51 protein-coding genes and 1 pseudogene (2 of these 52 cut by a window edge) are annotated in these 57323 nt (G+C 71.8%); 19 read left to right on the top strand and 33 right to left on the bottom strand.

Annotation, left to right across the window (positions count from 1 at the left end; translation table 11 throughout):
* Positions 1–754: the 3' portion of a helix-turn-helix domain-containing protein gene (locus tag IE242_RS21535; protein ID WP_189861706.1), read on the top strand. It extends 89 nt beyond the left edge of the window; only the last 754 of its 843 coding nucleotides appear in the window; its start codon lies beyond the left edge, outside the window; its stop codon occupies positions 752–754.
* Positions 736–1020, top strand: coding sequence for a DUF397 domain-containing protein (locus tag IE242_RS21530; RefSeq protein WP_189861704.1), 285 nt, complete (start codon positions 736–738; stop codon positions 1018–1020). The genes IE242_RS21535 and IE242_RS21530 overlap by 19 nt, the downstream gene beginning before the upstream one ends.
* On the opposite strand, the gene IE242_RS21525 is transcribed toward IE242_RS21530, so the two are convergent.
* The 4 genes from IE242_RS21525 to IE242_RS21510 all read right to left on the bottom strand — a co-directional run bounded on the left by IE242_RS21525 (position 1003) and on the right by IE242_RS21510 (position 3017).
* Positions 1003–1326 carry a helix-turn-helix domain-containing protein gene (locus IE242_RS21525; protein ID WP_030570171.1) on the bottom strand — a complete coding sequence of 108 codons (324 nt, stop codon included), beginning with the start codon at positions 1324–1326 and terminating at the stop codon, positions 1003–1005. The genes IE242_RS21530 and IE242_RS21525 overlap by 18 nt on opposite strands.
* The gene (locus IE242_RS21520; RefSeq protein WP_229859218.1) at positions 1323–1703 is read right to left on the bottom strand and encodes a type II toxin-antitoxin system RelE/ParE family toxin; all 381 of its coding nucleotides are present in this window, start codon (positions 1701–1703) and stop codon (positions 1323–1325) included. Before IE242_RS21520 ends, IE242_RS21525 begins: the two co-directional genes overlap by 4 nt.
* A gap of 100 nt (positions 1704–1803) precedes the next feature.
* Positions 1804–2235: a protein-tyrosine phosphatase family protein gene (locus IE242_RS21515; protein ID WP_189861700.1), complete on the bottom strand. Its 432-nt coding sequence runs from the start codon at positions 2233–2235 to the stop codon at positions 1804–1806.
* A gap of 41 nt (positions 2236–2276) precedes the next feature.
* The gene (locus tag IE242_RS21510) at positions 2277–3017 is read right to left on the bottom strand and encodes a FadR/GntR family transcriptional regulator (protein WP_189861698.1); all 741 of its coding nucleotides are present in this window, start codon (positions 3015–3017) and stop codon (positions 2277–2279) included.
* 138 nt (positions 3018–3155) lie between these two features.
* Between IE242_RS21510 and IE242_RS21505 the strand changes: the two genes are divergently transcribed.
* Genes IE242_RS21505 through IE242_RS21485 form a run of 5 tightly spaced genes read left to right on the top strand, consistent with a single transcriptional unit; the run spans position 3156 to position 9846 of the window.
* Positions 3156–4799: an ABC transporter substrate-binding protein gene (locus tag IE242_RS21505; protein WP_189861696.1), complete on the top strand. Its 1644-nt coding sequence runs from the start codon at positions 3156–3158 to the stop codon at positions 4797–4799.
* Positions 4800–4803: 4 nt separating this feature from the next.
* Positions 4804–5766, top strand: a complete 963-nt coding sequence (locus tag IE242_RS21500) for an ABC transporter permease (protein ID WP_189861694.1) — start codon at positions 4804–4806, stop codon at positions 5764–5766.
* Positions 5763–7826, top strand: a complete 2064-nt coding sequence (locus IE242_RS21495) for a dipeptide/oligopeptide/nickel ABC transporter permease/ATP-binding protein (protein WP_189861693.1) — start codon at positions 5763–5765, stop codon at positions 7824–7826. Before IE242_RS21500 ends, IE242_RS21495 begins: the two co-directional genes overlap by 4 nt.
* Positions 7823–8911 (top strand): oligopeptide/dipeptide ABC transporter ATP-binding protein, encoded by a 1089-nt coding sequence (locus IE242_RS21490; RefSeq protein WP_189861691.1) that lies wholly within the window; start codon positions 7823–7825, stop codon positions 8909–8911. The genes IE242_RS21495 and IE242_RS21490 overlap by 4 nt, the downstream gene beginning before the upstream one ends.
* On the top strand, positions 8908–9846 hold the full coding sequence (locus IE242_RS21485) for a dihydrodipicolinate synthase family protein (RefSeq protein ID WP_189861689.1): 939 nt from the start codon (positions 8908–8910) through the stop codon (positions 9844–9846). Before IE242_RS21490 ends, IE242_RS21485 begins: the two co-directional genes overlap by 4 nt.
* 9 nt (positions 9847–9855) lie before the next feature.
* Here the strand turns inward: IE242_RS21485 and IE242_RS21480 are convergent, their stop codons facing one another.
* From IE242_RS21480 to leuA, 3 genes are all read right to left on the bottom strand, one after another.
* Entirely contained in the window at positions 9856–11004 is a 1149-nt protein-coding gene (locus IE242_RS21480; protein ID WP_373299556.1) for a sialidase family protein, read from the bottom strand.
* A 135-nt stretch (positions 11005–11139) separates the two neighbouring features.
* Entirely contained in the window at positions 11140–11814 is a 675-nt protein-coding gene (locus IE242_RS21475; RefSeq protein WP_229859239.1) for a TerB family tellurite resistance protein, read from the bottom strand.
* A gap of 319 nt (positions 11815–12133) precedes the next feature.
* Entirely contained in the window at positions 12134–13864 is a 1731-nt protein-coding gene (gene leuA, locus IE242_RS21470) for a 2-isopropylmalate synthase (RefSeq protein WP_189861687.1), read from the bottom strand.
* Between the two features lie 413 nt (positions 13865–14277).
* On the opposite strand from leuA, the gene IE242_RS21465 reads away from it, so the two are divergent.
* The 3 genes from IE242_RS21465 to IE242_RS21455 are packed head-to-tail and all read left to right on the top strand — an operon-like array spanning position 14278 to position 17000.
* Positions 14278–15375 (top strand): M4 family metallopeptidase, encoded by a 1098-nt coding sequence (locus tag IE242_RS21465; protein WP_189861686.1) that lies wholly within the window; start codon positions 14278–14280, stop codon positions 15373–15375.
* A gap of 33 nt (positions 15376–15408) precedes the next feature.
* Positions 15409–15675: a protealysin inhibitor emfourin gene (locus tag IE242_RS21460; RefSeq protein WP_189861685.1), complete on the top strand. Its 267-nt coding sequence runs from the start codon at positions 15409–15411 to the stop codon at positions 15673–15675.
* Entirely contained in the window at positions 15672–17000 is a 1329-nt protein-coding gene (locus IE242_RS21455; RefSeq protein ID WP_189861684.1) for a GH1 family beta-glucosidase, read from the top strand. The genes IE242_RS21460 and IE242_RS21455 overlap by 4 nt, the downstream gene beginning before the upstream one ends.
* A gap of 24 nt (positions 17001–17024) precedes the next feature.
* Here the strand turns inward: IE242_RS21455 and era are convergent, their stop codons facing one another.
* The gene (gene era / locus IE242_RS21450; protein WP_189861683.1) at positions 17025–17984 is read right to left on the bottom strand and encodes a GTPase Era; all 960 of its coding nucleotides are present in this window, start codon (positions 17982–17984) and stop codon (positions 17025–17027) included.
* A 177-nt stretch (positions 17985–18161) separates the two neighbouring features.
* On the opposite strand from era, the gene IE242_RS21445 reads away from it, so the two are divergent.
* Both IE242_RS21445 and IE242_RS21440 read left to right on the top strand, forming a co-directional pair.
* The gene (locus tag IE242_RS21445) at positions 18162–19484 is read left to right on the top strand and encodes an ammonium transporter (RefSeq protein ID WP_189861682.1); all 1323 of its coding nucleotides are present in this window, start codon (positions 18162–18164) and stop codon (positions 19482–19484) included.
* Positions 19485–19487: 3 nt separating this feature from the next.
* On the top strand, positions 19488–19826 hold the full coding sequence (locus IE242_RS21440) for a P-II family nitrogen regulator (RefSeq protein WP_189861680.1): 339 nt from the start codon (positions 19488–19490) through the stop codon (positions 19824–19826).
* 15 nt (positions 19827–19841) lie between these two features.
* Here the strand turns inward: IE242_RS21440 and IE242_RS21435 are convergent, their stop codons facing one another.
* Positions 19842–20195 (bottom strand): cytidine deaminase-like protein, encoded by a 354-nt coding sequence (locus IE242_RS21435; protein ID WP_189861679.1) that lies wholly within the window; start codon positions 20193–20195, stop codon positions 19842–19844.
* 28 nt (positions 20196–20223) lie between these two features.
* On the bottom strand, positions 20224–21045 hold the full coding sequence (locus IE242_RS21430; RefSeq protein WP_189861821.1) for a helix-turn-helix transcriptional regulator: 822 nt from the start codon (positions 21043–21045) through the stop codon (positions 20224–20226).
* 205 nt (positions 21046–21250) lie between these two features.
* Between IE242_RS21430 and IE242_RS21425 the strand changes: the two genes are divergently transcribed.
* A complete protein-coding gene (locus IE242_RS21425; protein WP_189861677.1) occupies positions 21251–22696 on the top strand; it encodes an MFS transporter in 1446 nt (481 codons plus the stop codon).
* On the opposite strand, the gene IE242_RS21420 is transcribed toward IE242_RS21425, so the two are convergent.
* The 6 genes and pseudogenes from IE242_RS21420 to IE242_RS21395 all read right to left on the bottom strand — a co-directional run.
* Positions 22658–23017 carry an MmcQ/YjbR family DNA-binding protein gene (locus tag IE242_RS21420; RefSeq protein WP_189861675.1) on the bottom strand — a complete coding sequence of 120 codons (360 nt, stop codon included), beginning with the start codon at positions 23015–23017 and terminating at the stop codon, positions 22658–22660. The two genes, IE242_RS21425 and IE242_RS21420, sit on opposite strands and share 39 nt — an antisense overlap.
* A gap of 6 nt (positions 23018–23023) precedes the next feature.
* Positions 23024–24334 (bottom strand): hemolysin family protein, encoded by a 1311-nt coding sequence (locus tag IE242_RS21415; protein ID WP_189861673.1) that lies wholly within the window; start codon positions 24332–24334, stop codon positions 23024–23026.
* Positions 24331–24828 carry an rRNA maturation RNase YbeY gene (gene ybeY, locus IE242_RS21410; RefSeq protein ID WP_189861671.1) on the bottom strand — a complete coding sequence of 166 codons (498 nt, stop codon included), beginning with the start codon at positions 24826–24828 and terminating at the stop codon, positions 24331–24333. The genes IE242_RS21415 and ybeY overlap by 4 nt, the downstream gene beginning before the upstream one ends.
* Positions 24829–24841: 13 nt before the next feature.
* Complete coding sequence (locus tag IE242_RS21405; protein WP_189861669.1) at positions 24842–25912, bottom strand: PhoH family protein; 1071 nt, start codon at positions 25910–25912, stop codon at positions 24842–24844.
* Positions 25913–26089: 177 nt separating this feature from the next.
* The gene (locus IE242_RS21400) at positions 26090–27151 is read right to left on the bottom strand and encodes a carbohydrate kinase family protein (RefSeq protein WP_229859237.1); all 1062 of its coding nucleotides are present in this window, start codon (positions 27149–27151) and stop codon (positions 26090–26092) included.
* 221 nt (positions 27152–27372) lie between these two features.
* A pseudogene (locus tag IE242_RS21395) lies at positions 27373–27774 on the bottom strand (enolase C-terminal domain-like protein); the annotation flags it as partial.
* Positions 27775–27995: 221 nt separating this feature from the next.
* On the opposite strand from IE242_RS21395, the gene IE242_RS21390 reads away from it, so the two are divergent.
* A complete protein-coding gene (locus tag IE242_RS21390) occupies positions 27996–29195 on the top strand; it encodes an MFS transporter (RefSeq protein WP_189861665.1) in 1200 nt (399 codons plus the stop codon).
* A gap of 16 nt (positions 29196–29211) precedes the next feature.
* Here the strand turns inward: IE242_RS21390 and IE242_RS21385 are convergent, their stop codons facing one another.
* From IE242_RS21385 to hrcA, 9 genes are all read right to left on the bottom strand, one after another.
* Positions 29212–30204: an adenosine deaminase gene (locus IE242_RS21385; protein ID WP_189861664.1), complete on the bottom strand. Its 993-nt coding sequence runs from the start codon at positions 30202–30204 to the stop codon at positions 29212–29214.
* A gap of 61 nt (positions 30205–30265) precedes the next feature.
* Entirely contained in the window at positions 30266–31171 is a 906-nt protein-coding gene (locus IE242_RS21380) for a ribonuclease Z (RefSeq protein ID WP_189861662.1), read from the bottom strand.
* A gap of 6 nt (positions 31172–31177) precedes the next feature.
* The gene (locus tag IE242_RS21375) at positions 31178–31540 is read right to left on the bottom strand and encodes a histidine triad nucleotide-binding protein (protein ID WP_189861660.1); all 363 of its coding nucleotides are present in this window, start codon (positions 31538–31540) and stop codon (positions 31178–31180) included.
* A 63-nt stretch (positions 31541–31603) separates the two neighbouring features.
* A complete protein-coding gene (locus IE242_RS21370) occupies positions 31604–34945 on the bottom strand; it encodes a S41 family peptidase (protein WP_189861658.1) in 3342 nt (1113 codons plus the stop codon).
* 86 nt (positions 34946–35031) lie between these two features.
* Positions 35032–35655: a hypothetical protein gene (locus IE242_RS37835; RefSeq protein ID WP_229859216.1), complete on the bottom strand. Its 624-nt coding sequence runs from the start codon at positions 35653–35655 to the stop codon at positions 35032–35034.
* Positions 35656–35963: 308 nt separating this feature from the next.
* Positions 35964–36704, bottom strand: coding sequence for a 16S rRNA (uracil(1498)-N(3))-methyltransferase (locus IE242_RS21360; protein WP_189861654.1), 741 nt, complete (start codon positions 36702–36704; stop codon positions 35964–35966).
* Positions 36701–37798 carry a nitronate monooxygenase gene (locus tag IE242_RS21355; protein WP_189861653.1) on the bottom strand — a complete coding sequence of 366 codons (1098 nt, stop codon included), beginning with the start codon at positions 37796–37798 and terminating at the stop codon, positions 36701–36703. The genes IE242_RS21360 and IE242_RS21355 overlap by 4 nt, the downstream gene beginning before the upstream one ends.
* Before the next feature lie 112 nt (positions 37799–37910).
* Positions 37911–39050: a molecular chaperone DnaJ gene (dnaJ, locus tag IE242_RS21350; protein ID WP_189861651.1), complete on the bottom strand. Its 1140-nt coding sequence runs from the start codon at positions 39048–39050 to the stop codon at positions 37911–37913.
* Positions 39051–40067: a heat-inducible transcriptional repressor HrcA gene (hrcA, locus tag IE242_RS21345; RefSeq protein ID WP_189861649.1), complete on the bottom strand. Its 1017-nt coding sequence runs from the start codon at positions 40065–40067 to the stop codon at positions 39051–39053.
* Between the two features lie 199 nt (positions 40068–40266).
* Here hrcA and IE242_RS21340 point away from each other — a divergent pair, with 199 nt between their 5' ends.
* Together IE242_RS21340 and IE242_RS21335 are read left to right on the top strand one after the other, a co-directional pair.
* On the top strand, positions 40267–41028 hold the full coding sequence (locus IE242_RS21340) for an MBL fold metallo-hydrolase (RefSeq protein WP_189861647.1): 762 nt from the start codon (positions 40267–40269) through the stop codon (positions 41026–41028).
* Between the two features lie 46 nt (positions 41029–41074).
* Positions 41075–41881 (top strand): DUF3097 domain-containing protein, encoded by an 807-nt coding sequence (locus IE242_RS21335; protein WP_189861645.1) that lies wholly within the window; start codon positions 41075–41077, stop codon positions 41879–41881.
* 39 nt (positions 41882–41920) lie between these two features.
* Here the strand turns inward: IE242_RS21335 and hemW are convergent, their stop codons facing one another.
* Both hemW and IE242_RS21325 read right to left on the bottom strand, forming a co-directional pair.
* Entirely contained in the window at positions 41921–43153 is a 1233-nt protein-coding gene (hemW, locus tag IE242_RS21330) for a radical SAM family heme chaperone HemW (RefSeq protein ID WP_189861643.1), read from the bottom strand.
* 44 nt (positions 43154–43197) lie between these two features.
* Positions 43198–45144 (bottom strand): SpoIIE family protein phosphatase, encoded by a 1947-nt coding sequence (locus IE242_RS21325; protein ID WP_229859213.1) that lies wholly within the window; start codon positions 45142–45144, stop codon positions 43198–43200.
* Between the two features lie 193 nt (positions 45145–45337).
* On the opposite strand from IE242_RS21325, the gene IE242_RS21320 reads away from it, so the two are divergent.
* On the top strand, positions 45338–49414 hold the full coding sequence (locus IE242_RS21320) for a HAMP domain-containing protein (protein WP_373878044.1): 4077 nt from the start codon (positions 45338–45340) through the stop codon (positions 49412–49414).
* 14 nt (positions 49415–49428) lie between these two features.
* Complete coding sequence (locus tag IE242_RS21315) at positions 49429–50013, top strand: response regulator (protein WP_189861641.1); 585 nt, start codon at positions 49429–49431, stop codon at positions 50011–50013.
* A 63-nt stretch (positions 50014–50076) separates the two neighbouring features.
* Here IE242_RS21315 and IE242_RS21310 read toward each other — a convergent pair whose 3' ends face one another.
* Both IE242_RS21310 and lepA read right to left on the bottom strand, forming a co-directional pair.
* Positions 50077–51954, bottom strand: coding sequence for an AMP-dependent synthetase/ligase (locus tag IE242_RS21310; protein WP_189861639.1), 1878 nt, complete (start codon positions 51952–51954; stop codon positions 50077–50079).
* Between the two features lie 271 nt (positions 51955–52225).
* Positions 52226–54094, bottom strand: coding sequence for a translation elongation factor 4 (gene lepA / locus IE242_RS21305; RefSeq protein WP_189861637.1), 1869 nt, complete (start codon positions 54092–54094; stop codon positions 52226–52228).
* 237 nt (positions 54095–54331) lie between these two features.
* Between lepA and rpsT the strand changes: the two genes are divergently transcribed.
* Positions 54332–54598 carry a 30S ribosomal protein S20 gene (gene rpsT, locus IE242_RS21300; protein WP_189861635.1) on the top strand — a complete coding sequence of 89 codons (267 nt, stop codon included), beginning with the start codon at positions 54332–54334 and terminating at the stop codon, positions 54596–54598.
* A 346-nt stretch (positions 54599–54944) separates the two neighbouring features.
* Here the strand turns inward: rpsT and holA are convergent, their stop codons facing one another.
* From holA to IE242_RS21280, 4 genes are all read right to left on the bottom strand, one after another.
* Positions 54945–55931, bottom strand: coding sequence for a DNA polymerase III subunit delta (gene holA / locus IE242_RS21295; RefSeq protein ID WP_189861633.1), 987 nt, complete (start codon positions 55929–55931; stop codon positions 54945–54947).
* An 86-nt stretch (positions 55932–56017) separates the two neighbouring features.
* Entirely contained in the window at positions 56018–56263 is a 246-nt protein-coding gene (locus tag IE242_RS21290) for a hypothetical protein (RefSeq protein WP_189861631.1), read from the bottom strand.
* 97 nt (positions 56264–56360) lie between these two features.
* On the bottom strand, positions 56361–57179 hold the full coding sequence (locus IE242_RS21285) for an arylamine N-acetyltransferase family protein (RefSeq protein WP_189861630.1): 819 nt from the start codon (positions 57177–57179) through the stop codon (positions 56361–56363).
* Positions 57180–57183: 4 nt separating this feature from the next.
* Positions 57184–57323, bottom strand: partial view of a ComEC/Rec2 family competence protein gene (locus tag IE242_RS21280; RefSeq protein ID WP_373299555.1) — the end only. Its footprint extends 2485 nt past the window's final position; 140 of the gene's 2625 nt are visible here — the last part of the coding sequence; its start codon lies beyond the right edge, outside the window; the stop codon is at positions 57184–57186.

The following is a 57323-nucleotide window of genomic DNA, read 5'->3' as shown; positions in this document are numbered from 1 at the left end:
GCAGGTCGAGTTGGGCGCCCGGGTATTCGTTTCCGGCGGTTACATCGGTCAATTCGAACAGGCCATTCGGAAACCTCAGCCGGACGTGGCCCAGCGGATCGACGAGGTTCTACAAACCGACGGTTTTTTCGAGCGAACATGGCGAAAGCTGATTGATGACAAGCGATATGCGGATTATTTCGCGGCGGTCGTGGAGCTGGAGCGGACGGCGACGAAGATCTGCGAGTTCGCGCCGACGTTGGTGCCAGGGCTGCTGCAGACGGCTGCGTACACGCGGGCGGTGACGCTGGCGACGAGTCCCTTCGCCACCGACGCGTATGTGCACGACAAGGTGGCGGCCCGCACCGAGCGGGCGCACATCCTGGACGACGCCACGAGGCCTGAGTACTGGGCGATCCTGCACGAGAACGTGCTGCGCGTTCCGGTCGGCGGCCACGGAGTGATGGCCGACCAGCTTGCCCATCTGATCGCGACGGCACGTGCCCGGCGCGTTCTGATCACCGTCATCCCGTGCGCGGCGGGAGCGTTCGCCGCCATGGCCGGGATGATGACCTTGATGGAGTTCGACGACGCCCCGCCGACCGCCTATACAGAAGCCGTGTATTCGGGCACGTTGCTCGACGATCCGGCCCTGGTGAAGCGCATGCGCGGAACCTACGATCTGCTCAGGGTCGCCGCGCTGTCACCGGAGGCGTCCCTCGCCCTGATCGCATCGGCGGCTGAGGACTACAGACGATGTACGAGTACGACCTGAGCAAGGCTCGCTGGCGCAAGAGCAGCTACAGCGACGGCAACGGCGGCAGCTGCATCGAAGTCGCATACGACTTCCCCGGCGCCGCCCGCTGGCGCAAGAGCACCTACAGCGACGACAACGGCGGCAGCTGCGTCGAAGTCGCCGACGGAGTCCCCGGCCTCGTCCCCGTCCGCGACAGCAAGGTGCCGGACGGTCCCGTGCTGGTGGTGGGGGCGGCCGCCTGGACGGAGTTCGTCCGTACCGTGCGGTCAGCCCACCTTGCGTAGGTCCCCGTCGTCGAAGACGGCGACCATGACCAGGCTGCCGCCCAGCGCCTCGACGTACCGGGCGACCACGTCCGTTCCGGAGACGTGACCGCTCTCGATCTGAGAGATCCGCCCCTTGCTCACGCCCATGCGCTCGGCCACCTGCGCCTGGGTGAAGCCGCGCTCCTGCCTCATGTCCACCAACCGCCAGGCCTGGGCCTCGGCAAGCATGCGCCGGGCCCCCTCCAGGAACGCCTCCGGGCCACCAGCCAGCTCTTCGGCCCGCTCACGATGCCCACTGGCCGACCACCTGACGTTTCCGCTCACCTCTCCGACTCCTTCTTCCGATCGGCCACGTACTCCGCGTACCGGAGCTCGGCCAGCGGGATCGCTTCCTCGTACCAGGTACGCCAGCTACCGGACTTGTCACCGGCGATCAGCAGGATCGCCGAGCGCCACGGGTCGAAGACGAACAGGATGCGCACCTCGCTCCGCCTACTCGAACCGGGCCGGAGCTCCTTGAGATTGTGCAGGGTAGATCCCCTGATCCGGTCCACAAGCGGCCGGCCTTCGGCGGGCCCGTGGCAAGCGAGGATCCAGATCGCCTGATTGACGAGCACGTACGACTCCGGGTCGCTCTTCTCAAGGTCGTTCAACCACTGATCCACCTCGCTGGTCAGGTAAACGTCCCACTGCTCTGCCACCTTCGGCCCTTTCAGCGAGTTTAGCATTCACTAAACTCGATGAAAGGGCCGCACTGGGCAAGAACCCGGGAGCTTCACCCGTCCGGGGTGAACCTCCCGGTCAGACGAACCGCCGCACATACCTCCGCTGCCACGGCGTCTCCACCGCGCGCCGGTCGTAGTGCTCGCGCACGTACGCCACCGCCTCGCCCGGAGGCACCCCGTCCAGTACCGCCAGGCAGGCCAGGGCCGTGCCCGTGCGGCCGCGGCCCCCCTCGCAGGCGAGCTCGACGCGTTCGGTGAGGGTGCGGGACCAGGCGTCCCGGAGGACGCGCGACGCCTCCGCGTGGTCGGCCGGGAGGCGGAAGTCCGGCCAGGGGAGCCAGGTGGAGTCCCAGGGGACCTCGGGGGGCCGGCTGCCCAGGAGGTACACCCCGTACGTGGGGGCCGGGCCGTCCGTCGGGAGCGGGTGGCGCAGGCCGCGGCCGCGTACGAGGCGGCCGGAGGGGAGCTTCAGCACACCGGGGGCGGTCGGGGTCCAGAGGTCAGCCATCGGATCAGCGTACGAACAAGAGCCGGGTGGCGCCCCGGGTTTCAGCCCGCTTCCCGCGACTCCCGCGCCGCTCGTGCCTCGATGCCCCGGAAGTGGTCCGCCATCGCCCGCTGTGCCGCCTCCACGTCGCGGGCGCGCAGGGCCGTGACGATGGCGCGGTGGCGGGCGACCGTCAGGTCGGGGGCCGGGTCGTCCGTCCAGCCGCGGGCCCGCGCGACCCGGCGGAACACCGTCCAGAAGGCGCCCAGCAGCTGCGGCACGAGCGCGTTGCCGAGGGACGCGTACAGCAGCTCGTGGAACTCGCGGTCCAGTTCGGGGAAGGGCTCGCCCGCCCGGCCCGCCGCCTCCATGCGGTCGACCGCCGCTTCCAGGCGGTCCAGTTCCGCGTCCGTCAGCGTGGCCGCGACGCGGCGGATCAGGCCCTCCTCCAGTACCTCGCGGACCTGGAGGATCTCCGCCAGCGCACCCGTTCCGTCATCGGAGCGGGCGAGCGTGCGGAAGGTCAGGCCGTCGGCCAGCGGGGTCAGGGACGCCTGGCCGACGTACGTGCCGTAGCCGTGCCGGATGTCCACTATGTCGAGGGCCTGGAGCGCCTTGAGGGCCTCGCGGACGGAGTTGCGGCTGACGCCGAGGTCCTCCATCAGCTCCGTCTCGGTGGGCAGCGGGGCACCCGGGCCGAGCCCGCGGTCGAGGATCAGCTGCATCACGTCGCGCTGGATCCGCCCGCTCACCCGCCGCTCGGGCCGGTGCCGGTTCCCGGTGTGCTGAGACATGCGCCGCATCGTACGCCGAGGCGGACACGCCACCCCTGCGCGCTCCCTTGACCCTCCCCGGACCCCCTCCTATGGTCGCGTAGCCCCCTGTGACGTAGGACGTCGTATCTCCTCCCCCCACCTCTCGCTCCTCTCGCTGGAGGATCCGTGCGCGACGCGACCGACGACGATGACGTACCGGCGCCGCACCGCCGGGCGTTCCTGAGGTACTCCGGAGCCCTGGGCGCGGCCGCCGCGCTTCCCGCCTCGCTGTCGGGCTGCTCATGGGGGCCGGAGTCCACCATCGCCACCGGAGGCGGGGGCGGGGGTGGGAACGGCACGCTGACCGCCGTGATCGGTTACGGCAACGACGGCAGCTGGGACCCCGCGCAGACCGCGTCCGCCTTCTCCATGGCGGCCAACCACCACATCTACGAGGGCCTCCTCGACACCGACCCCATCTCGCGCGAGCCGTACGCGGCGCTCGCCACCGAGGTGCCGGGGGACGCGGACCTGCGCGGTACCTCCTGGAAGTTCACGCTGCGCTCCGGGGCCACCTTCCACGACGGGAAGCCCGTCACCGCCGACGACGTCGTCTTCGTCTTCGACCGCATCCTCGACCCGGGCACGCAGACCCTCGCCAAGGGCTTCTTCGCGAGCTGGCTGGAGGACGTGCGGAAGACGGGCGAGCGGAGCGTCGAGCTCGTACTGAAGTTCCCCTTCCCGGACGGTCTCGCCCGGCTCACCCTCGCGAAGATCATGCCGAGGCACGTGTACGGGCGGCCGGGCGGCTGGGAGGACGCCGTCGCGGGCAAGGCGGTCGGATCCGGGCCGTACCGGCAGACCGCGCACCACCCGAAGTCCAACACCACCTTCGAGGCCTTCGACGGCTACGACGGCCCGCGCCCGCCCGCCTTCAAGCGGATGAACTGGCTGACCGTCGTCGACGCCGCCCCGCGCGTCGCGAAGATCTCCGGCGGCAGCGCGGGCGCGCAGATCGCCGACAACATCCCGTACGCCAACATCGACCGGCTGGAGCGGAGCGGCCTGACCGTGGGGAGCGGCTTCGGGATGAACAACCTCTTCCTGATGTTCAACACGGAGCACAAGCCGTTCGACGACGTACGGGTGCGGCAGGCGCTGCACTACGCCATCGACACCGAGAAGATGGTGGAGGTCGCTCTCAAGGGGCACGGGAGGCCCGCGAGTTCCTTCCTGAACGAGGCCAATCCCGGCTACCGGCGGGCCAAGACCGTCTACGGCCACGACCCGGACCGGGCGAGGGCGCTGCTGAAGCAGGCCGGGGTCAGCAGGCTGAACGTCGAGATCCTCGCCGTCAACGTCAGCTGGATCGTGGACTGCCTGCCCACCATCAAGGCGTCCTGGGACGCGATCGGTGTCGAGACCACGCTGTCGCCGCAGGAGACCACGGCCGTCTTCACGAAGCTGGACCAGAGGCGGGACTACCAGGTGGTGGCAGCGGCGTCGAACCCCAACCAGTTCGGCCTCGACGCCGACCTGATCATGCACTACAACTACGGCCCCGGGAACCTGTGGATGGGGTACACCCGCTGGGCCGACGACCCCGTCGCGCAACAGTTGTTCCGGGACATGGAGCGGGCGACGCGCGAGCCCGACCCGCGGCGCAAGCGCGAGATGATCCAGGACTACATCGACGTCGTCGCCGAACAGGCCGTGCTCTACCCGGTCGTCCACAACGAGCTGATGACGGCGTGGGACCCGGCTCGGCTGTCGGGGATCAGAGCGCAGCCGTACCCGGGTATCAACCTGCTTCAGGCAAAGTGGGCGTGATCCCGTGACCGCCGTCCTGAGGATCCTGCTGCGCCGGATCGCCCTGCTGGTCCCGCTGATGCTCGGCATCGTGCTGTTCGTGTTCCTCGTCATGCGGTTCTCGGACGTGGACCCGGCGTCGGCGTTCTTCCAGGGCGCCAATCCGACGCCGGAGCAGCTGCACGCGTTCCGCGAGGAGCACGGCCTGCTGGACCCGCTGCCGGTGCGGTACGCCGCGTTCGTCGGCGATCTGCTCCACGGTGACATGGGCATCAGCGCGCTGACCCGCGAGCCGGTGGTCGACCAGGTCTTCACGGCCCTGCCGCTCACCCTCCAGCTCACCTTCCTGGGCCTGGGCATCGCGGTGGTCCTCGCGCTGCTCGGCGGGGTGACGGCCGCGATCCACCGCGACCGGCTGCCCGACCAGCTCATCCGCGTGGTGTCGCTGACCGGGGTCGCTGCGCCCGGATTCTGGCTGGCGCTGCTGATGATCCAGTACCTGGCGGTGGACCGGGGCTGGTTCCCGTCCGGCGGATACATCAACCCGGCCGACTCCTTCACCGGCTGGCTCAAGACCATGACGCTGCCCGCGCTCGCGCTGTCGCTGCCGGTGGCGGCCCAGCTCACCCGGATCGTGCGGACGGCGGTGGTGGAGGAGCTCGACAAGGACTACGTACGGACCGCGATCGGGAGCGGGCTGCCGCCGCGGGTCGTGGTCGGGCGGAACGTCCTGCGCAACGCCCTCGTCAACCCGCTCACGGTCCTCGGGCTGCGCGTGGGCTATCTGCTGGGCGGCGCGGTCGTCATCGAGACGATCTTCTCGCTGCCGGGGATGGGCAAGCTGATGATCGACGCCGTGAAGAACGGCGACCCGGCCGTCGTCCAGGGCGTGGTGCTGACCACGGCGGCCGGCTTCGTGGTCGTCAACCTCGTCATCGACATCCTCTATCTGCTGGTCAATCCGCGACTGCGGGAGGCGAACCGATGACCGGCCCGAAGACGACCGGCCCGAAGACGACCGGCTCGAAGACGTCCGCTCCGAAGCCGGCCGGAGCCCTCTTCACCCGCAGGCGCCTCACGGACGCGCTCTCCCGCCCCGGCATCCGGCTGCGCGGTCGGCGGCGGCTGCCCCTCCTGTCCCGGATCGCGGTCTGCTTTCTGGCCGTCGTGGTCCTGACGGCGCTCCTCGCGCCCCTCCTCGCCCCGCACGACCCGCTGGACCAGCTGCCGCTCGTCGACGGCACCGGGGCGCCGTCCGCCGGGCACTGGATGGGCCAGGACAGCCTCGGCCGGGACATCCTCAGCCGGCTGATGTACGGGGCCCGCTGGTCCCTCGCCATCGGGCTCGGCGCCACCGCGCTCGCCCTGGTCGCGGGCGCGCTGACCGGCGCGGTCGCCGCGACCTCGCGCAGGGCGGTGGACGAGACGCTGATGCGCTGCCTGGACGTGGTGATGGCGTTCCCGGGCATCGCGCTGGCGGCGGTCCTCGTCGCGGTGTTCGGCGGCGGGATCACCGTGCTGATCTGCGCGATCGCGTTCCTGTTCACCCCGCCCGTCGCACGCGTCGTACGGGCCAACATCCTCGACCAGTACGGCGAGGACTACGTGACCGCCGAGCGGGTCATCGGGGCACGCACCCCGCACATCGTCCTCCGGCACGTGGCCGTCAACTGCGCCGCACCGATCCTCGTGTTCTGCACGGTGCAGGTCGCGGAGGCCGTCGTCTTCGAGGCGTCGCTGTCGTTCATCGGGGCGGGGGTCAGGCCGCCGGACCCGTCGTGGGGCAGCGTGATGGCGGACGGCAAGAACATGGTGCTCACCGGCGGCTGGTGGGCGACCGTGTTCCCCGGGCTGCTGATGCTGGTCACCGTGCTGTCGCTGAACATCCTGTCGGAGGGGGTCTCCGACGCGTGGGCGGCGCCCGCGCCCCGCGAGGTCGAGCCGCGCGCCGCCGGACGGGACCGGCTGGAGACGCCCGAGCCCGGGACCGGGAGGGTGCTCGAACTCCCCGGGCTCCCGGATGCGGCGCGGCGGCTGCGCGCGAGGGCCCGGCCGCTGCCGGGCGCGGGCCCGGGCGGCGGGCAGCCGGTGCTCGCCGTCGAGAACCTCTCCATCGGCTTCCCGGAGCGGCACGGCGGCGTGGACATCGTGGACGGCATCGGCTTCGAGGTGCACCCCGGTGAAGTGGTCGGCCTGGTCGGCGAGTCGGGCTGCGGCAAGTCGCTGACCGCGCTGGCGGTGATGGGGCTGGAACCGAAGGGCGCCCGGGTGCGCGGCCACGTCCGGTTCGCGGGGCGGCAGCTCGTCGGCGAGCCGATGCGGGTACGGCGCCGGCTGCTCGGCCACGAGATGGCGATGATCTACCAGGACGCGCTGTCCTCCCTCAACCCGGCGATGACGATCCGCGCCCAGCTGAAGCAGGTCGTCCGGCGGGGCGGCTGGCGCACCCCCGCCGAGCTGCTGGAACTCGTCGGTCTCGACCCGGACCGCACCCTGCGCGCCTACCCGCACGAGCTGTCCGGCGGCCAGCGCCAGCGCGTCCTGATCGCGCTGGCCCTGTCCCGCGAGCCGAAGCTCATCGTCGCCGACGAACCGACGACGGCCCTGGACGTGACCGTGCAGGCGCAGATCATCGAGCTGCTGCTGCGGCTGCGCGAGGAGCTGGACTTCGCGCTGATCCTGGTCAGCCACGACCTGGCACTCGTCTCGGCCGTCACCGACCGGGTGATCGTGATGTACGGCGGGCGGATCGTGGAGACGGGCGTGACCGCCGACCTGGTCGAGTCCCCGGCCCACCACTACACGCGCGGCCTGCTCGGCAGCGTGCTGTCCCTGGAGTCGGGCGAGGAACGCATGACGCAGATCAGGGGCACGGTGCCCGCCCCCGCCGGATTCCCCGCGGGCTGCCGGTTCGCCGACCGATGTCCGCTGGCCACCGAGGTCTGCGTGACCACGCGTCCGGACCTCGCCGGCACCCCGCACCACGTGGCGGCCTGCCACCACCCGGCGGTCGAACTGGTCCCGGCCGACAGCGAGGCCCTGCGATGACGCCCTCCCCGTCCTCCACGTCCTCCACGGAGACCCCGCTCATCGCGCTGCACGGCGTGCACGTCGTCCACCGGGCCCGCAGCGGCGGCCTGTTCACCCGCGACCACGTGTACGCCCTCACCGGCGCCGACCTCACCGTCGCGCCCGGTGAGACGGTCGGCGTGGTCGGCGAGTCCGGCTGCGGCAAGTCGACGCTGGCGAAGGTGCTGGTGGGCGCGGAGCGGCCGGTCTCCGGCACCGTGCTCCTCCGGGGCCGTGACCTGTGGGCCATGAAGCCGGCCGAGCGGCGCGCGACGGTCGGCCGCGGCACCGGCATGGTCTTCCAGGACCCGTCCACGGCGCTCAACCGGCGCCTGCCCGTCCGGCGGATCCTGCGCGACCCCCTGGACGTGCACAGACACGGCACACCCACCGAACGCGAGGCACGCGTACGGGAGCTGATGTCCCTCGTCGGCCTCCCTCCGGCGCTCGCCGACGCGCTGCCCGGCCAGCTGTCGGGCGGCCAGCGCCAGCGCGTCGCCGTCGCCCGGGCGCTCGCGCTCGACCCGGACCTGGTGGTGGCTGACGAACCGACGAGCGCGCTGGACGTGTCGGTCCGCGCCCAGATCCTCAACCTCCTGCTGGACCTGAAGGAACGCCTCGGCCTGGCCCTGGTGTTCGTGTCGCACGACATCCAGACGGTACGGCGGATGAGCGACCGCGTGATCACCATGTATCTCGGCCGGATCGTCGAGGAGGCCCCGGCCGGCGAGGTCACCGACCGCGCCCGGCACCCCTACACCCGGGCGCTGTTCTCCGCCACGCCCGGCCTGCTGGACCCCGTCGACCCGATCCCGCTGACCGGGCCCGTGCCGTCGGCGACCCGCCCGCCGAGCGGTTGCCCGTTCCGTACGCGCTGCTGGAAGGCCACCGAGATGTGCGCCGACGCATTTCCGGACGCATCACCCGGAACCACCCCAGGACACCGCTTCCGGTGCCACCATCCGGTGGAGGAAGGCCGGCCCACGCGGGAACTCGTCGCCCAGGCCGCCGCGGTCACGGCCGGCCCGCACGGACCGACGAAGCCCCCGAGGGAGTCCCCATGACCTTTCCCGCCCCGCTGACCGGTGTCGTCCCGCCCGTCTGCACTCCGCTGACACCGGAACGCGAGGTGGACGTGGACTCCCTGGTCCGGCTGGTCGACCATCTGGTGGACGCGGGGGTGCACGGGCTGTTCGTCCTCGGCTCCTCGTCGGAGGCGGCGTATCTGACGGACCGGCAGCGCCGGCTGGTCGTGGAAACGGCCGTGGCCCGCGTGGCCGGCCGGCTCCCCGTGCTGGCCGGGGTGATCGACATGACGACCCCGCGGGTCCTGGACCAGGTGCGGTCCGTGACCGGGGCGGGCGCCGACGCGGTCGTGGCGACCGCCCCCTTCTACACCACCACCCACCCGGCCGAGATCGCCCGCCACTTCCGGCTGATCGCCGCCGGATCCCCGGTGCCGGTCGTCGCGTACGACATCCCGGTCGCCGTCCACACCGGGCTGGACGCCGATCTGGTCCTGGACCTGGCGGCGGAGGGCGTGCTGGCCGGGCTGAAGGACTCCAGCGGCGACCTGGCCGGCTTCCGGGCCGTGGTGACGGGGGCCAGGACCCGCCAGGACATCACCGGCTTCAGCGCCCTGACCGGCTCCGAGCTGCTCGTCGACACGGCGCTGGCGCTGGGCGCCGACGGCGCGGTGCCCGGCCTCGCCAACGTCGACCCCGCCGGCTACGTACGCCTGTACGACCTCTGCCGCGCGGGCGACATGGAGCGGGCCCGCGCCGAACAGGAGCGGCTGTGTGCCCTGTTCCGGATGGTCGGCGTCGGCGCGTCCGACGGCCGGATGGGCGGCAGCTCGTCCGCGCTCGGCGCCTTCAAGGCCGCGCTCCGGCTGCGGGGCGTCATCGCCTGCGAGGCCACGGCCGAACCACAGGTCCCGCTGTCGCCGGGCGAGGCGGAGCGGGTGGGCAAGTACCTGGCGGCGGCCGGTCTGCTGTGAGCCGCGGGGCTACAGGTCCACGACCCGCAGCCGCCGGAAGACGATCCGCTCGTACGGGCCCTTCTCACCGGTCTCGTACAGCACGCCCACGTGGCCGCGGCCGAGCGGGACCAGGTCGGAGTAGGCGGCCGGCTGCGAGGACAGGGTCAGGGCCTTGGTGAAGCTCTCGCCCCCGTCGTCGCTGCGCCAGACGGCCATCGACCGGCGCTCGGTCGGTACGGACGGGCCGGAGAAGAGCAGGGGCCCGTCCTGCATCTGGACGGTGCTGCCCTGGACCACCGGGACGTCGTTCAGGGTGGGCTGGACGGTGTACGGGCGGTCCAGGGTCTCGCCGCCGTCACTGGAGTACGCGTCGAGGCGGTTGCCCTCGCCGGTGCCGTTCTGGTCGCGGGCGCTGAAGTACAGGCGCCCGTCGGGGAGTTCGGCCGCGCTGCTCTCGTTGGAGTTGTCCGTGCCGTCGTACGAGTCGTCGACGAAGCCCAGGTCCCAGGTCAGGCCGCCGTCGTCGGAGTGGAGGGCGTGGGCGCCGTAGTACTTGGCCTCCTCGCCCGTGTCCGTGGAGCCGGCCGGGGGTGGGTCGGAGTGGTTCGCGGGGATCACCAGGCGGCCGTACAGCGACTCGCTGGTGAGGGCGACCCCGTGGCCGGGACCGGTCGCGTACCAGCGCCAGTTGCCGTGTCCCACCGAGTTGGTGATCTCGCGCGGGGCGCTGAAGCTGCGGCCGTCGTCGCGGCTCATCTGGACGAACACCCGGCGGCCCTGCTCCGAGGTGACCTCGCCGCGCATGATCTCCGCCTCGGTCACCTCACCGCTGTTGTAGCTGGTGACCAGCACGATCCGGCCGGTCCTCGGATCCACCACGGGCGCCGGGTTGCCGCGCGTGTCGCCCTCGCCCGCCGTCACCACCCGCTGCGGCCCCCAGGTGCAGCCGCCGTCGGTGGACCGCCTGAGCACCACGTCGATGTTCCCGGTGTCGCCCGCGCCGTCGCGCCGCCCCTCGGCGAAGGCGAGCACCGTGCCCGCCTCGGTCCTGACCACGGCCGGGATGCGGTACGAGGCGTAGCCGGAGCGGCCCGCCTCGTACGGCACGGAGGGCGGGCATCCGCGCGCGGACGCGTCCGCATCGGCCTTGACGGTGACGGTGAGGGCGGTGAGCAGTCCGGCGGCGACGATCGCGGCGACCGTACGGCTTCTGCCCGGCAGGGCGGGAAAGGCTGGCAAGGATGGTTCCCCGGAGGTGGGATGTCGGACGTCCCGGGAAACCTATTGCCTCTCACACGTCACGGCAACATCTCACGAAGGCGTCCGGGCCGCCGCCTGGAGCAGCCGGGTCACCTCGTCCGCCTCGATGGTGAGGGCGGCGCCCACCGTCGCCAGGACGTCGCGTTCGGCCGGGGTGTACGGGCCGTCGGCCAGGGCGATCCGGGCGCCCTGGAGCAGGATGGACTCGCGGCCGGCGGGGGCGAGGTGCGGGGCCAGCGGGTCCAGGGCCTCATGGAGCTCTATGGCCAGACCCGCCCCGCAGGGCTCGCCGAACACCCGGCCCGTGTCGGCGGCCAGCGCCTCGACGAGCGCGCCGAGCTGGCCCTCCGTGCAGTCGTCGAAGCCGGCGGAGCGCACCGCGCCCGCGGCGGTCGTGAGGGAGGAGGGGGCACAGGGGACGCAGGCCGCGAGGACGGCCAGCGCGACCGTGTGCACGGCGTCGCGCAGCATCGCCGAGAAACGGGTCGTCGTCGGGTGGTCCAGCGCGTCGGTGCCGTAGCGGCGGCGGCAGGCCGCGCACTCCACCGTCGGGCCGGTCTCCCCGCGCGGCACGAGGGGGATGCCGACGAGGGTGAAACGGCGCCGGCCCATGAGGCGCTGGTAGTTGCGGTCGCCCCCGCAGCCGGGGCAGAAGAACTCCCCGTCGCCGACGGCCGTCCACGCGGTGCGGACACCGAGGGCGCGGTTCAGCCGGAGCCTCACGATCGCGCGGCGCGCCGTGCCGGAGTGCGGTACCCGGCTCGCCGTGCCGTGGCCCGGCGTGCGCGGCGTACGGCCCTCGTGGTCGCCCCTGCCGTCCTGGCTGTCTCCTCCACGGGCTGGCAGCACGTCGCACCTCCGTCGCGGCCGCGGCATCATCGCCGCGCTTGGTGATGTTAGCCACATTGTTGAGGTGGAGTCAGCACTCCGGAAGAGACCCGTTCGTGATAGAGCGAACGCATGGCCGGTATTGGCCGGTGCACGACGCGGTCCCGCCCGCCGCGTACGGCAGGCGGGACCTCAAGAGCCCAGGCAGGACAGCCGGTCAGGCCGAACGGCGGCCGGCCCGGTTGACGGCCGACACGGCGGCCTTCAGCGATGCGCGTGTCGTGTTCGCATCGATGCCGATGCCCCACAGCACCTTGTCGTCGATGGCGAGCTCGATGTACGAGGCGGCCGACGCGGAGGCGCCCTCGCTCATCGTGTGCTCCTGGTAGTCCAGCAGCCGTGCGTCGACGCCGATGCCCTGCAGCGCGTGGAAGAACGCGGAGATCGGGCCGTTGCCGGTGCCGACCAGGGTGGTCTCCACGCCGTCCACCTCGGCGTCGACGGTGAGGGTGTCCACGCCGTCCTTGTCCGTGGTGGTCTGGCCGTTGCGGACCTGGATACGGCCCCAGGGGTTGTCCGGGTTCGGCAGGTACTCGTCCTGGAAGACCGCCCAGATGTCCTTCGGGGTGACCTCGCCGCCCTCGGCGTCCGTCTTCGCCTGGATGATCTTCGAGAACTCGATCTGCATCCGGCGCGGCAGGTCCAGCTTGTGGTCGTTCTTCAGGACGTACGCGATACCGCCCTTGCCGGACTGCGAGTTGACGCGGATCACGGCCTCGTAGGAGCGGCCGACGTCCTTGGGGTCGATGGGCAGGTACGGCACGGCCCACTCGATCTCGTCGACCGTCTTGTCCTGCGCCTTCGCGTCGGCCTCCATGGCGTCGAAGCCCTTCTTGATGGCGTCCTGGTGGGAGCCGGAGAAGGACGTGTAGACCAGGTCGCCCGCGTAGGGGTGGCGCGGGTGGACCTCCATCTGGTTGCAGTACTCGGCGGTGCGGCGGACCTCGTCGATGTCGGAGAAGTCGATCTGCGGGTCGACGCCCTGGGAGAACAGGTTCATGCCCAGGGTGACCAGGTCGACGTTGCCGGTGCGCTCGCCCTGCCCGAACAGGCAGCCCTCGACGCGGTCGGCGCCGGCCATCACGGCCAGCTCGGCGGCGGCGACGGCGGTGCCGCGGTCGTTGTGCGGGTGGGTCGACAGGCAGATGTACTCGCGGCGGGAGAGGTTGCGGCTCATCCACTCGAAGCGGTCCGCGTGCGTGGACGGCGTCGAACGCTCCACGGTGGCGGGCAGGTTGAGGATGATCTCGCGGTCCGGGCCGGGCTGCCAGACGTCCATCACCGACTCGCAGACCTCCAGCGCGAAGTCCAGCTCGGTGTCGGTGAAGATCTCGGGGCTGTACTGGTAGCCGAACTGCGTCTCCGGGCCCAGCAGTTTCTCCGCGTACTCCATCACCAGGCGGGTGCCGTCTATCGCGATCTGCTTGATGTCGTCCCTGGAGCCGCGGAAGACGACCCGGCGGAAGACGGGGGCGGTGGCGTTGTACAGGTGGACGGTGGCGCGGTGGGCGCCCTTCAGGGACTCCACGGTCCGCTCGATCAGGTCCTCACGGGCCTGGGTGAGTACGGAGATCGTGACGTCCTCGGGGATGGCGCCGGGCTCCTCGATGATCGAGCGCACGAAGTCGTAGTCGGTCTGCCCGGAGGCCGGGAAGCCGATCTCGATCTCCTTGTAGCCCATCTTGACCAGCAGGTCGAACATCGCGCGCTTGCGGGCGGGCGACATCGGGTCGATCAGGGCCTGGTTGCCGTCGCGCAGATCGGTGGAGAGCCAGCGCGGGGCCTTGGTGATCCGGTTGTCCGGCCACGTCCGGTCGGCGATGTCGACCTGGTCGTAGGGGCGGTACTTGTGGACCGGCATGGAGGTGGGCTGCTGGCGGTTCGCCATGGTGCGTAGGCTCCTCAGATGTCCGAAGGACGGCCGACGACGCGACGCCAAGCTCCGCGGGGAGGGAGTCGGCCTCGTCTACAGGCCCTCGCCGCGGCAGCTAAGGAGAAGCAGCCCGAAACGCATGATGCATCGCAGCCTAGCCGAGCCCCGCTCCGCCGGACGGCCCGTTTCAGTATGCGGGATGGCGGTGACATACGGGACCAAGAGCATGCGAAGTGACAGACGGTGCATGCGCGGCACCGCATCGGGAGCCGTACGGCCCGGCGTCACGGCACACGGACCGGCCCGACGCCGCGAAAGGACGCACCCCTAGCACAAGAAGCGGGGGGCGGACTGCCAGTTTCCCGGCATTTCCTCAATCGAGGTTGCGAGTAGTGACATTTCAGTCACTCAGTGCGACCGTACTGGTCATGACCGCACAACCGGGCTTCGAGCCCGTCTTCTGCACCATCGTGCCGCCCCATGTCCTCGACTCCCTGGCCCGGGCCGAGGACGCCGCGCTCGCCAGAGCCGCCCGCCGCACCCTGGAGCGCGACGCCTACGAGCGGACCCGCCGCCGGCTGACCACGGTGCTCGGCGCCCCGGCGCTCGCCCGGCCCGCCGGCACCCCCGAGGACCGCCCGAACCGCACGATCTACGACGCCGGACACCAGCAGGACCTGCCCGGCAGGAAGGTACGGAGCGAGGGCGACGAGCCCGGCAAGGACGCCACCGTCAACCGCGCCCACGCCGGACTCGGCGCCACCTTCGAGCTGTTCTCGAAGGCGTACGCGCGCAACTCGATCAACGGCGAGGGCCTGCCCCTCGACGCCACGGTGCACTTCGGCGAGGACTACAACAACGCCTTCTGGAACGGCGAGCAGATGGTGTTCGGCGACGGTGACGGCGAGATCTTCCTCGACTTCACCCTCCCCGTGGACGTCATCGGCCATGAACTCGCGCACGGCCTCACCCAGTACACGGCGAACCTCACCTACTTCGGCCAACCCGGCGCGCTCAACGAGTCGATGTCCGACGTCTTCGGCGCGCTGATCAAGCAGTACACGCTCGGCCAGACCGCCCAGGAGGCCGACTGGCTGATCGGCGCGGACCTGCTCGCCCCGCGCGTCACCGGCGTGGCCCTGCGCTCCATGAAAGCCCCGGGCACGGCGTACGACGACGACGTGCTCGGCAAGGACCCGCAGCCCGCGACGATGGACGACTATGTGCGCACCGGCCGCGACAACGGCGGCGTGCACATCAACTCCGGCATCCCCAACCACGCCTTCTACCTGGTCGCCACCGCGCTCGGCGGGCACGCCTGGGAGAAGGCCGGGCAGATCTGGTACGACGTGCTGACGGGCGGCGAGCTGACGGCGCAGGCCCTGTTCGCCGACTTCGCCGCGCTGACCGTCTCCGCCGCGCGCGCCCGCTACGGCGAGGCCGAGGAGCTCCAGGCGGTGCTGAAGGCGTGGGAACAGGTGAAGGTGCGTGTGCAGGAGACGCCGGAAAGGGCGCAGGCGTCGTAGCCGTACCGGAGCCGGCGTACTAGACAGGGACCCATGCGGATTCAAGTGAGGCGCACGGGCGGGTTCGCGGGGTTCGAGCGGTACGCGGAGGTGGACACCTCCGGCCGTCCCGACGCGGGTGAGTGGCGGATCCTGGCCGAGAAGGCGCTCGCCGCCGGCCGGGACACGCCGCCGATAGGGGTTCCGGACGGCTTCAGCTACCAGATCACCGTGGACGGGCGGACGGTGTACTGCGCGGATCCCCGGCTCACGGAGGAACAGCGGAAGCTGATCTCCAAGGTGCTCAAGGAGGGGGCGTGAGCGCGGCCGCGGCGAGAGGGCCGGTGCCTCGGTTCCCGTCCGGCTTCCTGTGGGGCGTGTCGACGTCCGCCCATCAGATCGAGGGTGCGGCGGACGAGCGCGAGCCTTCCGTGTGGGACGCGTTCGCGGCCGGACCGGGCCGGATCAAGGACGGCTCGACGGCGGACGTCGCCTGCGACCACTACCACCGCCACCGCGAGGACGTGGCCCTCCTCGCCCGTCTCGGCGTGGACGCGTACCGCTTCTCGATCTCCTGGCCCCGGGTGAACTCCCCCGGCGGCCTCGGCTTCTACGACCGTCTGGTCGACGAGCTGTGCGCGGCGGGGGTCCGGCCGGTGCCGACCCTCTACCACTGGGACCTCCCGCTGTCCGTCCAGGAGGCGGGCGGCTGGCTGCACCGGGACACGGCCGGGCGCTTCGCCGAGTACGTCGCCGTGGTCGCGGAGAGGCTCGGCGATCGCGTCAGCAAGTGGATCACCCTCAACGAGCCCGCCGAGCACACTCTGCTGGGCCACGCCCTCGGCACCCACGCGCCGGGCGGGCGGCTGCTGTTCGACGCGCTGCCCGCGGCCCACCACCAGCTGCTGGCCCACGGTCTGGCCGTACGGGCGCTGCACGCGGCCGGTGCCGGGGACATCGGGATCGCCAACTCCCACGGTCCGACGTGGCCGGCGTCACAGGAGGCGGCGGACGTGGCGGCGGCCGACTTCTACGACGTCCTGCTGAACCGTTTGTTCGCGGAGCCGGTCCTGCTGGGGCGCTACCCGGAGGGCATCGGCGAGCTGCTGCCGGGCGACGTCGAGGCCGACCTCAAGGTGATCGCCGAGCCGGTCGACTGGTACGGGATCAACTACTACGCACCGACGAGGGTGGGGGCGCCACACGGGGAGGAGATCGAGTTCGGCGGGGTGACGATGCCCGCCGAGCTGCCCTTCTCCGTGCGGGAGATCGAGGGCCGGCCGGTCACGGACTCCGGCTGGCCGGTGGTCCCCGAGGCCCTGACGGAGCTGCTCACCGGCTTCCGCGACCGCTACGGCGACCGTCTCCCGCCGGTCGTCATCACCGAGAACGGCTGCGCGTACGAGGGCGTCGACGACCAGGAGCGGATCGCCTACCTGGACGGCCACCTCCGCGCCCTGCACCGGGCCCTGGAGGCGGGCGTCGACGTCCGCGGGTACTTCGTGTGGTCGCTGCTGGACAACTTCGAGTGGGCGGAGGGGTACGCACGCCGCTTCGGCCTGGTCCACATCGACCACGGCACCTTGGAACGGACTCCCAAGGCGTCGTACGGCTGGCTGCGGGAGGTACTGCGGGCGCAGCGGTGAGCCGGGGCAGCGGGGCCCTGCCGGTCAGAAGCCCAGCCGGCGCAGCTGTTTCGGGTCCCGCTGCCAGTCCTTCGCGACCTTCACGTGCAGATCGAGGAAGACGGGCGTGCCGAGCAGCGCCTCGATCTGCTTGCGGGACTTGATGCCGACGTCCTTCAGGCGCTTGCCCTTGGGGCCGATGATGATGCCCTTCTGGCTGGGGCGCTCGATGTAGACGTTGGCGTGGATGTCGAGGAGCGGCTTGTCAGCGGGGCGGTCCTCGCGCGGCAGCATCTCCTCGACGACCACCGCGATGGAGTGCGGCAGCTCGTCCCGTACGCCCTCCAGCGCGGCCTCGCGGATCAGCTCCGCGACCATGACCTGCTCGGGCTCGTCGGTGAGGTCGCCCTCGGGGTAGAGCGGCGGGCTCTCGGGGAGCATCGGGATCAGCAGGTCGGCGAGCAGATCGACCTGCTTGTTCGCGGTCGCCGACACCGGGACGATCTCCGCCCAGGTGATGCCCAGCTCCTTGCCGAGCTGGTCGATGGCGATGAGCTGCTCGGCGAGCGCCTTGGAGTCGACGAGGTCCGTCTTGGTGACGATGGCGACCTTGGGGGTCTTCTTGATCCCCGCGAGCTCCTTGGCGATGAAACGGTCACCCGGACCGATCTTCTGGTCCGCGGGCAGGCAGAAGCCGATCACGTCGACCTCGGCCCAGGTGGTGCGGACCACGTCGTTCAGCCGCTCACCGAGCAGCGTGCGCGGCTTGTGCAGGCCCGGCGTGTCGACCAGGATCAGCTGGGCGTCCGACCGGTGCACGATGCCGCGCACGGTGTGCCGGGTCGTCTGCGGCCGGTTGGAGGTGATCGCCACCTTCTGCCCGACCAGAGCGTTCGTGAGGGTGGACTTGCCCGCGTTGGGACGGCCCACGAAACAGGCGAAGCCCGCCCGGTGAAGGGCCTCGGACGTTTCCGACGGCTCGGATGACTGACTGCGAACGCTCATGGCGCCCATTGTCCCTGATCCACGGGCCGCCGCCGCACCGCGCACGTATGCCCGCTGCCGGTGAGGCTCCGGAAACCCTCGCGCAACACGAAACGCCACGGAAACACAGCCGTACGCGACCGGAAATGCGGGGCGGTGACCCTCGGAGACCAGCCCCCACCACGAGGAGACCCGCCTGTGGAGTCCGTCACCCTGGCCGCCGGAAAGGCGTCCGCACTCGACACCGGCGACACCGCCTGGCTGCTCGCCGCCACCGCCCTGGTGCTGCTGATGACCCCGGGCCTGGCGCTGTTCTACGGCGGCATGGTCCGCACGAAGAGCGTGCTGAACATGCTGATGATGAGCTTCGTGTCGATCGCTCTCGTCACCGTGGTGTGGCTGGCGGCCGGCTACTCCCTCGCCTTCGGCGACGACGTCTTCGGCGGGCTGATCGGCGGCCTCGACCACGTGGGCATGCGGGGCCTGGGCCCGGACAGCGTCCAGGGCACCGTCCCCACGCTCCTCTTCGCCACCTTCCAGCTCACCTTCGCGATCATCACGGCGGCGCTGGTCAGCGGGGCGATCGCGGACCGCGCGAAGTTCGGGGCGTGGCTGGTCTTCGTGCCCGTCTGGGCCCTGCTCGTATACGTTCCCGTCACGCACTGGGTCTGGGGCCCGGGCGGCTGGATCCTGGACGAGCTGGGCGCGCTGGACTTCGCGGGCGGGCTGCCCGTCGAGATCACCTCCGGCGCCTCCGGGCTGGCGCTCTGCCTGGTCCTCGGCCCGCGGCTCGGCTTCAAGAGGGACGCGATGCGCCCGCACAACCTGCCGATGGTGGTGCTGGGCGCCGGTCTCCTCTGGTTCGGCTGGTTCGGCTTCAACGCCGGCTCCGCCCTCGGCGCCAACGGCATGGCCGCGGCGGTCTTCCTCAACACCCTCGCCGCCGGCTGCACCGGCCTGCTCGGCTGGCTCTTCGTGGAGCAGCGGCGCGACGGCCACCCGACCACGCTCGGCGCGGCCTCCGGCGCGGTCGCGGGCCTGGTCGCCATCACGCCGTCCTGCGGTTCGGTCTCCCTGCTCGGCGCGCTCGTCGTGGGCCTCGCCGCGGGTGCCGTCTGCTCCTGGGCGGTGAGCTGGAAGTTCAAGCTGAACTACGACGACTCGCTCGACGTCGTCGGCGTCCACCTGGTCGGCGGCGTCGTCGGCACCGTGCTGATCGGCGTCTTCGCCACGGCCACCATGACCGGCGGCGCCGAGGGCCTGCTGTACGGCGGCGGCCTCGCCCAGCTCGGCAAGCAGCTGGTCGCGGTGGCCGTGGTGGGTGCGTACGCCTTCGGCGTCACCTACGGCATCGGCAAGCTCATCGACCGCACGATGGGCTTCCGCGCCAGCGAGGAGCAGGAGCACACCGGCCTGGACCTTACGGTGCACGCCGAGACGGCCTACGATCACGGGGTCCTGGGCCACGGCGCCCCGGTCACCGCGTCCGTCCTCCCCACCGCCCAGAAGGGCAAGCCGTAAGCCATGAAGCTCATCACCGCGGTCGTCAAGCCGTACCGCCTCGACGACGTCAAGACCGCCCTGCAGGAGCTGGGCGTGCACGGCCTGACCGTGACCGAGGCCAGCGGCTACGGCCGCCAGCGCGGCCACACCGAGGTGTACCGCGGCGCGGAGTACCAGGTCGACCTCGTGCCCAAGGTCCGGATCGAGGTCGTCGTGGAGGACGCGGACGCCGACGCCGTCATCGACGCGATCGTCCGGGCGGCACGGACGGGAAAGATCGGCGACGGGAAGGTATGGGCGCTGCCCGTGGAGACGGTCGTCCGGGTCCGCACGGGTGAGCGCGGACCCGACGCGCTCTAGGAGCTGCCCGGCAGGTCAGCCCGCGGTCGGCGTGGCGCGGACCGTGCCGTCCGGGCCGGCCACCAGCACCGGGGTCTGCGGGCCGCCCAGGTCCCGTACGGCCGCCAGGTCCTCGGCCGACGCCGACTCGGCCTCCGTCACCAGGGCCGCCGCCTCCAGCGACTGCGCCCCGGACGCCACCGCCATCGCCACCGCCGTCCGCAGGGCGCTGAGCTTCAGCGAGTCCAGGGCGACGGTGCCGGCGACGTAGGTACGTCCGGTCTCGTCGCGTACGGCGGCACCCTCGGGCACACCGTTGCGGGCCCGCGCGGAACGGGCCAGGGTGACGATCTTGCGGTCCTCGGGGTCGAGCGCGCTGCTGTCGGTCATGGGCTGAGCATACGTAGCGCCGTACCGGTCAGCCCGCCACGGGGTACATCGCCCCGCGCCGTCCCTCCGGGGAGGCCAGCCACTCCAGCTTCGCCGCGCTGTTCGCCTCGTCCAGCGGCGTGTGCAGCACGATCGTCAGATCGGGCCGCGCGGGCACCTTCAGCGCCGTCGACTCCAGGCAGAGCAGGCCGACCAGCGGGTGCTCCAGTTCCTTGCGGAGCTGCCCGGCGTCCTCGATGTTCCGTTCCTCCCACAGCCGCCCGAACTCGTCGCTCGCCGCCCGCACCCGCGCCAGCACCTCCTGGAGTCCCTCGTCGCCGGGGTCGGCGGAGCAGGCGGCGCGGAACTGGGCGACGACCGTGCGGGCGTTGCGCTCCCAGCTCTCGGCACGCAGGCGGTAGAGCGGGTTGGTGAAGTAGTCGACGAGGCAGTTCCACGTGAGGTCGGGACGCATGCCGAGGACCATCGCGGCGGCGTCGTTGTACAGCACGCAGTTGTAGTAGCGGTCCATGATGTGCGCCGGGTACGGCATCCACGTGTCGATCAGCCGCCGCAGCCCGTCGCACATGTCCCGCTTCTCCGGGGCGACTTCGGGCGTGGGCGGGTTGAGCCCGGCGAGGACGTACAGGTGGCGCCGCTCGGCGTTGCTGAGCCGCAGTACGCGGGCGACGGCGTCCAGCACCTGCGGGGAGACGGAGATGTCCCGCCCCTGCTCCAGCCACTGGTACCAGGAGGCGCCCACCCCGGCGAGCACGGCGACCTCCTCGCGGCGCAGCCCCGGCGTCCGGCGCCGCGCCCCGCCGTCGGGCAGACCGGCCTCGGCCGGGGAGACCCGGGCCCGGCGGCTCATCAGGAACTCGCGCAGCTCACTGCGGCGGTGCGTCCTGCCCGCCCCCGTCACGGCCACGTCCGACACACATTCCCCCTGCTGGTGTGGGTCCGGCTGCTGGTGCCACCGCGGCCGCCGCGTCCGCCTCCGCCGCTGCCTGGTGGTGCCACCACCAGGACAACTGCCCGCTCCCCACGGCTATTCCGGCGCCGCCAGTCTCTTGCCCATGGCGATCGACACCTCCCTCACCACCTCCGCGCCACAGGCGCCCGGCCCCCGTCTCGCGGCCCGCGACCGGCTGGTCCTGTTCGTGCTGTGCGCGGCCCAGTTCATGGTCGCGCTGGACTTCTCCGTCCTGAACGTCGCCCTGCCGGTGCTCGGCACGGACCTGGGCATGAGCCAGTCCGCCCTGCAGTGGGCGGTGACGGCGTTCGCGCTGCCGTCCGGTGGCTTCCTGCTGCTCTTCGGCCGGATCGGCGACCTGTACGGCCGCCGGCTGCTCTTCCTGTCCGGGCTCGCCCTGTTCGGCGCGGCCTCGGTGCTGGCGACGTTCGCCTGGGACCCGGCCTCGTTCCTCGCCGGACGGGCGCTGCAGGGCCTGGGCGCGGCGGCCATCGTCCCGACCGGCATGTCGCTGCTGACGACGACGTTCCCGGAGGGGCCCGCCCGGGACCGCGCGCTCGGCATCTCGGGCACCCTGCTCTCCCTCGGCTTCACGGTCGGCATGGTGGCGGGCGGCGTCCTGACGGACGTGCTCGGCTGGCGCTCCACGATGGGCCTGCTCGCCCTGTTCGCGCTGGTCGTGCTGCCGCTCGCGCCCGGTCTGCTGCCCGAGTCGCGCACCCCCGAGCGCCCCCGCCTGGACGTGCCCGGCGCGGTCACCGTCACCGGCGGTCTGCTCTCCCTGATCTACGCCCTGTCGACCGCCGCCGACCACGGCTTCGGCCGTACGGACGTGGTCGTGACCCTGGTCGCGGGCGTGCTGCTGCTCACCGCGTTCGCCGTCGTGGAGACCCGTTCCGAGGCGCCCCTGGTCTCCCTGCCGATGCTGCGCCGCCGCACGGTGGCGTGGGGCAACCTGGGCGGCCTGGTCACCTTCTCGATGATGTCGACGGTCGTCTTCGCGCTGACCCTGTACCTCCAGGAGGTCCTGCGGCTGTCGGCCTTCGAGACGGGGCTGGTCTTCGGCGTCCAGGGCGTGCTGTCGGTGGTGGCGGGCGCGTACGCCCCGCGGGTCATCGGCCGCTTCGGCGCCCGCCGTACGCTGGCCGGCTCGCTCGCCGGCCAGGGCGCGCTGACCGCGGCGCTGCTGGCGCTCGGGGAGGGCGGCGGGTCCGTCTGGCTCGCCACGGCCGCCGTCTCGCTGGCGAGCATGTGCCACCTGGGCGCGATCATCTCGTACGGCCTCACCGTCACCTCCGGTGTGCCGGACGACGAGCAGGGCCTGGCCACCGGCCTGGTGACCTCGACCCAGCAGGTCGGCCTCACCGTCGGCATCCCGCTGCTGGGCGTGCTCGCCACGACGTCCGGGGAGCTGCTGTCCGGCGTCCGTACGGTGGTGGCGCTGGACGCGGCGATCGTGCTCGGGGCGGCGGTGCTGGTCGCTGTGGGGCTGCGCGGTCGCCGAGGGGCTTCAGGGACGGTCGAGGCGGAGGCGGTCGGCGCGCGGTAGACCGGCGACCACCAGGTCGTACGAGTCCTCCACCAGCTCCCGGACCAGGCGGTCCGGGAGCTCGCCGTCGGCGGTGACGGTGTTCCAGTGCCGCTTGTTCATGTGCCAGCCGGGGACGATCAGGCCGGGATGCTCCTCACGGAGCCGGACCGCGTCCTCCGGATCGCACTTCAGGTTGACCGTCAGGGGCCGCGCGTCCAGGTTCGTCAGGGCGAAGAGCTTGCCCAGCACCTTGAAGACCGAGGTCTCGGGGTTGAAGGGGAAGTCCTCCACGGTGGCGTTGAAGGACAGACAGAGGGCGCGCAGCTCCTGAGGGGTCACTACTCGTCACTCCGGTTTCGTCTCGTCCTCCTGCGGCGGGTCCGCCGGGCCCACCGGTTCCGCCAGCACGGTCACGATCTTGTTCCGGCGGCCGGCCGCGGCCTCCGCCGTCAGCCGCAGCTCGCGGCCGTCGGGCAGCTCGACCACCGAGGAGGCACCGGCGATCGGCACCCGGCCGAGCGCCTTGGCGAGCAGGCCGCCGACGGTCTCCACGTCCTCGTCGTCGAACGCCTCCAGGCCGTACAGCTCGCCCAGGTCGCCGATGTCGAGGCGGGCGGTGACCCGGTAGCGGTCCGCGCCGAGGACCTCCACCGGAGGCGTCTCACGGTCGTACTCGTCGGTGATCTCACCGACGATCTCCTCGAGGATGTCCTCGATGGTGACGATGCCGGCCGTGCCGCCGTACTCGTCGATGACGACGGCGACGTGGTTGCGCTCCTGCTGCATCTCGCGCAGCAGGTCGCCCGCGTTCTTGGTGTCGGGCACGAAGGTGGCGGGCCGCATCGCCGTGGACACCAGCTCCGACTCCGCGTCGCGGCTGATGTGTGTCTTGCGGGCGAGGTCCTTGAGGTAGACGATGCCGACGATGTCGTCCTCGCTGTCCCCGGTGACCGGTATGCGGGAGAAACCGGAGCGCAGCGCGAGGCTCAGCGCCTGGCGGATCGTCTTGAACCGCTCGATGACGACCAGGTCCGTGCGCGGCACCATCACCTCGCGCACGAGGGTGTCGCCGAGCTCGAACACCGAGTGCACCATGCGGCGCTCCTCGGCCTCGATCAGCGACTCCTTCTCCGCGAGGTCCACCAGCGCGCGCAGCTCCGCCTCGGAGGCGAAGGGGCCGCGGCGGAAGCCCTTGCCGGGGGTGAGGGCGTTGCCGATGAGGATCAGCAGCGACGGGATCGGGCCCATGATGCGGGCGAGCGGGACGAGGACGTACGCGGCCGCCGTCGCCGTGTTCAACGGGTGCTGGCGGCCGATGGTGCGCGGGGAGACACCGACCGCGACATAGCTGACGAGAACCATGACGCCTATCGCGACGGCCAGGGCCTCCCAGGTCACCGCGAACTCCCGCAGACAGCCGTAGGTGACGAGGGCGGCCGCCGCCATCTCACAGGCGACGCGGACCAGCAGCGCCACATTGAGGTAGCGGGTCGGGTCGGCGGCGACCTTGGCCAGCTTGGCGCTGCCGCGCCGCCCGGACCGTACCGCCTCCTCGGCGCGGAAGCTGGAGACGCGCGCCAGGCCCGCCTCCGCGCAGGCGGCGAGCCAGGCGACGACGATCAGTGCGACGGCGCCCGTGAGGAGTGCGGCGCTCATGAGACGGTCGGGGCCGGGGACGGGCCGGTCAGGCCCTTCTCCGCGCGCCAGCCGTCCACGATGGCGGCCTGCAGACCGAACATCTCGGCCTTCTCGTCGGGCTCCTCGTGGTCGTAGCCGAGGAGGTGCAGCACTCCGTGGACGGTGAGGAGCTGGAGCTCCTCGTCCATGGAGTGCCGCGTCGGCGCCTCCGCGCCCTGCTTGGCGGCGACCTCGGGGCAGAGCACGATGTCGCCGAGCAGGCCCTGCGGCGGCTCGTCGTCGTCCTTCGCCGGCGGCCGCAGCTCGTCCATCGGGAAGGACATGACATCCGTCGGACCGGGCAGGTCCATCCACTGGATGTGGAGCTGCTCCATGGCGTCGGCGTCCACGACGATCACAGAGAGCTCGGAGAGCGGGTGGATGCGCATCCGTGTGAGCGCGTAGCGGGCGATGTCGAGGATCGCCTGCTCGTCGACCTCGGTGCCGGACTCGTTGTTGACGTCGATCGACATGGTGCTGCTCGGTCTACTTCCCCTTGTGTTGCCCGGACCTGCCGCGGCTCTTGTGCGCGCCGTTCTCGGTGCCGTGCGTGGTGTCGTACTTGTCGTAGGCGTCGACAATACGGCCCACCAGCTTGTGCCGGACGACGTCCTGCGACGACAGGCGCGAGAAGTGGACGTCCTCGACGCCCTCCAGGATCTCCTGGACCTGACGCAGACCGGACTTGGTGCCGGACGGCAGGTCGACCTGGGTCACATCACCCGTGATCACGATCTTCGAGTCGAAGCCGAGGCGGGTGAGGAACATCTTCATCTGCTCGGGGCTCGTGTTCTGGGCCTCGTCCAGGATGATGAAGGCGTCGTTCAGCGTCCGGCCGCGCATATATGCGAGCGGCGCCACCTCGATCGTCCCCGCCGCCATCAGCCGCGGGATCGAGTCGGGGTCGAGCATGTCGTGCAGCGCGTCGTACAGCGGGCGCAGATACGGGTCGATCTTCTCGTAGAGGGTGCCGGGCAGGAAGCCCAGGCGCTCTCCCGCCTCCACCGCCGGGCGGGTCAGGATGATGCGGTTGACCTGCTTGGACTGGAGGGCCTGGACGGCCTTCGCCATGGCCAGGTAGGTCTTGCCGGTGCCGGCGGGTCCGATGCCGAAGACGATCGTGTGCTTGTCGATCGCGTCGACGTAGCGCTTCTGGTTGAGCGTCTTGGGGCGGATGGTGCGGCCGCGCGAGGACAGGATGTTCTGCGTGAGCACCTCGGCCGGGGTCTCCTGGCCGTCGCTCTCCCCGTTCTCGCTCGCCCTGAGCATGGCGATCGAGCGTTCCACTGCGTCCTCCGTCATCGGCTGTCCGGTGCGGAGCACCAGCATCATCTCGTCGAACAGGCGCTGGACGAGGGCCACTTCGGCGGCGTCGCCCACGGCGCTGATCTCATTGCCCCGGACATGTATGTCGACCGCCGGGAAGGCCTTCTCGATCACGCGCAGGAGGGAGTCCCCGGACCCCAGCACGGTCACCATGGGGTGCGCGGCCGGAACGGTGAACTGAGCTCTCGCCTGCCCCTGCGCGGAAGTGTGCGATGTGGGTGTCTGAGTCATGGGCCGGCTCGTAGGCCTTGCTCGTCCTCCTCGGTACGTCTCGCGCGCCCCTTGGGCGGCCTGGCGATTTCCAGGGTACGCCGGGTGGCTGACATCGCCGTAGGAGTTTTCGGCGCGAACCCGGCTGTGCGGCCGGGGCCGGGTTCGCGGCACGGAGCCGGGTTCGCGGCCCGATGGTCAGGCGGACCGGCGGAAGCCGATCGTCGGGACCGCTCTGCGCAGCGGCCACGGGGCGGTCCGCTGCTCCGGCAGCGAACGCAGCAGGTCCTCCAGGAACGCGTACCGGCGCAGCGCCGCCGGGTCCTGGGCGTCGAGGGACTGCACACGGCGCCACCAGGCCGCGATCTCGGCCCAGCCCGGCGCCGAGAGCGATCCGCCGAACTCCTGCACCGAGAGCGCGGCGGTCAGGCCCGCGAAGGCGAGCCGGTCCGCGAGCGGCCAGCCGGCCAGCGTGCCGGTGACGAAGCCCGCCACGAAGACGTCGCCCGCGCCCGTGGGGTCCAGCGCCTCGACGGCGATGGCGGGCACCTCTGCGGTCTCGCCGGTACGGGCGTCCACGGCGTACGCGCCCTCCGCGCCGAGGGTGACCACGGCGAGCGGTACGTGGTCGGTGAGGGCGTGGGCTGCGGTGCGGGGGCAGTCGGTGCGGGTGTAGCGCATGGCCTCCTCGGCGTTGGGGAGGAATGCCTCGCAGTGCTCCAGGTCGGCGAGGCCGGCCAGGTCCCAGCGGCCCGTCTCGTCCCAGCCGACGTCCGCGAAGATCCGGGTGCCGCTGCTCGCCGCCCGTGCGATCCAGTGCGCGCGCATGCCCGGCACCAGGGAGGCGACGGCGGCGCGGGCGTACGGCGCGCAGTCCGGGGCGGGCTCCTCCGGGGGCGGCTCGTGACCGTGGGAGACCATGGTGCGCTCACCCTCGTACGCCATGGAGACGGTGACCGGGGAGTGCCAGTGGGGGACGGTGCGGGACGGGGTGAGGTCGATGCCCTCGCCGTGTTCGAGTGCGTCCCAGCAGTACTCCCCGTAGTGGTCGTCGCCGAAGGCCGCGGCGAGGGAGGTCCGCAGGCCGAGCCGGGCCAGCGCCGTCGCCATGTTGGCGACGCCGCCGGGGCTGGAGCCCATGCCGCGGGCCCAGGTCTCGGTGCCGCGCACGGGGGCGCAGTCGAGGCCGGTGAAGACGATGTCGAGGAAGACCGTGCCCGTCAGGTAGACGTCCCAGGGCGGGTCGTCCGGGGCGCGCAGCGCGGCGAGGGGGTCTCCCCGGCGGAGCTGGTGGCTGGGGTGGAAGTCGGTCGGGGGCCGGTCGGTCCGGAGCCGGCCGCTCTCGGGCCGGCGCTGCGGTCGCTCTCCTTCGGGCGCGGTCACGGTGTGCTCCCTGGCCTGGTGTGGTGCGGGTCAGGCCAGTGTGCACCAAGGCCTGGGCGGGGTGACGCCGCCGGGCGCCACCACCGCGGTTCGTGGCGTCACCAGCGCGGCACGGACGGCGTGACCCACTCCGGGTCGGCGGCCCGCATGGCCGCCGCGTCGTCCCGGTCCCGCAGCGAGCCGTCGTCGTCCAGCCACCGCTCGTGCAGGAACCGCAGCCGGTCGCGGTCCAGTTCGACGCCGAGGCCGGGCGCGTCCGAGACGGTGACCTTGCCGCCGGTGAAGGCGATGCGCTCGGTGAGCACGTCCTCGGACTGCCAGGGGTAGTGGGAGTCACAGGCGTGGTGGAGGTTCGGAACGGTCGCCGCGACGTGGGTCATCGCGGCGAGGGAGATGCCGAGGTGGGTGTTGGAGTGCATGGACACCCCGACCCCGAAGGCGTCGCAGACGGCGGCGAGGCGCTGGGTGTTGCGCAGTCCGCCCCAGTAGTGGTGGTCGGAGCCCGCGCGGCATCCGGCGCGGAGCGGAAACACCCAGAAAAAGCCCCACCACTACCCAGCAGCCACCACACCAAACGACAAGTGATTCAGATCACACATCACGCGCTTCTTCTCCCAACTGCCTGCTTGATACAAATTGGCCGCGCGTTCCTGTCCGTCGACAGCCGCCCACCCCCCACCTCCCGTGCTCCCACGGCACCTTCGCACGCCCAGGAACGCCCGTGTCCCCCCGCTCCGCCCTGCCCTGGCCCCTCGTCGCCCTTTTCACGGCCGGGTACCTCGCCTCCTACCTCCTCCCCACCACCGTCGGCAGGCTCGACGCCTCCCTCCCCCTCACCGCCACCGAGGCGGGGGCCATCGGCAGCGCGCTGCTGCTGAGTTCGGCGTCGGCGGGCTTCCTGCTCGCGTCCCGGGGCGGCCGTTTCGCCCCCCGCGTCCTCGCCCGCACCGGCCTCGCCCTCGCCGTCACCGGCTACGGCGCGGCCGCCCTCACGGACACCGTGCCCGCCGTCGTCGCGGGCGCGATGCTCGGCGGTCTCGGGTCCGGCACCGCCACCGCCGTCGCCGCCACGGGCATCGCCGCCCAGCGGGACCCGCACCGCGTCACCACGCTGGGCCTGCTCGGCGTCTCGGCCCTCGCGGGTGCCCTGTACCTGACGGTCCCCCACCTGGGACCGGGCCACGGGCTGCCGCTCGCCGCCCTCGCGCTCACCGCGCTCGCGGTGTGGCCGACGACCGGACAGCTCCCCGCCACGGCGCCCCACCCGGTCCATGACGCCCGCGGCGGCGACGGCGCCGCCCTGCCCCGCCCCCGCGCCGGGCTCGCCCTCGCCGCCGCCATGCTCTGCTGGTCCCTCGCCCAGAACTCCCTCTGGGGCGTCAGCGGCCGCATCGGACTGCACCAGGCGGGCCTGTCCGAGGTCACCGTCGGCGTGGTCTTCGCCGTGGCGCTCGGCGGGGGGCTGCTCGGCGTCGTCGGCGCCGGGGCGCTCGGCCCCCGCCTCGGCCGGACCCTACCCATCGGTGCCGGTACGGCGCTCATCGCCGGGTGCATCGCGGTGAGCGCCGCCGCGACCGACCTCGTCACCTTCGCCGCCGGCGAGATCGCCTGGAACACGCTCTACCCGGTCGTGCTGTCGTACGTGATCGGGCTCGCCGCCTCGCTCGACGCGCGCGGCCGCTGGGCGGTCCTGGTGGGCGCCGCGTCCTCGCTCGGTACGGCGTGCGGCCCGCTCACCGGCAGCCTGCTGTCCGCGCACGCGGGCTACCCGGGCATGGGGCTGGTCCTGGCGGCGGGCCTGCTGGCGGTCGCCGTACCGATGACGGCCGTCGCCCTGCGCACCAGGACCGCGGACCACACCGCCGCCGCCCGGTCGGCGGCCCGCCCGGACACCGCCGCACGCTACGAACCGGCGGCCTGACGGTCCGGCCCCTCGGTCAGGCGAAGACGTACGCCTCCACCTCGGCGAGATACCGCGCCCGCCGCTCCTCGTCGTGCTCCAGGAAGGACGCGAGGAAGGAGTTGCGGGCCAGTTCCCGCAGCCGCTCCTCCCCGAGACCGAGGGTCTCCCGCACCGCCGCGAAGTTGTCCCCGGCGTACCCGCCGAAGTACGCCGGATCGTCGGAGTTCACCGTGCACAGCAGCCCGGCGTCGAGCATCGCGGGCAGCGGGTGCTCCGCCAGGGTGTCGACGGTCCGCAGCCGTACGTTGGACAGCGGGCACAGCGTCAGCGGCACCCGCTCGCGCACCAGCCGCTCCACCAGCGCGGGGTCCTCCATGCAGCGCAGCCCGTGGTCGACGCGCTCGACGCCGAGCACGTCCAGGGCCTCGGTGATGTACGCGGGCGGGCCCTCCTCGCCGGCGTGGGCGACGCGGCGCAGCCCCAGCCGGGCAGCCTCCTCGTACACCTCGCGGAACTTCACCGGCGGGTGCCCGACCTCTGCGGAGTCGAGTCCGACGCCGATGATCCGGTCGAGGTACGGCTTCGCGGCCTCGAGGGTCTCCCTCGCCGACTCGGCGGACTCGTCGCGCAGGAAGCACATGATCAGCTGGGTGGAGACGCCGTGGGTCTCCTCGCTGCGGCCGAGGGCACGCCACAGCCCCTCCACCACGGTCCCCATCCCGACGCCGCGCGCCATGTGGGCCTGCGGGTCGAAGAAGATCTCGGCGTGCCGGACGCCCTGCGCGGCGGCGCGGGCGAGGTAGGCGTCGGCCAGGTCGGCGAAGTCCTGCTCGGTGCGCAGCACGGCCATGAGCTCGTAGTACAGGTTCAGGAAGGACTGGAGGTCCTCGAACCGGTACGCCTCACGGAGCGCGTCCGTGTCGGCGTAGGGCAGCTCGACGCCGTTGCGCGCGGCGAGCGCGAAGGCGAGCTCGGGCTCCAGGGTGCCTTCGATGTGGAGGTGCAGTTCGGCTTTCGGTACGGGCATCAAAGCATCGTACGGCGGTCGACCCCCCACATCGAAAACGACGTGCCACCCGTGCCGCAGCTCACCGCCGCTTCGGCACCGGCACCCGCAGCAGGTCCTGCGCGACGGTCAGCTCTCCCTCGAATCCGGCCGCCCGCGCCTGCCGCTCGAACTCGTCCGGGTCGGTGTAGCGCTGGCTGAAGTGCGTCAGGACCAGGTGCCGTACGCCCGCGTCCCGGGCCACCCGCGCCGCCTGGCCGGCCGTGAGGTGACCGTGCTCGACGGCGAGGTCCTCGTCCTCGTCGAGGAAGGTCGACTCGATGACGAGCAGGTCGCAGCCCTCGGCGAGCGCGTGCACGCCCTCGCACAGCCGGGTGTCCATGACGAACGCGAACCGCTGCCCGCGCCGCACCTCGCTCACGTCGGTGAGCGAGACCCCGCCGAGGGAGCCCTCCCGCTGGATCCGCCCGACGTCCGGGCCCTTGATGCCGTGCGCGGCGAGCCGCTCCGGCAGCATCCGCCGCCCGTCCGGCTCGACCAGCCGGTAGCCGTACGACTCGACCGGGTGGGACAGCTTGCGCGCCTCCAGGGTGTACGAGGGAGCGGCGGCCAGCACCCCGTCCGCGGCGACCGGCGCCTCGGTCAGCTCCACGGTCTCGCGGTACGCGGTGGCGTACCGCAGCCGGTCGAAGAACCGCTGCCCGGAGCGCGGGTAGTGCGCGGTGACCTGGTGCGGGACACGGTCGAGGTTGATGCGCTGGATCACTCCGGCGAGGCCCAGCGAATGGTCCCCGTGGAAGTGCGTGACGCAGATGCGGTGCAGGTCGTGGGCGGCGACCCCGGCCCGCAGCATCTGCCGCTGCGTGCCCTCGCCGGGGTCGAACATGATGCCCTCGCCGTCCCAGCGCAGCATGTACCCGTTGTGGTTGCGGTGCCGGGTCGGGACCTGGCTGGCGGTGCCGAGGACCACCAGTTCACGTACGGACACGCCGGTCTACCCGGGAGGCCATTGCAGACCGCGCCCGCCCATGACGTGCGCGTGCGTGTGGAAGACGGTCTGGCCGGCGCCGCTGCCCGTGTTGAACACGATGCGGTAGCTCTCCAGCTGCTCGTCGTCCGCGACGGCCTGGGTCTCGCGCAGCACGTCCGCCGCGAGCGCCGGGTCGGCGGCGGCGAGGGCGGCCGCGTCCCTGTGGTGGGCCTTGGGGATCACCAGGACGTGGGTGGGCGCCTGCGGGTTGATGTCCCGGAACGCGAGGGTCGTCTCCGTCTCGCGGACGACCGTCGCCGGGATCTCCTTGGCCACGATCCTGCAGAACAGGCAGTCGTCCTGCGGTGCAGGGGCCTCCTGTGCCATGCGTGTGCCTCCTCACGCCGGTTGATCGTTACCCGGGCATCGTAGCGACCGCCCGCCCCGCCGCTACAGCTCCGGCACCCGCGGGGGCGTCTTCGCCGGGGACTCCGTCAGGGCCTCCAGCGCGATCCGGACCGCCTCGTCCAGCTGCGGGTCACGCCCGGCGGCGTGGTCCTGCGGCGTCTGCACGACCTCCACGTCGGGGTCGACGCCGCGGTTCTCCACGCCCCACTCGTACCCCTCCAGCCAGAACGCGTACTTGGGCTGGGTGACGAGGGTGCCGTCGACCAGCCGGTAGCGGCTGTCGATGCCGACGACGCCGCCCCAGGTGCGGGTGCCCACCACGGGCCCGAGCCCGAGCGCCTTGACCGCCGCGTTGACGATGTCCCCGTCGGAGCCGGAGAACTCGTTGGCGACGGCGACCACGGGGCCGCGCGGCGCGTCCTGCGGATAGCTGTACGGGCGCATCCCGCGCGGCCGGACCCAGCCCACGATGCGGCGCGCCAGCTTCTCGACCACCAGCTGGGAGGTGTGGCCGCCGCGGTTCTCGCGGACGTCTACGACCAGGCCCTCCCGGGCCACCTCGACGCGCAGATCGCGGTGGATCTGCGCCCAGCCGGGCGCCTGCATGTCGGGGACGTGGAGGTAGCCGAGCCGGCCGCCGGACCTCTCGTGCACGTAGGCGCGCCGGTCGGCGACCCAGGCGTGGTAGCGCAGCGGCTCCTCGTCGGCGACGGGCACGACGACCGTGTGCCGCGGATCGCCGCCGCCCGCGGGCAGGACCGTCAGCTCGACCGGATTGCCCGCCGTACCGACGAGCAGCGGTCCGGGCCCGGTGACCGGGTCCACCGGCTGCCCGCCCACCGCGACGATCGCGTCCCCGGCCCGTACGGCCACGCCGGGCGCGGCGAGCGGCGCCTGCGCGTCGGGGTCGGAGGTCTCCGACGGCAGGATCCGGTCGATGCGCCACTGGCCGTCCCCGTGCCGGGAGATGTCCGCGCCGAGCAGCCCCTGCCGCAGGTCTGACCGGCCGCCCCCGCCGGACGGGGTGACGTACGCGTGGGAGGTGCCGAGCTCCCCCTGCACCTCCCACAGCAGGTCGACCAGGTCGTCATGGGTGGCGATCCGGCCGAGCACCGGCCGATAACGGTCCAGCACGGCCTGCCAGTCGGTGCCGCCGAGGTCCGGGCGCCAGAAGTTGTCCCGCATGACACGGCCGGTCTCGTCGTACATCTGGCGCCACTCGGCGGCCGGGTCGACGGTCTGCCGGACCCGCGAGAGGTCGACGGTGATGTTGGTGTCGCTGTCCTCGTCGCCCGAGGCACGCCGGTCGCTGGGCACGACCTTGAGCCGGCCGTCGGTCCAGAGCAGCACCCGCTTGCCGTCGCCGCTGACCGAGAAGTGGTCCGCGTCGGAGGCGAGGTGCTCCGCACGCCGCTGGGCGAGGTCGTAGCGCTCCAGTGCCGTCTTGGGGTCGGGGTCGTCGGGGGTGGCCCGCGCATGGCCGAGCACGCCCCGCACCGGGTGCCGCAGCCACAGCACGCCGTCCTTGGCGGCCCGGAGGGTCGAGTAGCGGGCGGCCTCGACGGGGAACGGCACGATCCGGTCGGCGAGCCCTTCGAGGTCGACACGGGTCGCGGGGGCGCCCTCGCTGTCGGGGGTCTCGTCCTTGTCGGGCGCGTCGAAGGGGCGCCCGTGGCGCTGCGGCCCGAAGGGGGACGGGGTGGTCGCGGCGAGCGTGATCAGGTGAGGGCGGGAGCCGCCCACGAACGCCAGGTCGAAGACGTGCTCGTCGTAGACCGGGTCGAAGGACCGCGCCGACAGGAACGCCAGGTGCTTGCCGTCGAGCGTGAACGCGGGCGAGTAGTCCCGGAACCGCAGCGGGGTGGCCTCGGTGACCGACAGGTCGGCGGTGTTGGCGAGCTTCAGCTGGCGCAGCGGGCGCGGGCCGGGGTGCGACCAGGCGAGCCAGCCGGAGTCGGGCGAGAAGCACAGCCCGGAGACCTCGCCGTCCTCGCTGCGGTCGACCTCCCGCACCTCCCCGCTCTCCCGCTCGACGAGGAGGACGCGCCCGTCGTGGGAGGCGACGGCGGCCCGGCTGCCGTCCGGCGCCATGGCGAGCCCCAGCACGCGGCCCAGCCGCCCCGCGGCGAGCCGGCGCGGTGTGGCGCCGGGCGCGGTGCCGGTCGCCGGGGCGAACTCCAGCGCGTCGTCGCCCTCCGCGTCCGTCACCCACACGGCCCACTCCTCGCCCTCCGCGCGGAAGGTACGGGGCAGCCGGGCGCGTACGCCGTGCCGGGCGGCGAGGGCGCGGGCGGGTCCGGAGCGGTGGGTGACCCAGTGGACGGCGCCGCGCACACAGACGGCGCTGCCCCGGCCGGTGTGGTCGGTCGCGGCCGACCCGAACCACCGGCTCGCGTTCACGGGGTACGGCTGGAGGTCGACGCGCTGCCCGCCGAGCCGGATGTCCAGCCGCCGGGGCTCGGCGCCGTCGAGGTCGTCGAGGATCCACAGCTCGCCGGCCGACATGTACACGACCCGGGTGCCGTCGGTGGCGGCGTGCCGGGCATAGAAAGTGTCGAGCGGCGTGTGCCGGCGCAGGTCCGACCCGTCCGCGAGCGAGGAGTACAGGGCGCCCACGCCCTCGTGGTCGGACAGGAAAGCGATCCTCCCCCAAGTCCTCGGCTCCGCTCGAACCGGGGCTTCCCCTGTCCCGACCCAGAACGGGTACTCGATGTTCCCGTCCAGCCCTTCGTGCAGCCGTACGAACTCGCCGGCGCCCGCTGTGCTCTCTGTGCTCTCTGTGCTCTCTGCGCTTTCGACGGGGCGCTCGATCCACAGCTTGCCCGCCGTGCCGCCCCGGTAGCGCTTCCACCAGGCGGCCTCGCGCCCCATGGGAGCGGACAGCAGCACGGTGCGCGGCCCGTACGCGACGTCGCCGACGGGCCCGTACGGCAGGGTGGCCGCCGGCCCGCCGTCCAGCGGTACGGCCCGCGCCCAGCTGCGGCGCAGGCTCGCCTGTCCCTGGGCGCTGAGCACAAGAACCTCTCCGCCGGGCGTCCAGCCCCGCACCTGGGTCCGCAGGCTCCCCCAGTGGGTCAGCCGCCTGGACGGGCCGCCGTCGAGGGGCGCGATGTGGACCTCGGGCGCCCCGTCGCGGGTCGACGTCCAGGCGAGCGTGGTGCCGTCGGGCGAGATGCGCGGATGGTCGACCGGGACGTGGTCCGCGCTGACCCGCCAGGCACGGCCACCGTCGAGGGGCGCCACCCAGACGTCGTCCTCGGCGGTGAAGGCGACCCGGTCGCCGTGCAGATGCGGATACCGGAGATACGCGGAGGCCGGCGAGGACGGCGAGGAGGAGGTGGCTGCGGTGACTGCGGAGGCTGCGGTGTCTGCGGGCTGTGTCACCCGGTCACTCTAGGCAGCCTCCGCCGTTCCCGGGAGAGGGCGTCACGCGGTCGGTTCCCGCGGTGCCCGCACACCGGTCGCCGTCGTCACTTGTTCTCGCCCCAGCAGTCCTCGCGTTCCTTGCACCAGACGGTCTCGGTCGCGTCGGGGCAGTCGTCGCGGCTGTCCCCGTTGTCGTCACCCGGGTTGTCGTCACCCGGGTTGTCGTCACCCGGGTTGTCGTCACCCGGGTTGTCGTCACCGGGGTTGTCGTTGCCCGGGTTGTCGTTGCCCGGGTTGTCATTGGCGGGCGGGGTGTTCCAGCCGTCACCGCCCCTGGAGTCGCAGTCGCCCAGCACGTCCGCGCGGAACACCTGCCTGTCGTCGACCCTGGCCGTCAGGTCACCGCGCACGCACCTGCCGTCGATCTCGCGGGACACCGTGCCGTAGATACGGATGGGCTGGCCCTCGATGGTCTCGCCCTTGCAGTCGACCTCCTGGACGCTGCTGTTGTAGCGCGGCGCGTCGTCGTCCTGGTACCTCGCCTGGCTGCCGTACCGGTCACCGCTCGAGTACCTGTCCGTGTTCTGGTACTCGTTGCCGTCTCGGTTCGGGTCGTTGACCCTGTCGTACGACGACTTGCAGGTCATCCACCGCACGTCGTGCCCCTGCCGCTCCAGCGCCTGGGTCGCGGTGTCCTCCGTCGTGTAGGCCACGGCGGCGCTGTTCATCCCGTTGGGTTCGCACGCGGTGACAGCCGCGACGGCGCCCACCCCAAGACCGATCCCCAGCAGCAGGCGACGCCCGCCCAAGCGGTGCCATTTATGCCTCAATGCCCCCATGCCCATGCAAAGCAGCCTGCCACCGCACCGCCTCCCGGCGACAGACAGCATGCGGACACGCTCGGCCCTCCCGTACGGCCTCCCGCGCCCCCGCCGCCTCTCCCCGCCCCACGGCGTGCCGCGGCAGAGCGGAAGACGGCCGGTCAGCCACGCGGCGGCGACCGCTCCGGGAAATCGACCGAATCGTCCTCAGGACATCAGGACCAGCGGCCGGTGCGGCCCAGCAGCAACGCGGCCGCCGCCGTTCCGGCCGTCGAGGTGCGCAGCACGCTGGGCCCGAGCCGGTAGGCGTCCGCTCCCGCCTCCGTGAACAGCCCCAACTCCTCCGGAGACACGCCCCCTTCGGGGCCGACGACCAGCACGATGTCACCCTCGGCGGGAAGTTCGGCGGTGGCGAGCGGGGCGTCGCCGCTCTCGTGCAGGACGGCCGCGAAGTCCGCCGCGGCGAGAAGTGCCGCGACCTGCTTGGTCGTTGCCGCGTCCGCCACCTCCGGGAAGCACACCCGGCGAGACTGCTTCCCGGCCTCCCGTGCCGTCGTGCGCCACTTGGCGAGCGCCTTCGCCCCGCGCTCGCCCTTCCACTGCGTGATGCAGCGGGAAGCGGCCCAGGGGACGATCGCGTCCACGCCGACCTCGGTCATCGTCTCGACGGCCAACTCGCCCCGGTCGCCCTTGGGCAGCGCCTGGACGACCGTGATGCGGGGCGCCGCCGGGGCCTCCTCCCAGAGGGAGTTCAGGTCCATGACGACGAGGCGGTCCTTGCCCTCGGCCGCCTTGACCACGCCCTCGATCCAGCGCCCGCGCCCGTCCGTGAGGACCACGTCCTCACCGGGCCGCAGCCGCTTCACGGACACCGCGTGCCGCCCCTCGGGGCCGTCGAGCACGAACTCCGGTCCCACGCCGTCCAGTCGGTCCACCACGAACACCGGTGCGGTCATCGGGCGCCTCCTTCCACAGTGCCGTCCGCCCACCCCGGCAGCGCTGCCGCCGCCGTGGTCAGCTCGGACATCAGTACCTCCACCAGCTGCCCGGCCGGCACCTCGCGCGCCAGCCGGTGGCCCTGCCCCGCCCACAGCGCCATGCCCTGCGCGTCACCGGCCCGGGCCGCGGCCTTGCGCAGCCCGGCGGTGAGGTGGTGGACCTGGGGGTAGGCGGCGGGGGCGTACGGGCCGTGCTCACGCAGGAAGCGGTTGACCAGACCACGGGCGGGGCGCCCGGAGAAGGCGCGCGTCAGCTCCGTACGGACGAACAAGGGATCGGTCAGCGCCTGCTTGTGGAGTGCGTGAGCGCCCGACTCCGGGGTGGCGAGGAACGCCGTGCCCAGCTGGACGGCGCTCGCCCCGGCGGCGAGGACCGCTGCGATCTGGCTGCCCCGCATCAGGCCGCCGGCCGCGACGACGGGCAACGCCACCGCCTCGCGGACCTGGGCGAGCAGGGCGAGCAGCCCGATGCCGGCACCGTCCCGCTCGGGGTCGTCGCGGTGGGTGCCCTGATGCCCGCCGGCCTCGACGCCCTGGACGATCACCGCATGGGCGCCGGACCGCTCCACGGCCCGCGCCTCGTCGGCCGTGGTGGCGGTGACCATGGTGTACGTGCCCTTGGCGGCCAGGGACCGGATCACTTCCGGGGACGGGCAGCCGAAGTGGAAGGAGACGACCGGAACCGGGTCGTCGAGGAGCACGGCGAGCTTGGCGTCGTAGCCGTCGTCGCGTCCGCCGTCCGGGTCGCCCAGCTCCGTCTCGTACCAGGCCGCCTCGCCCGCGAGCTGCTCGGCGTACACCTCGACGGCGGCCGGGTCGGCCTGGTCCGCGGGCTGGGGCAGGAAGAGGTTCACGCCGAAGGGACGGCCGGTGAGCGCCCGCAGCTGCTTGATCTCCTGGTACATGCCGTCGGCGGTCTTGTACCCGGCGGCGAGGAACCCGAGCCCGCCCGCCTCGGACACGGCGGCGGCCAGCTGCGGCACGGAGACACCGCCCGCCATGGGCGCCTGCACGATCGGGTACGGGAGCAGATCCCTCAGTGCCACAGCCATGACGGCATGGTGTCACGTCCCCCGGCCAGGTCCGAATCCGGCCTTCCGCCCGGCATACGGGCGGGCCCGTGCCGGGCGCGGGTCCACGACCGGCACCCGGCACGGCAAGGGCTCAGCGCCCGTTGAACGCGTCCTTCAGCCGCGAGAACAGGCCCTGCTGACCGGGCTGGAACTGCCCCATGGGCCGCTCCTCGCCGCGCAGCTTCGCCAGTTCGCGCAGCAGGCGTTCCTGCTCGGGGTCGAGCTTGGTCGGCGTCGTCACCTCGACGTGCACGATGAGGTCGCCGCGGCCGCCGCCCCGCAGATGGGTGACGCCGCGCCCGTGCAGCGGGATCGACTGGCCGGACTGGGTGCCCGGGCGGATGTCGACCTCCTCCAGGCCGTCGAGCGTCTCCAGCGGGACCTTCGTCCCGAGGGCCGCCGCGGTCATCGGGATGGTGACCGTGCAGTGCAGATCGTCGCCGCGCCGCTGGAACACCGGGTGCGGCAGCTCGTGGATCTCGACGTAGAGGTCGCCGGCGGGGCCGCCGCCGGGGCCGACCTCGCCCTCGCCCGCGAGCTGGATCCGGGTGCCGTTGTCGACACCGGCCGGGATCTTCACGGTGAGGGTGCGGCGGGACCGTACCCGGCCGTCGCCCGCGCACTCGGGGCACGGGTTCGGGACGACGGTGCCGAAGCCCTGGCACTGCGGGCAGGGGCGGGACGTCATGACCTGGCCCAGGAAGGACCGGGTGACCTGGGACACCTCACCGCGGCCGCGGCACATGTCACAGGTCTGCGCGGACGTGCCCGGGGCCGCGCCCTCGCCGTTGCACGTGGCGCAGACGGTCGCGGTGTCGACCTGGATGTCCTTGGTGGTGCCGAAGGCCGCCTCGTCGAGCTCGACCTCCAGACGGATCATCGCGTCCTGGCCGCGCCGGGTGCGCGAGCGCGGGCCGCGCTGGGACGCCGTACCGAAGAAGGCGTCCATGATGTCCGAGAAGTTGCCGAAGCCGCCGGCGCCGAAGCCGCCCGCGCCACCCGCGCCGCCCGACTGGGACAGCGGGTCGCCGCCGAGGTCGTAGACCTGCTTCTTCTGCGGGTCCGAGAGCACCTCGTAGGCGGCGTTGATCTCCTTGAACCGCTCCTGGGTCTTCGGATCGGGGTTGACGTCCGGGTGCAGCTCGCGCGCGAGCCTCCGGAACGCCTTCTTGATCTCGTCCTGGGACGCGTCGCGGCGCACGCCGAGCACGGCGTAGTAGTCCGTGGCCACTTACGACTCCGCCAGGATCTGTCCGACGTAACGTGCCACCGCTCGTACTGCTCCCATCGTTCCCGGATAGTCCATGCGGGTCGGTCCGACCACGCCGAGTTTTGCTACTGCCTCGCCGCCCGAACCGTAGCCCACCGAGACCACGGACGTGGAGTTGAGTCCCTCGTGCGCGTTCTCGTGACCGATGCGCACGGTCATGCCCGAATCCTTCGCCTCGCCCAGCAGTTTGAGGAGGACGACCTGCTCCTCCAGCGCCTCCAGCACCGGCCGGATGGTGAGAGGGAAGTCATGCCCGAAGCGGGTCAGATTGGCGGTGCCGCCGATCATCAGCCGCTCCTCGGTCTCCTCGACGAGTGTCTCCAGCAGAGTGGAGAGCACGGTCGAGACCGTACCGCGGTCCTCGGCCTCGAAGGCCTCCGGCAGATCCTGCACCAATGGGGGCACATCCGCGAAACGGCGGCCCGCGACCCGGCTGTTGAGGCGGGCGCGCAGATCCGCGAGAGACGTTTCTCCGAACGGCGCCGGGCAGTCGATCATCCGCTGCTCCACCCGGCCCGTGTCCGTGATCAGCACCAGCATCACGCGAGCGGGGGCCAGCGACAGCAGTTCCACGTGCCGCACGGTGGACCGCGTGAGCGACGGGTACTGGACGACGGCGACCTGCCGGGTGAGCTGCGCGAGCAGCCGTACGGTCCGGCCGACCACGTCGTCCAGGTCGACGGCGCCCTCCAGGAAGTTCTGGATCGCGCGGCGCTCGGGAGAGCTGAGCGGCTTGACGGCGGCGAGCTTGTCGACGAAGAGGCGGTAACCCTTGTCGGTGGGGATGCGCCCGGCACTGGTGTGCGGCTGGGCGATGTAACCCTCCTCCTCGAGCGCCGCCATGTCGTTGCGGACGGTGGCCGGGGAGACACCGAGCCTGTGCCGCTCGGTGAGGGCCTTGGAGCCCACCGGCTCCTCGGTGCCGACGTAGTCCTGGACGATGGCGCGCAGCACTTCCAGCCTGCGTTCACTGAGCATCGCGCACACCTCCAGATCGTCCGTCCCGCGGCTCTTCCTCCTTGGCACTCACCCCGGGTGAGTGCCAGCGTTCCCCAGTGTACGGCGGTCGGGTACGACCCCGGCAAGGGCGGCCGCGCGATGTCGTGCCGACGTGTACCGACGTGTCCCGCCATGTCGTACCGCCGATGTCACGCACGCCTGCCGTTAGCGTCGGCGTATGACGGTCGCTTGGGAAGAGGCGGGGTGGGAGGAAGTCACCCCGCGCGTGGGACGCCGCAGACTTCCGGTCTGGGACTGCACGGCCGGACTGGTCGTGGGGGACGGTGCCGTCCTCCTGATCGACGCGGGTTCGAGCCTGCGGGAGGGCGCGCTGTTGCGCGAGGAGGCGCGGCGGCTGCTCGGTGACGACCGCCGTGTGACGCATCTCGCGCTGACCCATTCGCACTTCGACCACGTCTTCGGTGCGGCGGCCTTCGCCGAGGCCGAGGCCGAGGTGCTCGGCGCGGCGGGCCTGGACGTGGTCCTCTTCGCCGGGGGCGAGGAACTCCGCGCCGACGCGGTGCGCAACGGCCTGGACGAGCGCGAGGCGGCCGAGGCCGCCGCCCTGCTCTGCCGTCCCCTGCACCTGATCTCCGGGGAGCGGACGCTGGACCTGGGCGGCGGGCTGCGGGTGCTGCTGGCGAACGTGGGTCCGGGCCACACCGCCCACGACCTCGCCGTCCTCGTGCCCGGAGAACCCGGAGAACCCGGCGAACCCGGTGAGCCCGCGGTGGTGTTCTGTGGCGACCTGGTCGAGGAGTCCGGCGAACCCCAGGCGGGCCCGGACGCCGTCCCCGCGCGCTGGCCGGCCGCGCTGGACCGGCTGCTGGCGCTGGGCGGGGAGGAGGCGCGGTACGTGCCCGGGCACGGAGCGGTGGTGGACGCGGGGTTCGTACGGGCGCAGCGGGACGCACTGGCGGCCCGCTTCGGCGTGTCGTAGCCGGTCGGGCGCCACAGGGGGCGCTCTTTCTCCTATCGTCACTCGAATGCGCCAGTACTCCACCGACCTGACCCCGCCGTGGAAGAAGTCACAGCCCGCTCCCGAGGTACCGGCGGAGCCGGGGCTCGTGGTCGAGGAGCCCGGAACCGGTTTCTGCGGCGCGGTGATCCGCTGCGAGGCGGGCACGGTCACGCTGGAGGACCGCTTCGGCAAGCACCGGGTGTTCCCGCTGCAGCCGCGCGGGTTCCTGCTGGAGGGGCGGGTGGTGACCCTCGTGCGCCCCTCCGCCGCCCCGGTCCGCCCCTCGCGTACGGCATCCGGCTCCGTCGCGGTCCCGGGCGCCCGCGCGCGTGTGGCCCGTGCCGGGCGCATCTACGTGGAGGGCCGCCACGACGCCGAGCTGGTCGAGAAGGTATGGGGCGACGACCTGCGCATCGAGGGCGTCGTCGTCGAGTACCTGGAGGGCGTCGACGACCTGCCGTCGATCGTCGCCGACTTCGCGCCCGGCCCGGACGCGCGCCTCGGCGTGCTGGTCGACCACCTGGTCCCCGGCAGCAAGGAGTCCCGTATCGCCGAGTCGGTGACCAGCGAGTACGCCCTCGTGGTGGGCCACCCGTACATCGACGTCTGGGAGGCGGTGAAGCCGTCGTCCATGGGGATCGAGGCGTGGCCCCGCGTCCCGCGCGGCCAGGACTGGAAGGCGGGCGTGTGCCGGGCGCTGGGCTGGCCGGAGAACACGGGCGCGGCCTGGCAGCGCATCCTCGGCGCGGTGCGGAGCTACAAGGACCTGGAGCCCGCGCTCCTGGGCCGCGTCGAGGAGCTGATCGATTTCGTCACGGCTCCGGAGGCATGACGACGGGACCGGCCCGGGAACGGGAACGTTCCGCGGGCCTCAGTCCACCAGGTCCCTGACCACCGCGTCCGCCAGCAGCCGCCCTCGCAGGGTCAGCACGGCCCGCCCCTCCTCGTACGGCCCGGGCTCCAGCAAGCCGTCCGCGAGGGCCCGCCGGGACGCGGCCAGCCCCTCCTCGCGCAGGAGCGACAGCGGGCACCCGTCGCGCAGCCGCAGCTCCAGCAGGATCCGCTCCACCCGGCGGTCCTCGTCGGACAGCAGCTCGCGCCCGGCGCCCGGGGACTTCCCGGCCGCCAGCGCCGCCGCGTACGCGCCCGGGTGCTTCACGTTCCACCAGCGCACCCCGCCCACGTGGCTGTGGGCGCCGGGGCCGGCGCCCCACCAGTCGGCACCGCGCCAGTACAGCTCGTTGTGGAGGCAGCGGCCCGCCTCGGTGGTGGCCCAGTTGGAGACCTCGTACCAGTGGTAGCCGGCCGCCGCGAGCACCTCGTCGGCGATCAGATAGCGGTCCGCGTGGACGTCGTCGTCGGTCATCGGGACCTCGCCCCGGCGGATCCGGCGGGCGAGCTGCGTGCCCTCCTCGACGATCAGCGCGTACGCCGACACATGGTCCGGTCCCGCCCCGATCGCGGCGTCCAGCGAGGCCCGCCAGTCGTCGTCGGACTCGCCGGGGGTCCCGTAGATCAGGTCCAGGTTGACGTGCTCGAAGCCGGCCGCACGTGCCTCGGCGACGCAGGCCTCGGGGCGGCCGGGGGTGTGCGTGCGGTCGAGGACCTGGAGCACGTGGCGGCGGGCGCTCTGCATGCCGAACGAGATCCGGTTGAAGCCGCCCTCGCGGAGGGTGGCCAGATACGCCGGGTCCACCGACTCCGGGTTCGCCTCCGTGGTCACCTCGGCGTCGGCCGCGAGCCCGAACTCGTCCCGGACCGCCCCCAGCATCCGTACGAGGTCGTCCGCGGCGAGGAGCGTCGGCGTGCCGCCGCCGACGAAGACCGTGCGCACCGGGCGCGGGTCGTCGCCGAGGACCTTGCGGGCCAGCCGGACCTCCTCGACCAGGGTCTCCGCATAGTTGTCCCGCGAGGCGAGGACACCGCCGGTGCCGCGCAGCTCGGTGGCCGTGTAGGTGTTGAAGTCGCAGTAGCCGCAGCGGGTCGCGCAGTACGGGACGTGCAGGTAGAACCCGAGGGGCCGCTCAGCGGCACCGGCGAGGGCGTGCGCGGGCAGCGACCCGTCGTCGGGGACGGGCTCACCGTCGGGGAGTGCGGAAGGCATGCGTTCCATTGTCCCGTACACGGGCGGGAACGAAGACGGGCGCCCTACTCCGCCCGCAGCACCAGCAGCGCCAGGTCGTCCTCCGGCAGCCCCTCGCCGAACTCGTGCACCAGCCTCCTGACCCGCTCGGCGACGAGGTCCGCGCTGAGCCCGGCGCAGCCGGACAGGGCCGCCGCCAGCCCGTCCCCGTCGTCGAACATCTGCGCTCCGGAGCGGCGCTCGGTCACCCCGTCGGTCACGCACAGCAATGTGTCGCCGGAGTGCAGCTCGAAGCTCTCCGAGGTGTACGCGTTGTCCTCGATCACGCCGAGCAGGGTCTGCGGCTCGGCGGCGGTGCGGACGCCGCCGTCGGGGCCGAGGAGCAGCGGCAGGGGGTGGCCCGCGGAGGCGAGGGTGCAGCGGACTCCGCCGGCGAAGGGCACCAGCTCGCCGTAGAGCAGGGACAGGAAGCGGTTCTGCGGGCCCTCGTCGGCGCCGAGGACCGTACCGCCGGCCTTGACCAGGGCCCGCGCGGCCGCGTCCGCCGTCTCGGTCGCGTCGTCGAGGAGCAGCTGGTTGAGGCGGTCCAGGACCTCGCCGACCTGGTAGCCCTCGCGGGCGAGCAGCCGCAGCCAGGGCCGGGCGAGCCCGATGACGACGGCGGCCTCGGGCCCCTTGCCCTGGACGTCGCCGAGGGCGAAGCACCAGCGTCCGTCGCCCGCCGGGAACAGGTCGTAGAAGTCGCCGCTGGGGCCGCCCTGGTCGCAGGGCTCGTAGACGAGCGCGCTGTGCATGCCGGGGATCTCCGCGACCGCGCCGGGGAGCAGGCCCCGCTGGAGGACCCGGCTGATGGTGGCCTGCCGGGCGTACTGGCGGGCGGCGCCGATGGCGAGGGCCACCCGGCGGCTGAGGTCCTCGACGAGTCCGGTGACCTCGTCGGGGAACCGGGGGACGCCGGCCCGCCCGATGACCAGGGTGCCGAGCGGCCGGCCGCCCGCGATCAGCCGGTACGCGAACGCGGCCCCGGTGGCGTCCCGCTCGCTCAGGGCGCCGGCCGGCCAGGGCACGGGCACCGCGCGCGAGCGCACCGAGTCGGGCAGCCGCGGCGGGTCCTTCTCCAGCGCCCGGCGGAGCTGCTCGATGCGGTTCTCGCTGATGTGCCACACGCGCGCGAGCCGCGGTCCGCTGACGCTGACGCCCTCGGTGCCGCGCCAGCCCATGGCCTCGTCCTCGAGCCATACCGCGCACCAGTCGGCCAGCCGCGGGACCAGCAGCTGCCCGGTGAGCGCGGCGACCAGGTCCTCGTCGAGCTGCCCGGCGAGCAGGTCGGAGGCCTCCGCGAGGAAGGACAGGGCGCCGTGGTTGAGCCATCCCTGGTCCCGTTCCACGTTCCGTCCGGGCCACGGGGTGGGCATCTCGGTGAGGCCCTGCCCGTGGTCCGGGTGCGCGTCGCCGTACGCGTCGGTGCGCTCCTCGTCGGTCGGGGCCCGGTCGACCGGCAGCCGCGCCCAGACGGTCTTCACGCCGGTGCGGTAGGTGATGCCCCAGGCGTCGGAGAGCGCGGACACCAGCCGCAGTCCGCGCCCGTACTCCGCCCCGCCCTGCGGGCGGTCGTACGGCCGGAGGGCGCCCTCGTCCCGTACGGGGCGCGCGGGGTGGTGGTCGGAGACCTCGACGACGATCCCGGCGGGGGCGTCGGCGCAGTGTCCCGCTGGCTCCAGGCGGCACAGCAGCTCCACGTCCGTACCGGCGTGCACGATGGCGTTGGTGACCAGTTCGCTGACGACGACGAAGGTGTCGTGGACCAGGTTCTCACCGAGGGAGTCGGCGCCGGGCAGGCCGAGCCGCCTCCATTCGGCGACGCAGGCACGGGCGAAGCGGCGTGCGGCACCTGCCGCGAGTGGTCCTCCGGAGAGCAGCACATGTGCTTCCGCGCGTGTGTCCGCATCCTGCCGCGCAGGCGTATCAGGAGCACGGGACATCATGTCCCGTTGCGTCGGAATGGCCCCCACTGTACGGCTCCCTGAGCAGTTCGGACGAATAAGCCTCGGGTGGCACGGACAGAGTGACAGACTGGCCAGGCCCATATGCGCCGAGTTACCGAAGTGGGCCACCATGAGTGAGAACACTGCTACGCGCATGCTCGAAGACGGTCACAAAGACGAATGGATTCGGGCATCCGACCTTCGTCCCCTGCTCGCGGCAATGATCGCCGCCCGGGACGGCGACTACCGGAAGGCCCCGGAGACGGGACACGGGATACCGGCCGAACTCACCGCCGTCTTCAACCAGATCATGGATCGCACCACCCACTTCACCAGTGAAGTTCAGCGTGTCCGACGGGAGTTGGTGCGCTACGGCCGGCTCGACGAGCGGCTGTCGGCGAGCCCGGGGCAGGGCAGCTGGGCCTCCCGCGTCGACGATGTGAACCAGCTCCTGGACGCCCTGGCGGCCCCGGCGGCGAACGCCACGCGCGTGCTGGACGCCGTGGCCGGCGGCGACCTCACCCAGCGGGTCGACCTGCACGACGGCAACCGGCAGCTCCGCGGTGACCTGCGCCGGCTGGGCCGGGCCGTCAACAAGATGGTCGACCAGCTGTCCCTCTTCACGGGGGAGGTGACCCGGGTCGCGCGCGAGGTCGGCACCGAGGGACGGCTCGGCGGGCGCGCCAAGGTGCAGGGGCTGTCCGGCAGTTGGCGAAACGTGACCGAGGCGGTCAACACGATGGCGTCCCGGCTGACCGCGCAGGTGCGGGACATCGCCCTGGTGACCACGTCGGTGGCGCGCGGCGATCTGACCCGTACGGTGACCGTGGAGGCGACCGGTGAGCTGCTGGAGCTGAAGCTCACCGTGAACACGATGGTCGCGCAGCTCTCCGCCTTCGCCGACGAGGTCACCCGCGTCGCCCGCGAGGTCGGCACCGAGGGCCAGCTGGGCGGCCGGGCCCAGGTGCCGGGTGTGTCGGGCGTCTGGAAGGACCTCACCGACAACGTCAACTTCATGGCGTCGAACCTCACTTCGCAGGTCCGCAACATCGCCCAGGTCACCACGGCCGTGGCCAACGGCGACCTCAGCCAGAAGATCACGGTGGACGCGCAGGGCGAGATCCTGGAGCTGAAGTCGACCATCAACACCATGGTCGACCAGCTCTCCGCCTTCGCCGACGAGGTCACCCGCGTCGCCCGCGAGGTCGGCACCGAGGGCAACCTCGGCGGCCGGGCCCAGGTGCGGGGCGTGTCGGGCGTCTGGAAGGACCTCACCGACAACGTCAACTTCATGGCGGACAACCTCACCTCACAGGTGCGGAACATCGCGCTGGTGTCGACGGCCGTCGCCCAGGGCGATCTGGGCAAGAAGATCACGGTCGAGGCGAAGGGCGAGATCCTGGAGCTGAAGTCGACCATCAACACCATGGTCGACCAGCTCTCCGCCTTCGCCGACGAGGTCACCCGCGTCGCCCGCGAGGTCGGCACCGAGGGCAACCTCGGCGGTCAGGCGCAGGTGCGGGGCGTGTCCGGGGTGTGGAAGGACCTCACCGACAACGTCAACTTCATGGCGCTGAACCTGACGTCCCAGGTCCGCAACATCGCCCAGGTCACCACGGCGGTCGCGAACGGCGACCTGTCGAAGAAGATCACGGTGTCCGCGCGGGGCGAGATCCTGGAACTCAAGGACACCGTCAACACCATGGTGGAACAGCTGCGCGCCTTCGCCGACGAGGTGACGAGGGTGGCCCGCGAGGTCGGCACCGACGGGCGCCTCGGCGGCCGGGCCCAGGTGCAGGGCGTGTCCGGGGTGTGGCGGGACCTGACCGACAACGTCAACTACATGGCCGACAACCTCACCTCACAGGTGCGGAACATCGCCCAGGTCGCCACGGCGGTGGCCCAGGGAGACCTGTCCAAGAAGATCGACGTGGACGCGCGCGGCGAGATCCTGGAGCTGAAGACGACCATCAACACGATGGTGGACACGCTCTCCTCGTTCTCCTCCGAGGTCACGCGCGTGGCCCGGGAGGTCGGTTCGGAGGGGCAGCTCGGCGGCCAGGCCCGGGTCGAGGCCGTGTACGGCACCTGGAAGCGCCTGACGACCAGCGTGAACGAGCTGGCGTCCAATCTGACCACCCAGGTCCGTGCCATCGCCGAGGTGGCGTCGGCCGTGGCCCAGGGCGACATGTCGCGCTCGATCACGGTGGAGACGCGCGGCGAGGTCGCCGAGCTGAAGGACAACATCAACCTGATGGTGGCCAACCTGCGCGAGACCACCCGGGCGAAGGACTGGCTGGAGTCGAACCTGGCCCGGCTCGCGTCCCTGATGCAGGGCCACCGGGATCTGATGGAGGTCGCCGACCTGATCCTGCGCGAGCTGACGCCGCTGGTGAACGCGCAGTACGGAGCCTTCTACCTGGCGGATCCTGACCAGGACCGCGCGGCGCTGCGCACGGCCGCGTACCAGGAGGGGCTCAAGGGTCTCGCCTTCATCGCCGGGTACGGCGCGGCCCAGGGCGCGACCGTGGAGACCGGCGGGCTGCCGGTGCACGGGCTGGTGGCGCAGGCGGCCCGCGAGAAGAAGCGGATCCTCGTGGAGGAGGCGCCGCCGGACTATATGAAGATCAGCAGCGGGCTGGGCGAGGCGGCCCCGTCCACCATTGTGATCATTCCGATCATCTTCGAGGACAAGCTCCTCGGCGTGGTCGAGCTCGCCTCGTTCTCCCGCTTCTCGGATGTCCACCTGGCGTTCTTCGACCAGTTCGTGAACACCATCGGCGTCGCCATCAACACGATCATCGCCAACTCCCGTACGGAGGCGCTCCTCGGCGAGTCGCAGCGGCTGGCCATGCAGCTCCAGGACCGCTCGGACGAACTGCAGAAGCAGCAGGGCGAGTTGCAGCGCTCGAACGCCGAACTGGAGGAGAAGGCGGCCCTGCTGGCGACGTCCTCCCAGTACAAGTCCGAGTTCCTGGCGAACATGTCGCACGAGCTGCGCACCCCGCTGAACTCGCTGCTCATCCTGGCCCGGCTGCTCTCCGACAATCCGGACGGCCATCTCTCCGAGCAGGAGGTGCAGTTCGCGGCCACGATCCACCGTTCGGGCTCGGACCTGCTCCAGCTGATCAACGACATCCTCGACCTGTCGAAGATCGAGGCGGGCCGGATGGACGTACGCCCGAAGCGGCTGCCGCTGATCAAGCTGCTGGACTACGTCCACGCCACGTTTCGCCCGCTGACCCTCGACCGCGGCCTCGCCCTGGAGGTGTCGGTCGGCGAGGACGTGCCGCGCGAGATGTACTCGGACGAGCAGCGCCTCCAGCAGATCCTGCGCAACCTCCTCTCCAACGCGATCAAGTTCACCGCGAACGGCAAGGTCGAGCTGCGGGTCTGCCGGGTCGAGGACCCCACGAACCAGTACACCCGCGACGACACCGACGAGGTGATCGCCTTCGCGGTCTCCGACACCGGCATCGGTATCGCACCCGAGAAGCTCCCCGTCATCTTCGAGGCGTTCCAGCAGGCCGACGGCACGACGAACCGCAAGTACGGCGGCACCGGGCTCGGGCTGTCCATCAGCCGGGAGATCGCCGGGCTGCTGGGGGGCCGCATCGTGGCCGAGAGCGTCCCCGGCGTGGGCTCGACGTTCACTCTGTACGTCCCGGTCGTCAGCCCGGGGCACCAGGTCGCCGGGGCCGCCTCCACCGAGCGGGGCTTCCCCGTGCCCGAACAGCCGGCGGCCGAACCGTACACCGGGCACGAGGCGGACGAGAGCTGGCCGACGCCCACGAAGCTGGAGGCCTGGAGGTCGGGCCGGGCGGGGCGGGTGCTGCCGGGCCGGCGGGTGCTGATCGTCGACGACGACATCCGCAATGTCTTCGCGCTCACCCATGTGCTGGGCCGGGTCGGCATGCCCGTCCTGTACGCGGAGAACGGCCGCGAGGGCATAGAGACCCTGGAACGCACGCCGGACGTCGAGATCGTGCTGATGGACATCATGATGCCGGAGATGGACGGCTACGAGACGATCGCCGCCATCCGCCGCACCCCGCGCTGGGCGGGCCTGCCCATCGTCGCGCTGACCGCGAAGGCGATGCCGGGCGACCGCGAGAAGTCGATAGCACGGGGCGCCAACGACTACGTACCGAAACCAGTGGACGTCGACCAGCTGCTCACGGTCGTCTGCGCGCTCCTGGACCCGGAGGGCGAGGACGGCGACGAGCCGGACGGCTGCCCCGAGGCGGTCTCCGGCACGGGCATGGCGGAGCAGGCGGCGGCCCCCGCCGACGACTGAGTGAGGCAGTCCGTATGAGCACTGAGGCAACGGCCGGCGAGCGCGCCGGCATCCTCCTCGTGGACGACATGGAGGACAACCTGATCGCCCTGGAGGCCGTCCTGCGCTCGCTCAACGAGCCGCTGGTGCGGGCGCGTTCGGGCGAGGAGGCGATGAAGGCGCTGCTGCGCCGGCGCTTCGCCGTGGTCCTTCTGGACATCCGGATGCCGGGCATGGACGGCTTCGAGACGGCGGCGAACATCAAGCGGCTCGACCAGACCAAGGACGTCCCCATCATCTTCCTGACGGGCACGGACGCCGACGAGGGCTACGCCTTCCGCGGTTACGCCACCGGGGCCGCGGACTATCTCACCAAGCCCTTCGACCCCTGGGTACTGCGCGCCAAGGTCGCCGTCTTCCTCGATCTGCACCGCAAGAACCTGCAGCTGGAGCACATGCTGGCGCAGGAGCAGACCCATCTGGCGCAGGTCGGCGACCGTCTGACCACCCTCGACGGACGACTGACCGACGGGGATCCCCCGGACCTGCCGGCCCTGCGCGAGCAGGTGCGGGATCTCCAGCGCCTGGTGGAGACCTTCCGCCAGGGGCTGAGGATGTAGCCCTCGGCCGCCGGGTTCCGGTGACGGGCGCCGTGCGCGGCGCCCGTCACCGGAACCTGATGGCTACGCCTCGCGCGTCCCCGCGTACATCTCGTCGATCAGCGGCTTGAACGTGCGCTCCACGACCGGGCGCTTCAGCTTCAGGCTGGGCGTCAGCTCGCCGTGCTCGATGTCCAGGTCACGGGGCAGCACCCGGAACTTCTTGATCGTCTGCCAGCGCTGCAGGCCCTCGTTGAGCTGGTCCACATAGCCCTGCACCAGCTTCTGCACCTCCGGGGAGGCGACCACGTCGGCGTACTTCTTGCCGCCCAGCCCGTTCTGCTCCGCCCAGCCGAGGATGCTGGGTTCGTCCAGTGCGATCAGCGCGGTGCAGAAGTTCCGGTCGGCGCCGTGCACCAGGATGTTGGAGACGTACGGGCAGACCGCCTTGAACTGCCCCTCGACCTCGGCCGGCGCGATGTACTTGCCGCCCGAGGTCTTGATCAGGTCCTTCTTACGGTCGGTGATGCGCAGATAGCCGTCCGGGGACAGCTCGCCGATGTCCCCGGTGTGGAACCAGCCGTCCGGCTCCAGCACCTCCGCGGTCTTCTCCGGCAACCCGTGGTAGCTCTCCATGATGCCGGGGCCGCGCAGCAGGACCTCGCCGTCGTCCGCGATGCGCACCTCGGTGCCGGGCAGCGGCTTGCCGACCGTGCCCGTCCGGTACGCGTCGCCCGGGTTGACGAGGGAGGCGGCGCTGGACTCGGTCAGTCCGTAGCCCTCCAGGATGTGGATGCCGGCGCCGGAGAAGAAGTAGCCGATGTCGGGGGCGAGGGCGGCCGAGCCGGAGATGCAGGCCCGCAGCCGTCCGCCGAACGCCTCGCGGATCTTGGCGTAGACGAGGGTGTCGGCGACCTTGTGCTTGGCGGTCAGACCGAACGGTGCCGAGGCGGTGCCGGTGCGGCGGAAGTTGTCCTGGGTGACCTTGGCGTACTCACGGGCCACCTCGGCGGCCCACTGGAAGATCTTGTACTTGGCGCCGCCGCCCGCACGCGCCTTGGCCGCGACCCCGTTGTAGACCTTCTCGAAGATGCGCGGCACGGCCGCCATGTACGTCGGCTGCACGACCGGGAGATTGTCGATGATCTTTTCGACGCGGCCGTCGACCGCGGTGACGTGCCCGAGCTCGATCTGGCCGGAGGTGAGCACCTTGCCGAAGACGTGTGCGAGCGGCAGCCACAGGTACTGCACGTCGTCGGCGGTGCACAGGCCGGTCGCGGCGATGGCCTTCGCCATGTACGACCAGTTGTCGTGCGGGAGGCGGACCCCCTTGGGGCGGCCCGTGGTGCCCGAGGTGTAGATGAGGGTGGCCAGCTGGGTCGAGGTGATCGCGGCGACCTTCTTCTTGATCAGCTCGGGATTCTCCTCCAGGTACGCGGCACCGCGCTGCTCCAGCTCGGCGAGCGAGAGGACCCAGTCCTCGGAGAGATCGGCGCCGTCGGTGTCGACGACGACCACGTGGGTGAGGTCGGGCAGCTCGGCCCGCTTCTCCCGCGCCTTGGCGAGCTGTGCCGCGTTCTCCGCGATGAGCACCCGGCTCTCGGAGTCGGAGAGGATGTACGCGCTTTCGTCGGCGTTCGTCTGCGGGTAGACCGTCGTGGTGGCCGCGCCCGCGCACATGATGCCGAGGTCGACGAGGATCCACTCGATCCGGGTGGAGGAGGCGAGGGCGACGCGCTGCTCCGGCTGGACACCCAGTTCGATCAGCCCGGCCGCGATGGCGTGGACCCGGTCGGCGGCCTCCGCCCAGCTCAGCGACTTCCAGTCGTCCGGGCCCTGACCGGAGGGCGCGGGCACGGGGTAGCGGTAGGCCTCCGCGTCCGGCGTGGCCGCCACGCGCTCCAGGAAGAGGGCCGCCACCGACGGCGGACGGTTCTCGATCAGTGTCTGTGTGTCGCTCACGACGTCCTCCCGGGCCCGCGACGGTGCGGCTGGCTCATTGCGACTGCTGTTTAACTCGCGAGTAACCATCGAGTGGTGATCAGGGTAGAGCCCTGCCCGCCGGTGCGTAAGGGGCGGAAGACCGTCACTTCGTCCGAGGATGCCGCCGGTACGGCCCACGGGAGCCGTCGGCGAAGGACCCCGCGCATACGGACGGGCCCGCCGCGCCGAAGCGCGACGGGCCCGTGACCACGGCCCGGTGCCGGCCTTACGGGCCGGCCCTGGAGACCGGCTACTTCTTGCCCTTGCCGGAGCCCCCGGCGTCGTCGCTGGACAGAACGGCGATGAAGGCCTCCTGCGGAACCTCCACGGAGCCCACCATCTTCATCCGCTTCTTGCCCTCCTTCTGCTTCTCCAGCAGCTTCCGCTTACGGGAGATGTCACCGCCGTAGCACTTGGCGAGGACGTCCTTGCGGATGGCGCGGATGGTCTCGCGGGCGATGACGCGGGAGCCGATGGCCGCCTGGATGGGCACCTCGAAGGCCTGCCGCGGGATCAGCTCGCGCAGCTTGGCGACGAGCCGCACACCGTACGCGTACGCCGCGTCCTTGTGCGTGATCGCGGAGAACGCGTCCACCTTGTCGCCGTGCAGCAGGATGTCGACCTTGACCAGGCTGGAGGTCTGCTCGCCGGTGGGCTCGTAGTCGAGCGAGGCGTAGCCGCGGGTCTTGGACTTCAGCTGGTCGAAGAAGTCGAAGACGATCTCCGCGAGCGGCAGCGTGTAGCGGATCTCGACGCGGTCCTCGGAGAGGTAGTCCATGCCGAGCATGACGCCGCGCCGCGTCTGGCACAGCTCCATGATCGAGCCGATGAACTCGCTCGGCGCCAGGATCGTGGCGCGCACGACCGGCTCGTACACTTCGCCGATCTTGCCCTCGGGGAACTCGCTCGGGTTGGTGACCGTGTGCTCGCTGCCGTCCTCCATGACCACGCGGTAGACCACGTTCGGGGCGGTGGCGATCAGGTCGAGCCCGAACTCGCGCTCGAGGCGCTCGCGGATCACGTCCAGGTGCAGCAGGCCCAGGAAGCCGACGCGGAAGCCGAAGCCGAGGGCCGCGGAGGTCTCCGGCTCGTAGACCAGGGCGGCGTCGTTGAGCTGGAGCTTGTCGAGGGCGTCGCGCAGCTCCGGGTAGTCGGAGCCGTCCAGCGGGTACAGGCCGGAGAACACCATCGGCTTGGGGTCCTTGTAGCCGCCGAGCGCCTCCGTGGCCCCCTTGGTCTGCTGGGTGATCGTGTCGCCGACCTTCGACTGGCGGACGTCCTTCACACCGGTGATCAGGTAGCCCACCTCGCCGACGCCGAGGCCGTCCGCGCCGAGCATCTCGGGCGAGTTGGTCCCGATCTCCAGCAGCTCGTGCGTGGCGCCGGTGGACATCATCCGGATGCGCTCGCGCTTGTTGAGCTGCCCGTCGACGACACGGACGTACGTCACGACACCGCGGTACGAGTCGTACACCGAGTCGAAGATCATCGCGCGGGCCGGGGCGTCGGCGACACCGACCGGGGCGGGGATCTCGGCGACGACCTTGTCGAGCAGCGCCTCGACGCCGAGGCCGGTCTTGGCGGACACCTTCAGCACGTCGTCCGGGTCGCACCCGACGAGGTTGGCGAGCTCCTCGGCGAACTTCTCGGGCTGCGCGGCCGGCAGGTCGATCTTGTTCAGCACCGGGATGATCGTGAGGTCGTTCTCCATCGCCAGGTACAGGTTGGCGAGGGTCTGCGCCTCGATGCCCTGGGCGGCGTCCACGAGGAGGATGGTCCCCTCGCACGCGGCGAGCGACCGCGAGACCTCGTACGTGAAGTCGACGTGCCCCGGGGTGTCGATCATGTTGAGGATGTGCGTGTTGCCCTTGTCGTGCGTGGGCGCCCAGGGCAGACGCACGGCCTGGGACTTGATCGTGATGCCGCGCTCGCGCTCGATGTCCATGCGGTCGAGGTACTGAGCGCGCATCTGCCGCTGCTCGACCACACCGGTCAGCTGGAGCATCCGGTCGGCGAGCGTGGACTTGCCGTGGTCGATGTGCGCGATGATGCAGAAGTTGCGGATCAGCGCCGGGTCGGTACGGCTCGGCTCGGGCACATGGCTGGGGGTCGCGGGCACGCAGGGTCCTGATTCTTGAGGCGTCCGCAGTGTCTGCGGTCTCGGGCTCGGGTCGGATCGATACGTAGGCTCCATGGTCCCACGGACGCGGACCGGTGACCGGTTTGGGCCACTCAAAGGGCCGCTGGTAAGGTGGGGGGCTGTGTCTCATGCCCTCTCAGCACGAGGCACGTCTTCTGGAAAATCACCGGTACGGGACCCGTGCGGCCCCGTGCCTGAACCTGAAAAGGCTCATTCGTGGCGAACATCAAGTCCCAGATCAAGCGGATCAAGACCAACGAGAAGGCCCGGCTGCGCAACAAGGCCGTCAAGTCTTCCCTGAAGACCGCGATCCGCAAGACCCGTGAGGCCACGGCCGCGGGTGACGTGGAGAAGGCCACCGCCGCTCTGCGCGAGGCCACGCGCAAGCTGGACAAGGCCGTCTCCAAGGGCGTCATCCACAAGAACCAGGCTGCCAACAAGAAGTCGGCGCTGGCTTCCCAGGTCGCTTCCCTCAAGGGCTGAGTACCGAGTCGGAGTCGGCCGGGTCCACCGGACTCGTCCCCCTGACTCTCCTGACTTGACCGCCGGCTGGACCCAGAGCGGGCCCTCTCTCATCCGCTGCCGACCGGCATCCCGGACTCATACGCGGCCTGCGTTCGCCACGCGGGTATGAGTCCACGAGTTTCATCCGGAGCCCCGGTCGCCGTTCTTCCCCGGAACGGAGGCCGGGGCTTTCGGCTGTGCTGCGCCGGGGGTGCAGCGTGTGTGCGGCGACTGCGGGTGCGGCGTGCCCGGCGGGGCGGTCGTTCAAGCACGGTGCCTGGACCTGCCAGGCACCGTGGCGGGACCGCCGGCATCCGCCGGGTGCTCAGCCCCGTCGCGACCGCGCTGCCCGCGCGATCGCCACGACCGCCTTCTCCAGGGCGTACCCGGGGTCGTCCCCGCCGCCCTTCACCCCCGCGTCGGCCTCGGCCACCGCCCGCAGGGCGACCGCGACGCCGTCCGGTGTCCACCCGCGCATCTGCTGGCGCACCCGGTCGATCTTCCACGGCGGCATCCCCAGCTCCCGCGCCAGGTCGGCCGGACGGCCACCGCGCGCGGAGGACAGCTTGCCGATGGCCCGCACACCCTGGGCCAGCGCGCTGGTGATCAGCACGGGCGCCACCCCGGTCGACAGCGACCAGCGCAGCGCCTCCAGCGCTTCCGCCGCCCGCCCCTCGACGGCCCGGTCGGCCACCTCGAAGCTCGACGCCTCGGCCCGCCCGGTGTAGTACCGCCCGACCACGGCCGTGTCGATCGTCCCCTCGACGTCCGCGCACAACTGCGACACCGCGGACGCCAGCTCCCGCAGATCGCTGCCGATCGCGTCCAGCAGCGCCTGACAGGCCTCGGGAGCGGCGGACCGCCCCAGGGTGCGGAACTCCGCCCGCACGAAGCCCAGCCGGTCCGCCGGCTTCGTCATCTTCGGGCAGGCCACCTCACGGGCCCCCGCCTTGCGCGCCGCGTCCAGCAGCCCCTTCCCCTTGGCCCCGCCCGCGTGCAGCAGCACGAGGGTGATCTCCTCGGCGGGCGACCCGAGGTACGCCTTCACGTCCTTGACCGTGTCGGCCGACAGATCCTGCGCGTTGCGTACGATCACGACCTTGCGCTCGGCGAAGAGCGACGGACTGGTCAGCTCGGCAAGCGTGCCGGGCTGCAACTGGTCCGGGGTCAGGTCCCGTACGTCCGTGTCGGCGTCGGCGGCCTTCGCGGCGGCCACCACCTCCTGCACGGCACGGTCGAGCAGGAGGTCCTCCTGGCCCACGGCAAGCGTGACGGGGGCGAGAGGGTCGTCATTCGCAGTCTTCCTGGCCATCGCTCACAGCATCCCACGCGGCACTGACAACGCGGTCCGGGCGCGCTCCCGCCGGTGACCGCGCGGCGCCACTCCGGCACGCCCCGTCACGGCTCCTCCCGCCATCCGTCCCACTCCCCCGCGAACTCGTCCAGCTCCGCGGGGTCGAGCAGCTCCTCCTCGTCCCGCAGGACCACCAGCCACTGCGCGTCCTCGGCGTCGTCCTCCCCGGCCAGCGCCTCCCGTACGAGCTGGGGCTCCTCGCCCAGTCCGAAGCGGTCGGCCAGCGCCTCCGCCACCTCCTCCGCGGCATCGCGGTCGGGCAGCACCAGCACATGTCTCACATCGCTCACAGTGACATTGTCGGACACGCCCGGCGGAGAGCTGCCCACTGCCCGGATACCCGCCTCGCACCCGCCGGCTCACACCCGCCGCCTCATACCCACCTCGTCAGGCTCCCCGCACCTCCGGCACGCGTGCCAGCCGGAGTCCGAACCGTTCCGAGTACGTCGTCAGCACCTCCTTGTCCGTCACCAGCTCCGTCACCTCACGGCCGCCACCCGGGGCGGTGACGGTGAATCTGCGGCCGCTCAGGGTGATCCGTCCGCCGTCCTCCGTCTGCCGCGAGCAGACGAGCGACTGCCCGAAGTGCGACACCGGCGACGTACTGTGCCACCAGGCGCCGGTCACGAAGTCCCCGAGCTCCCGCGGCCGCACCTCCAGCCGGTACTGCGGCTTCCCGTCCCGCAGCACGTCCAGGTCCCCGTACTCCCCGGCCTCCTTCTCGCCGCCCGCCCGCAGTCCCGCCTCGACCACCTGGAACGTTCCAGCCGGATCTCTCTGCTCACCCCGCTCCGCGAGGGCCAGCGGGAAGTGGCTGTGCGCCCCGAACCCGACATCGGCCAGCCAGTCGCCCCCGTCCGCCGTCCGCACCCGCAGCGCGAGGTGGTCGTACGGGATCCCGAGTCGGCCGTCCTCCTTGAACACCCGCCCCGCCAACAGCGTCACCTCGAAGCCCAGCCTCCTCAGCAGCGCCGCGAAGGCCCCGTTCAACTCGTAACAGAAGCCTCCCCGGCGTGCCCCGACCACCTTGTCCAGCAGCCGCTCCTCCTCGAGCACTATCTCCTCGCCGAGGTGGATCGACAGGTTCTCGAACGGCACCGTGCACAGATGGCGCACATGCAGCTCGCTAAGCGCGTCGACGGTCGGTCCTGCGGGACGCTCGGCCCCGATACGGCGAAGGTAGGCATCGGCCTGTGCGGAGTTCATGGCGTCAGTCTGTCCCCACCCCCAGCCCGCCCGCCGTGCGGGTGACGGCGATCGCCCCGTCCTCGTCCGTGCGCAGCACCGTCGCACCGCCGGCCCGCAGCGCCGCCAGCGTGCTCGGCGCCGGATGCCCGTAGGGGTTGCCGG

The sequence above is a fragment of the Streptomyces poonensis genome (assembly GCF_014650915.1).
GTDB classification, from domain to species: Bacteria; Actinomycetota; Actinomycetes; order Streptomycetales; family Streptomycetaceae; genus Streptomyces; species Streptomyces poonensis.
This window is presented reverse-complemented; position numbering and strand designations above follow the sequence as displayed.

Excerpts from the sequence above, each read along its gene's own strand:
- IE242_RS21375 (WP_189861660.1), bottom strand. The coding sequence starts at position 31,540 with ATGGCACAGGAGGCCCCTGCACCGCAGGACGACTGCCTGTTCTGCAGG.
- IE242_RS21425 (WP_189861677.1), top strand. The coding sequence starts at position 21,251 with ATGGCGATCGACACCTCCCTCACCACCTCCGCGCCACAGGCGCCCGGC.
- IE242_RS21435 (WP_189861679.1), bottom strand. The coding sequence starts at position 20,195 with ATGACCGACAGCAGCGCGCTCGACCCCGAGGACCGCAAGATCGTCACC.
- era (WP_189861683.1), bottom strand. The coding sequence starts at position 17,984 with ATGAGCGTTCGCAGTCAGTCATCCGAGCCGTCGGAAACGTCCGAGGCC.
- IE242_RS21510 (WP_189861698.1), bottom strand. The coding sequence starts at position 3,017 with ATGCGGCGCATGTCTCAGCACACCGGGAACCGGCACCGGCCCGAGCGG.
- IE242_RS21405 (WP_189861669.1), bottom strand. The coding sequence starts at position 25,912 with ATGACTCAGACACCCACATCGCACACTTCCGCGCAGGGGCAGGCGAGA.
- IE242_RS21360 (WP_189861654.1), bottom strand. The coding sequence starts at position 36,704 with ATGACCGCACCGGTGTTCGTGGTGGACCGACTGGACGGCGTGGGACCG.
- IE242_RS21515 (WP_189861700.1), bottom strand. The coding sequence starts at position 2,235 with ATGGCTGACCTCTGGACCCCGACCGCCCCCGGTGTGCTGAAGCTCCCC.
- IE242_RS21285 (WP_189861630.1), bottom strand. The coding sequence starts at position 57,179 with ATGAACTCCGCACAGGCCGATGCCTACCTTCGCCGTATCGGGGCCGAG.
- IE242_RS21485 (WP_189861689.1), top strand. The coding sequence starts at position 8,908 with ATGACCTTTCCCGCCCCGCTGACCGGTGTCGTCCCGCCCGTCTGCACT.
- IE242_RS21440 (WP_189861680.1), top strand. The coding sequence starts at position 19,488 with ATGAAGCTCATCACCGCGGTCGTCAAGCCGTACCGCCTCGACGACGTC.
- hrcA (WP_189861649.1), bottom strand. The coding sequence starts at position 40,067 with ATGCTCAGTGAACGCAGGCTGGAAGTGCTGCGCGCCATCGTCCAGGAC.
- IE242_RS21355 (WP_189861653.1), bottom strand. The coding sequence starts at position 37,798 with ATGGCTGTGGCACTGAGGGATCTGCTCCCGTACCCGATCGTGCAGGCG.
- IE242_RS21415 (WP_189861673.1), bottom strand. The coding sequence starts at position 24,334 with ATGAGCGCCGCACTCCTCACGGGCGCCGTCGCACTGATCGTCGTCGCC.
- IE242_RS21490 (WP_189861691.1), top strand. The coding sequence starts at position 7,823 with ATGACGCCCTCCCCGTCCTCCACGTCCTCCACGGAGACCCCGCTCATC.
- IE242_RS21385 (WP_189861664.1), bottom strand. The coding sequence starts at position 30,204 with ATGCCCGTACCGAAAGCCGAACTGCACCTCCACATCGAAGGCACCCTG.
- IE242_RS21320 (WP_373878044.1), top strand. The coding sequence starts at position 45,338 with ATGATCGCCGCCCGGGACGGCGACTACCGGAAGGCCCCGGAGACGGGA.
- IE242_RS21315 (WP_189861641.1), top strand. The coding sequence starts at position 49,429 with ATGAGCACTGAGGCAACGGCCGGCGAGCGCGCCGGCATCCTCCTCGTG.
- IE242_RS21335 (WP_189861645.1), top strand. The coding sequence starts at position 41,075 with ATGCGCCAGTACTCCACCGACCTGACCCCGCCGTGGAAGAAGTCACAG.
- IE242_RS37835 (WP_229859216.1), bottom strand. The coding sequence starts at position 35,655 with ATGAACAGCGCCGCCGTGGCCTACACGACGGAGGACACCGCGACCCAG.
- hemW (WP_189861643.1), bottom strand. The coding sequence starts at position 43,153 with ATGCCTTCCGCACTCCCCGACGGTGAGCCCGTCCCCGACGACGGGTCG.
- IE242_RS21465 (WP_189861686.1), top strand. The coding sequence starts at position 14,278 with ATGACCGCACAACCGGGCTTCGAGCCCGTCTTCTGCACCATCGTGCCG.
- IE242_RS21460 (WP_189861685.1), top strand. The coding sequence starts at position 15,409 with ATGCGGATTCAAGTGAGGCGCACGGGCGGGTTCGCGGGGTTCGAGCGG.
- ybeY (WP_189861671.1), bottom strand. The coding sequence starts at position 24,828 with ATGTCGATCGACGTCAACAACGAGTCCGGCACCGAGGTCGACGAGCAG.
- holA (WP_189861633.1), bottom strand. The coding sequence starts at position 55,931 with ATGGCCAGGAAGACTGCGAATGACGACCCTCTCGCCCCCGTCACGCTT.
- IE242_RS21340 (WP_189861647.1), top strand. The coding sequence starts at position 40,267 with ATGACGGTCGCTTGGGAAGAGGCGGGGTGGGAGGAAGTCACCCCGCGC.
- IE242_RS21495 (WP_189861693.1), top strand. The coding sequence starts at position 5,763 with ATGACCGGCCCGAAGACGACCGGCCCGAAGACGACCGGCTCGAAGACG.
- IE242_RS21530 (WP_189861704.1), top strand. The coding sequence starts at position 736 with ATGTACGAGTACGACCTGAGCAAGGCTCGCTGGCGCAAGAGCAGCTAC.
- IE242_RS21430 (WP_189861821.1), bottom strand. The coding sequence starts at position 21,045 with ATGAGCCGCCGGGCCCGGGTCTCCCCGGCCGAGGCCGGTCTGCCCGAC.
- leuA (WP_189861687.1), bottom strand. The coding sequence starts at position 13,864 with ATGGCGAACCGCCAGCAGCCCACCTCCATGCCGGTCCACAAGTACCGC.